The organism is Kribbella sp. NPDC049174 (assembly GCF_043197365.1).
Lineage (GTDB): Bacteria > Actinomycetota > Actinomycetes > Propionibacteriales > Kribbellaceae > Kribbella.
The window spans coordinates 459,111-505,788 of sequence record NZ_JBICSZ010000006.1; the positions used below are offsets into that span (position 1 = coordinate 459,111).

General features: G+C 68.5%; 42 protein-coding genes and 1 riboswitch (1 of these 43 running past the window's edge). Of the genes, 30 read left to right on the forward strand and 12 right to left on the reverse strand.

The window, feature by feature from the left end:
• Nucleotides 1-542: the 5' portion of a polysaccharide deacetylase family protein gene (locus ACGFIF_RS29545; protein WP_393158958.1), read on the reverse strand. Its footprint begins 328 nt before the window's first position; 542 of the gene's 870 nt are visible here — the first part of the coding sequence; it begins with the start codon at nucleotides 540-542; its stop codon lies off the left edge, out of view.
• Nucleotides 543-599: 57 nt separating this feature from the next.
• Here ACGFIF_RS29545 and ACGFIF_RS29550 point away from each other — a divergent pair, with 57 nt between their 5' ends.
• Nucleotides 600-962, forward strand: a complete 363-nt coding sequence (locus ACGFIF_RS29550; protein WP_393158959.1) for a MerR family transcriptional regulator — start codon at nucleotides 600-602, stop codon at nucleotides 960-962.
• Nucleotides 963-968: 6 nt separating this feature from the next.
• On the opposite strand, the gene ACGFIF_RS29555 is transcribed toward ACGFIF_RS29550, so the two are convergent.
• The 3 genes from ACGFIF_RS29555 to ACGFIF_RS29565 all read right to left on the reverse strand — a co-directional run bounded on the left by ACGFIF_RS29555 (nucleotide 969) and on the right by ACGFIF_RS29565 (nucleotide 3,607).
• Nucleotides 969-1,862: a hypothetical protein gene (locus ACGFIF_RS29555; RefSeq protein ID WP_393158960.1), complete on the reverse strand. Its 894-nt coding sequence runs from the start codon at nucleotides 1,860-1,862 to the stop codon at nucleotides 969-971.
• Between the two features lie 11 nt (nucleotides 1,863-1,873).
• Nucleotides 1,874-2,650, reverse strand: a complete 777-nt coding sequence (locus ACGFIF_RS29560; RefSeq protein ID WP_393158962.1) for a L,D-transpeptidase — start codon at nucleotides 2,648-2,650, stop codon at nucleotides 1,874-1,876.
• Nucleotides 2,651-2,761: 111 nt separating this feature from the next.
• Nucleotides 2,762-3,607 carry a PAC2 family protein gene (locus ACGFIF_RS29565; RefSeq protein ID WP_393158963.1) on the reverse strand — a complete coding sequence of 282 codons (846 nt, stop codon included), beginning with the start codon at nucleotides 3,605-3,607 and terminating at the stop codon, nucleotides 2,762-2,764.
• A gap of 215 nt (nucleotides 3,608-3,822) precedes the next feature.
• Here ACGFIF_RS29565 and metH point away from each other — a divergent pair, with 215 nt between their 5' ends.
• The 13 genes from metH (at nucleotide 3,823) to ACGFIF_RS29630 (ending at nucleotide 21,735) form a co-directional block, all read left to right on the forward strand.
• Nucleotides 3,823-7,314: a methionine synthase gene (gene metH / locus ACGFIF_RS29570; RefSeq protein ID WP_393158965.1), complete on the forward strand. Its 3,492-nt coding sequence runs from the start codon at nucleotides 3,823-3,825 to the stop codon at nucleotides 7,312-7,314.
• A gap of 73 nt (nucleotides 7,315-7,387) precedes the next feature.
• Nucleotides 7,388-8,038 (forward strand): HAD family hydrolase, encoded by a 651-nt coding sequence (locus tag ACGFIF_RS29575; RefSeq protein WP_393158967.1) that lies wholly within the window; start codon nucleotides 7,388-7,390, stop codon nucleotides 8,036-8,038.
• Nucleotides 8,039-8,105: 67 nt separating this feature from the next.
• The gene (locus ACGFIF_RS29580) at nucleotides 8,106-9,668 is read left to right on the forward strand and encodes an ABC transporter substrate-binding protein (RefSeq protein ID WP_393158969.1); all 1,563 of its coding nucleotides are present in this window, start codon (nucleotides 8,106-8,108) and stop codon (nucleotides 9,666-9,668) included.
• 240 nt (nucleotides 9,669-9,908) lie between these two features.
• On the forward strand, nucleotides 9,909-10,901 hold the full coding sequence (locus ACGFIF_RS29585) for an ABC transporter permease (RefSeq protein WP_393158971.1): 993 nt from the start codon (nucleotides 9,909-9,911) through the stop codon (nucleotides 10,899-10,901).
• Between the two features lie 56 nt (nucleotides 10,902-10,957).
• On the forward strand, nucleotides 10,958-12,730 hold the full coding sequence (locus tag ACGFIF_RS29590; RefSeq protein ID WP_393158972.1) for an ABC transporter substrate-binding protein: 1,773 nt from the start codon (nucleotides 10,958-10,960) through the stop codon (nucleotides 12,728-12,730).
• A 96-nt stretch (nucleotides 12,731-12,826) separates the two neighbouring features.
• The gene (locus tag ACGFIF_RS29595; protein WP_393158974.1) at nucleotides 12,827-13,840 is read left to right on the forward strand and encodes an ABC transporter permease; all 1,014 of its coding nucleotides are present in this window, start codon (nucleotides 12,827-12,829) and stop codon (nucleotides 13,838-13,840) included.
• Nucleotides 13,841-13,884: 44 nt separating this feature from the next.
• Nucleotides 13,885-14,913: an ABC transporter ATP-binding protein gene (locus ACGFIF_RS29600; RefSeq protein ID WP_393159019.1), complete on the forward strand. Its 1,029-nt coding sequence runs from the start codon at nucleotides 13,885-13,887 to the stop codon at nucleotides 14,911-14,913.
• A 14-nt stretch (nucleotides 14,914-14,927) separates the two neighbouring features.
• Nucleotides 14,928-16,013 carry an ABC transporter ATP-binding protein gene (locus ACGFIF_RS29605; protein ID WP_393158976.1) on the forward strand — a complete coding sequence of 362 codons (1,086 nt, stop codon included), beginning with the start codon at nucleotides 14,928-14,930 and terminating at the stop codon, nucleotides 16,011-16,013.
• Nucleotides 16,014-16,068: 55 nt separating this feature from the next.
• Nucleotides 16,069-16,689, forward strand: a complete 621-nt coding sequence (locus ACGFIF_RS29610) for a VOC family protein (protein ID WP_393158977.1) — start codon at nucleotides 16,069-16,071, stop codon at nucleotides 16,687-16,689.
• A 134-nt stretch (nucleotides 16,690-16,823) separates the two neighbouring features.
• A complete protein-coding gene (locus tag ACGFIF_RS29615; protein ID WP_393158978.1) occupies nucleotides 16,824-17,660 on the forward strand; it encodes an MIP/aquaporin family protein in 837 nt (278 codons plus the stop codon).
• 39 nt (nucleotides 17,661-17,699) lie between these two features.
• Nucleotides 17,700-19,217 (forward strand): glycerol kinase GlpK, encoded by a 1,518-nt coding sequence (gene glpK, locus ACGFIF_RS29620; RefSeq protein ID WP_393158979.1) that lies wholly within the window; start codon nucleotides 17,700-17,702, stop codon nucleotides 19,215-19,217.
• Between the two features lie 33 nt (nucleotides 19,218-19,250).
• Nucleotides 19,251-20,963, forward strand: coding sequence for a glycerol-3-phosphate dehydrogenase/oxidase (locus ACGFIF_RS29625; protein ID WP_393158980.1), 1,713 nt, complete (start codon nucleotides 19,251-19,253; stop codon nucleotides 20,961-20,963).
• Between the two features lie 61 nt (nucleotides 20,964-21,024).
• The gene (locus ACGFIF_RS29630) at nucleotides 21,025-21,735 is read left to right on the forward strand and encodes a hypothetical protein (RefSeq protein WP_393158982.1); all 711 of its coding nucleotides are present in this window, start codon (nucleotides 21,025-21,027) and stop codon (nucleotides 21,733-21,735) included.
• Here the strand turns inward: ACGFIF_RS29630 and ACGFIF_RS29635 are convergent.
• Nucleotides 21,653-22,156: a winged helix-turn-helix transcriptional regulator gene (locus ACGFIF_RS29635; protein WP_393158984.1), complete on the reverse strand. Its 504-nt coding sequence runs from the start codon at nucleotides 22,154-22,156 to the stop codon at nucleotides 21,653-21,655. The two genes, ACGFIF_RS29630 and ACGFIF_RS29635, sit on opposite strands and share 83 nt — an antisense overlap.
• Nucleotides 22,157-22,233: 77 nt before the next feature.
• Between ACGFIF_RS29635 and ACGFIF_RS29640 the strand changes: the two genes are divergently transcribed.
• The gene (locus tag ACGFIF_RS29640; protein WP_393158985.1) at nucleotides 22,234-22,686 is read left to right on the forward strand and encodes a nuclear transport factor 2 family protein; all 453 of its coding nucleotides are present in this window, start codon (nucleotides 22,234-22,236) and stop codon (nucleotides 22,684-22,686) included.
• Here ACGFIF_RS29640 and ACGFIF_RS29645 read toward each other — a convergent pair.
• The 6 genes from ACGFIF_RS29645 to ACGFIF_RS29670 all read right to left on the reverse strand — a co-directional run bounded on the left by ACGFIF_RS29645 (nucleotide 22,683) and on the right by ACGFIF_RS29670 (nucleotide 30,266).
• Entirely contained in the window at nucleotides 22,683-23,702 is a 1,020-nt protein-coding gene (locus tag ACGFIF_RS29645) for a LacI family DNA-binding transcriptional regulator (RefSeq protein WP_393158986.1), read from the reverse strand. The genes ACGFIF_RS29640 and ACGFIF_RS29645 overlap by 4 nt on opposite strands.
• A gap of 21 nt (nucleotides 23,703-23,723) precedes the next feature.
• Nucleotides 23,724-25,232, reverse strand: coding sequence for a glycerol kinase GlpK (gene glpK, locus ACGFIF_RS29650; RefSeq protein WP_393158988.1), 1,509 nt, complete (start codon nucleotides 25,230-25,232; stop codon nucleotides 23,724-23,726).
• Nucleotides 25,233-25,254: 22 nt separating this feature from the next.
• Nucleotides 25,255-26,013, reverse strand: a complete 759-nt coding sequence (locus tag ACGFIF_RS29655) for an IclR family transcriptional regulator (protein WP_393158990.1) — start codon at nucleotides 26,011-26,013, stop codon at nucleotides 25,255-25,257.
• Between the two features lie 34 nt (nucleotides 26,014-26,047).
• Nucleotides 26,048-28,567, reverse strand: coding sequence for an ABC transporter permease (locus ACGFIF_RS29660; RefSeq protein WP_393158992.1), 2,520 nt, complete (start codon nucleotides 28,565-28,567; stop codon nucleotides 26,048-26,050).
• Nucleotides 28,567-29,310, reverse strand: coding sequence for an ABC transporter ATP-binding protein (locus ACGFIF_RS29665; RefSeq protein ID WP_393158994.1), 744 nt, complete (start codon nucleotides 29,308-29,310; stop codon nucleotides 28,567-28,569). Before ACGFIF_RS29665 ends, ACGFIF_RS29660 begins: the two co-directional genes overlap by 1 nt.
• Before the next feature lie 68 nt (nucleotides 29,311-29,378).
• The gene (locus ACGFIF_RS29670) at nucleotides 29,379-30,266 is read right to left on the reverse strand and encodes a RecB family exonuclease (RefSeq protein ID WP_393158995.1); all 888 of its coding nucleotides are present in this window, start codon (nucleotides 30,264-30,266) and stop codon (nucleotides 29,379-29,381) included.
• A 157-nt stretch (nucleotides 30,267-30,423) separates the two neighbouring features.
• Here ACGFIF_RS29670 and ACGFIF_RS29675 point away from each other — a divergent pair, with 157 nt between their 5' ends.
• From ACGFIF_RS29675 to ACGFIF_RS29695, 5 genes are all read left to right on the forward strand, one after another.
• Complete coding sequence (locus tag ACGFIF_RS29675) at nucleotides 30,424-31,272, forward strand: intradiol ring-cleavage dioxygenase (protein WP_393158996.1); 849 nt, start codon at nucleotides 30,424-30,426, stop codon at nucleotides 31,270-31,272.
• Between the two features lie 58 nt (nucleotides 31,273-31,330).
• Entirely contained in the window at nucleotides 31,331-32,485 is a 1,155-nt protein-coding gene (locus tag ACGFIF_RS29680) for a site-2 protease family protein (protein WP_393158998.1), read from the forward strand.
• A gap of 50 nt (nucleotides 32,486-32,535) precedes the next feature.
• Nucleotides 32,536-33,498, forward strand: coding sequence for a tRNA (adenine-N1)-methyltransferase (locus ACGFIF_RS29685; protein ID WP_393159000.1), 963 nt, complete (start codon nucleotides 32,536-32,538; stop codon nucleotides 33,496-33,498).
• A gap of 87 nt (nucleotides 33,499-33,585) precedes the next feature.
• Nucleotides 33,586-35,331 carry a proteasome ATPase gene (gene arc / locus ACGFIF_RS29690; protein WP_337010603.1) on the forward strand — a complete coding sequence of 582 codons (1,746 nt, stop codon included), beginning with the start codon at nucleotides 33,586-33,588 and terminating at the stop codon, nucleotides 35,329-35,331.
• Between the two features lie 127 nt (nucleotides 35,332-35,458).
• Nucleotides 35,459-35,821 carry a hypothetical protein gene (locus tag ACGFIF_RS29695; RefSeq protein WP_393159002.1) on the forward strand — a complete coding sequence of 121 codons (363 nt, stop codon included), beginning with the start codon at nucleotides 35,459-35,461 and terminating at the stop codon, nucleotides 35,819-35,821.
• 36 nt (nucleotides 35,822-35,857) lie between these two features.
• On the opposite strand, the gene ACGFIF_RS29700 is transcribed toward ACGFIF_RS29695, so the two are convergent.
• Complete coding sequence (locus ACGFIF_RS29700) at nucleotides 35,858-36,352, reverse strand: NUDIX hydrolase (protein ID WP_393159003.1); 495 nt, start codon at nucleotides 36,350-36,352, stop codon at nucleotides 35,858-35,860.
• A 73-nt stretch (nucleotides 36,353-36,425) separates the two neighbouring features.
• On the opposite strand from ACGFIF_RS29700, the gene dop reads away from it, so the two are divergent.
• From dop to ACGFIF_RS29750, 10 genes are all read left to right on the forward strand, one after another.
• Nucleotides 36,426-37,946, forward strand: a complete 1,521-nt coding sequence (gene dop, locus ACGFIF_RS29705; protein ID WP_393159004.1) for a depupylase/deamidase Dop — start codon at nucleotides 36,426-36,428, stop codon at nucleotides 37,944-37,946.
• 57 nt (nucleotides 37,947-38,003) lie between these two features.
• Nucleotides 38,004-38,213, forward strand: coding sequence for a ubiquitin-like protein Pup (locus ACGFIF_RS29710; RefSeq protein ID WP_132210376.1), 210 nt, complete (start codon nucleotides 38,004-38,006; stop codon nucleotides 38,211-38,213).
• An 8-nt stretch (nucleotides 38,214-38,221) separates the two neighbouring features.
• Nucleotides 38,222-39,064, forward strand: a complete 843-nt coding sequence (prcB, locus tag ACGFIF_RS29715; protein ID WP_393159005.1) for a proteasome subunit beta — start codon at nucleotides 38,222-38,224, stop codon at nucleotides 39,062-39,064.
• Between the two features lie 53 nt (nucleotides 39,065-39,117).
• Complete coding sequence (gene prcA / locus ACGFIF_RS29720; protein ID WP_393159007.1) at nucleotides 39,118-39,966, forward strand: proteasome subunit alpha; 849 nt, start codon at nucleotides 39,118-39,120, stop codon at nucleotides 39,964-39,966.
• Nucleotides 39,967-40,037: 71 nt separating this feature from the next.
• A complete protein-coding gene (locus tag ACGFIF_RS29725; RefSeq protein ID WP_393159008.1) occupies nucleotides 40,038-40,577 on the forward strand; it encodes an NUDIX hydrolase in 540 nt (179 codons plus the stop codon).
• Between the two features lie 120 nt (nucleotides 40,578-40,697).
• Complete coding sequence (locus ACGFIF_RS29730) at nucleotides 40,698-43,340, forward strand: beta-N-acetylglucosaminidase domain-containing protein (RefSeq protein WP_393159009.1); 2,643 nt, start codon at nucleotides 40,698-40,700, stop codon at nucleotides 43,338-43,340.
• 12 nt (nucleotides 43,341-43,352) lie between these two features.
• Nucleotides 43,353-44,009: a GNAT family N-acetyltransferase gene (locus ACGFIF_RS29735; RefSeq protein WP_393159010.1), complete on the forward strand. Its 657-nt coding sequence runs from the start codon at nucleotides 43,353-43,355 to the stop codon at nucleotides 44,007-44,009.
• 5 nt (nucleotides 44,010-44,014) lie between these two features.
• A riboswitch (ZMP/ZTP riboswitch) is annotated at nucleotides 44,015-44,104 on the forward strand.
• 22 nt (nucleotides 44,105-44,126) lie between these two features.
• On the forward strand, nucleotides 44,127-44,996 hold the full coding sequence (locus ACGFIF_RS29740) for a bifunctional 5,10-methylenetetrahydrofolate dehydrogenase/5,10-methenyltetrahydrofolate cyclohydrolase (protein ID WP_393159012.1): 870 nt from the start codon (nucleotides 44,127-44,129) through the stop codon (nucleotides 44,994-44,996).
• 31 nt (nucleotides 44,997-45,027) lie between these two features.
• Complete coding sequence (gene aroH, locus ACGFIF_RS29745; RefSeq protein WP_393159014.1) at nucleotides 45,028-45,396, forward strand: chorismate mutase; 369 nt, start codon at nucleotides 45,028-45,030, stop codon at nucleotides 45,394-45,396.
• A gap of 130 nt (nucleotides 45,397-45,526) precedes the next feature.
• On the forward strand, nucleotides 45,527-46,591 hold the full coding sequence (locus tag ACGFIF_RS29750; RefSeq protein WP_393159015.1) for a prephenate dehydrogenase: 1,065 nt from the start codon (nucleotides 45,527-45,529) through the stop codon (nucleotides 46,589-46,591).
• The last annotated feature ends 87 nt before the right edge of the window (nucleotides 46,592-46,678 follow it).

Here is a 46,678-nt window from a genome sequence, read left to right on the forward strand (position 1 = left end):
CGGTAGGGCTGGTCGTCGTTGGTCCAGTCGAGCACGTAGCTCAGACCGAGTTCGGCGAGCAGCTCCGGGGTGTTGTGGGTCTCGGTCAGGCCCGGGCCCATCCAGCCCTTCGGCCGGCTGCCGGTGGCGGTCTCGATGGTGTCGATGATCTCGGTGAGGACCTTGCGTTCCTCATCCGGCTCCAGGCCGGTATGGAGGGTCGAGTTGGTCTTGCCGTGGGCGAGCCAGGCCCACTCGCGCTCGACACCGGCCTTGATGATCTGCGGGTTGTGCTCGGCGACCAGCGAGTTCAGCAGCACGCTGGCGCGGATGCCGTGCCGGTCGAGGATCTCCATGGTCCGCCAGATGCCGACCCGGGCGCCGTAGTCGCGCCAGCCGTGGTTCAGCGGGTCGGGGGTGAGGTCGAGCGGCCAGATGCTGGTGGACGGCTGGTCGGGCACGAAGTGCTCGATGTTGAGGCCGACGTAGAAGGCGACCCGTTTGCCGTCGGGCCAGGTGAGTCGCGGGCGTTCGGTGATCGGGCTGTAGTCGAAGAGCGTCATACCGGCACGGTAAAATCTGACGTCAATGTCAGGTTCAAGTCCCTGCGGAGGGCGATCGTGCGGATCGGTGAACTGGCCCGGCGGACCGGGGTGAGCGAGCGGTCGCTGCGGTACTACGAGGAGCACGGCCTGCTGGTGTCGGAGCGGACCCCGGGCGGCCAGCGTGAGTACCCCGAGCGCGCCGTCGACCGGGTGATCCTGATCCAGGAGTTGTACGCCGCCGGACTGCACAGCAAGAAGATCGCCGAGCTCCTCCCGTGCATGCGTGACCCCGACGGCGGCCCGAACGAACGCGCGACCCCCAGGCTCGTCACCGAGCTGACCGCCGAACGCGACCGGATCGACCGGATGATCGCGGACCTGACCAACTCCCGGGCGGTTCTCGACGATGTCATCACCACCGCGGCCCGGGAGCTCTAGCGCCCGTCAGCCGGTGACCGGGTGGTGCGTCTTGACGGGCGTCGGGATCGGAGCCATCGGCGGCTGATCGAGCGGCGCGGGCAGTGTCGGCTGCGGGGTCGGCTTCGGCGTGGGCTTGGGCTTCGCGGCCGGCTTGGCGCAGGTCGCCGACGCCAGGCGGATGACCTCGGCGCCGTCGCCCAGGTTGATGGTCAGCCCGGTGATCGTGAACGAGCCGTCCGATCGCTGGGTCCGCTCGTTGACGGTGATCGTGGCCAGCGGCGCCGCCGGGATCGTGACGACCTGCTTCGTGGTCGGTACGGCGATCTTCTGGCCGAGCAACGTCAGCGAGCCGATGTCGACGCCGCCGTCGTCACCGGAGCACCAGACGTTGACGGCGTCGATGGCGAGCAGAGCGCTGGGCGGTGTGAGCAGCAGGTTGCACAGGTCCGGCAGATTCTTGGCGGGCAGGTCCTTCGTGCTCGGGGTCGGCAGCGGGAGGCCGAGATCAGGCAGCGGCAGGTCGGGGATCGGCAGGTCGTCGGCGCCCTGCGCCGGCAGGGTGGCACACGTCTGCTTCAGCTCCGGCGGGACCTTCACCTGGCTGAGCGCACCCTGGCCGATGGTGACGTCGAAGAGTTCGACCGAGGCCGAGTCGTTCCCGGCCGTCACGGTCCCGGCCCGGACCGCCAGCAGCGGGTTCTCCGGCAGTTCCAGAGCGGAGGAACTCTGCCGGTGGCCGTCAGCCGATTCGATGTACGGCGTCCTGTCGACCGGGACCTGCCCTTCCGCGCTGACGGCGTACGCCGAGGACGGCCGGGCGGCCGCATTACCCACCGGCGAACTCGCCACCAGGCTGAACGCCACCACGCCGGTCACGGCCGTGACGGTCAGAACGGTCGGCGCGAAGTGTCGTCGCATGTCTTCTCCGTCTACTTGCTGTCGATGAGGACGAGGGTCCCGAGGGGGATCTTCTGGAGTTCGGCGAGGGCCTTCTTGGGCACGCGCACGCAGCCCGCACTGACGGCCGCGCCGAAGACGTCCGGCCGGGGCCAGCCGTGGATGGCGACGGTGCCCGGGCCGCCGCCGAAGGTGTCGAGGGTGGGACTGTGCGCCCCGAGCGGCAGGACCACCGGCGAGGCCGATCGCTTGGTGTCGATGATCGAGCCGAGCAGGAACGTGCGGCCGGGTGGTGTCGGCGTCTTCCGGGCGCCCACGCCTGCCTTCCAGACGCCGAGTCGCCGGCCCTGCTGGAACAGTTCGAGCGTGCGGGAGCCGATGTGCACCCGGATCAGGTACGGCGAGGAGGCCCGATCCAGGTCCTGGTCGGGGATCCAGCCGGTCGAGCGGTTCGGCTTGGACGGCAGCAGTACGCGGACCCAGCCGTCGGTCTGCTCGACCACGGGCAGCCAGGTCGGCCCGAACTGGGTCGGCCCGATCTTGGCGAACGCGTCCGCATCCGGCGCGGTGTAGACCGCCGTCTCGGCCCGCGGGTGGACGACCAGACCGTCGGTGCCGGCGAACGGCTCCGGGTCCAGCGGCGCGGTGCTGATCGTCGTCTGAGTCGTCGAACTCGCCAGGGTGCTGAGGTCGACATCGGGCTTCCGGTCGCCGAGCACGCCCACGACCGCGACGGCGCCGAGCACCACCAGGACGGCCAGCGCCGGGACGGAACTACTGCCCCGCTCGTCGGCACGTGACCTGCGCATTACCCGCTCCCCGTGGATCCCCACCCGGCCGCCCGTGGGGCGGGCAGCCGCTGTCGTCCGAAGAGAATAGGACGTTCGGTGAAGTTACGCCACGGTAGAGTGACGACCCGATCAGTCCGGGTGGTTCTTGTTCCGCCGCTTCAGGTAGCGCTCGAACTCGGCGGCGATGGCGTCGCCGGAGGCCTCGGGCAGGTCGGCGGTGTCGCGCTGCTCCTCCAGGGAGTGCACGTACTCGGCGACCTCCGGGTCCTCCTCGCTGAGCTCGTCGGCGCCGCGCTGCCAGGCGCGGGCCAGCTCGGGCAAGTCACCCTCGGGGATCTGCAGGTCCAGCAGCGCTTCCACCTTGCCGAGCAACGCGAGCGATGCCTTCGGGCAGGGCGAGCCGGCGATGTAGTGCGGGATCGCGGACCAGATCGACACCGCCGGTACGCCGAGGGTGCCGCAGAGGTCGGCGAAGACGCCGGTGATGCCGGTCGGGCCTTCGTACGTCGACGGCTCGAGGCTCCACGAGGCGGACAGCTCCGGGTCGGCCGAGGTCGCCGAGACCGGGATCGGCCGGGTGTGCGGGGAGTCGGCGAGCAGCGCGCCGAGCACGACGACGAGCTGGGCGTTCGACTCGTCGATGACCTCGAGCAGCTCCTGGCAGAACCCGCGCCAGCGCATGTTCGGCTCGATGCCGCGGATCAGCAGCACGTCCCGGTCGGTGTCGTCGGGGCGGGCCAGGTACACCCGGGTGGTCGGCCAGGTGAGCTGCCGGACGCCGTCCTCGTCGAAACCGACCTGCGGGCGGTTCACCTGGAAGTCGTAGTAGTCCTCGGGGTCGATCGCGGTGACGAGCTCGGCGTCCCACTCGTCGATCAGGTGGTCGACCGCTCCGGTGGCCGCCTCGGCCGCGTCGTTCCAGCCCTCGAACGCGGCGATCACGACCGGGTCCCTCAGGTTCGCGAGGTCAACCACTCGCAGGCCCCCTGTCGTCTTCTGTGCCATCCGGCGGGGTCGCCGGAAACCGGACTGCCAGCCTACGTGGTCGGACGGCTCCATGCGCCGGGTTTCACGTCCAGCGGAAAGTGTCGGGACCCGGTCTTCCGGCCCGACTACGATGTGAGATCGGTGTCCATACCCAGCCTGGCCCGCCCCACCGCCCCGGTCAGGCCCCGATCGCTGGAGGTTCCGTGTCCAGAGCCGGCCGACCCGATCTGCGCCGCGTGCTGGCCGAGCGCGTGGTGGTGGCCGACGGGGCGATGGGCACGATGCTGCAGTCGTACGACCTGTCATTGGACGAGTTCGAGGGACACGAGGGCTGCAACGAGATCCTCAACCTGACCCGGCCGGACGTGGTCCGGGAGATCCACGCGGCGTACTTCGACGTCGGTGTCGACTGCGTCGAGACGAACACCTTCGGCGCGAACTTCGCCAACCTGGGGGAGTACGGCATCGCCGACCGGATCTACGAGCTGAGCGAGGCCGGCGCCCGGCTGGCCCGGGAGGCGGCGGACGCGGCGTCGACATCCGGCCACCCGCGGTTCGTGCTCGGCAGCGTCGGCCCGGGCACCAAGCTGCCGACCCTCGGGCACACCACCTTCACGATCTTGCGGGACGCCTACGCCGAAACCGCGCGCGGACTGATCGACGGGGGAGCGGACGCGATCCTGGTCGAGACCACCCAGGACCTGTTGCAGACGAAGGCCAGCGTGATCGGTGCCCGCAAGGCGCTCGACACCGCCGGTTCGACCATCCCGGTGATCGTCTCGGTGACAGTCGAGACGACCGGGACAATGCTGCTCGGCTCCGAGATCGGCGCCGCCCTGACCGCACTCGAACCACTCGGCATCGACCTGATCGGGCTGAACTGCGCGACCGGTCCGAAGGAGATGAGCGAGCACCTCCGCTACCTCTCCAAGCACTCGACCATCCCACTCACCTGCATGCCGAACGCGGGCCTCCCGCAACTGACCGCCGACGGCGCGTTCTACCCGCTCACCCCTTCAGAGTTGGCCGACGCGCACGAGACCTTCGTCGACAGCTACGGCCTGTCCCTGGTCGGCGGCTGCTGCGGTACGACGCCCGAGCACCTGCGTCAGGTGGTCGAGCGGGTCGGCGGCCGCCCGGTGCGACAGCGCGATCCGCAGCCCGAGGCGGGTGTGTCGAGCCTGTACCAACACGTCCCGTTCCGGCAGGACACGTCGTACCTCTCGATCGGGGAGCGGACGAACGCGAACGGGTCGAAGGCGTTCCGCGAGGCGATGCTGGCCGAGGACTGGGAGGGCTGCGTCGAGATCGCGCGGGCCCAGATCCGGGACGGCGCGCACCTGCTCGACCTGTGTGTCGACTACGTCGGCCGGGACGGCGTCGCCGACATGAAGGAGATCGCCGGCCGGCTCGCCACCGCGTCGACGCTGCCGATCGTGCTCGACTCGACCGAGCCCGCCGTACTGCAGGCCGGCCTCGACCTGCTCGGCGGGCGGTGTGCGCTGAACTCGGTGAACTTCGAGGACGGCGAGGCACCGGACTCCCGGTTCGCGCGGATCGCCGGACTGGCCCAGGAGTACGGCGCTGCCGTCGTCGCGCTGACCATCGACGAGGAAGGGCAGGCGCGGACCGCCGACAAGAAGGTGGCGATCGCGGAGCGGCTGCTGGAGACGTTGGAGCGCGACTACGGGATCGCCGGGCACGACGTCCTGATCGACTGCCTGACGTTCACGCTGGCGACTGGGCAGGAGGAGTCGCGGCGGGACGGGATCGAGACGATCGAGGCGATCCGCGCGTTGAAGGAGCGCCGGCCCGACGTACAGACCGTGCTCGGCCTGTCGAACATCTCGTTCGGGCTCAACCCGGCGGCGCGGCACGTGCTGAACTCGGTCTTCCTGCACGAGTGTGTGCAGGCCGGACTGGACTCGGCGATCGTGCACGCGAGCCGGATCATGCCGGTCGCGAAGATCCCGGACGACCAGCGCGGGGCGGCGCTCGACCTGATCTACGACCGGCGGCGGGACGGGTACGACCCGTTGCAGCGGCTGCTGGAGTTGTTCGCGGACGTGAAGGCGTCGGACCTGAAGGCGAGCAAGCTGGAGGAGCTGGCCGCGCTGCCGCTGGCCGCTCGGCTGAAGCAGCGGATCATCGACGGCGAGCGCAACGGCGTCGAGGGCGATCTGGACGAGGCGCTGGGCGCCAAGACCGCACTCGAGATCATCAACGACGACCTGCTGGCCGGGATGAAAGTGGTCGGCGAGCTGTTCGGCTCCGGCCAGATGCAGCTGCCGTTCGTGCTGCAGTCGGCCGAGGTGATGAAGACGTGCGTCAGTTACCTCGAGCCGCACATTGAAAAGCACAGCGAAGACTCCGATGTCGGCAAGGGCACGATCGTGCTGGCCACGGTCAAGGGCGATGTGCACGACATCGGCAAGAACCTGGTCGACATCATCCTGACCAACAACGGCTACAGCGTGGTCAACCTCGGCATCAAGCAGCCGGTGAACGCCATCCTCGAGGCGGCCGAGGAGCACCGGGCCGACGTGATCGGCATGTCCGGCCTGCTGGTGAAGTCGACTGTGGTGATGAAGGAGAACCTCGAGGAGCTGAATCAGCGCGGCCTGGCCAAGCGCTGGCCGGTCCTGCTCGGTGGTGCCGCACTCACCCGCGCGTACGTCGAACAGGATCTCGGCAACCTGTTCGAGGGCGAGGTCCGGTACGCGCGGGATGCCTTCGAGGGACTGCGGTTGATGGATGCCGCGATGGCCGTGAAGCGAGGGGTGCCGGGGGCCGCGCTGCCCGAGCGTCGCGAGCGCCGGGTGCGGTCGGCGACCCGGGTGCTGGACCGGCCGCTCGACGAGGTGCCGGCCCGGTCGGATGTTGCCGTGGACAACGTCGTACCGGCGCCGCCGTTCTGGGGCTCGCGGATCGTGCGCGGCATTCCGCTCGCGGACTACGCCGGCTACCTGGACGAGCGCGCCACCTTCCTCGGCCAATGGGGACTCCGGGCCACCCGGGGCGCCGACGGTCCGTCGTACGACGAACTCGTCGAGACCGAGGGGCGGCCGCGGCTGCGGTTGTGGATGGACCGGATCCTGACCGAGGGGATCATGGAGGCGGCTGTCGTCTACGGGTACTGGCCGTGCTACTCGGAGGGGAACGCGCTCGTCGTCCTCGATCCCGCGGATCACGCCGAGCTGCACCGGTTCGAGTTCCCGCGGCAGCGGCGCGACCGGTTCCTGTGTCTGGCGGACTTCTTCCGGCCGAAGGAGTCCGGTGAGCTGGATGTGGTTGCGTTCCACCTGGTCACGATGGGGCCGAAGGTGGCCGAGGTGACCGGTGAGCTGTTCGCACGGAACGCGTACCGCGACTACCTGGAGCTGCACGGGTTGTCGGTGCAGCTGACGGAGGCGTTGGCGGAGTACTGGCATGCGCGGGTCCGCGACGAGCTCGGTTTCGGCGGTGACGACGGCGACCTGGACGGGATGCTGCGGGACCAGGCGTACCGGGGCTCGCGGTACTCGTTCGGGTACCCGGCATGTCCTGACTTGGAGGACCGCGAGAAACTGGTGCGGTTGCTCGAGCCGGAACGGATCGGCGTACACCTATCGGAGGAGTTGCAGTTGCACCCGGAACAGTCCACCGACGCCTTGGTGGTTCACCACCCTGAAGCGAAGTACTTCAACGCTTCATGAGCGAGCGAAGCGAGCTCATCATCAAGCAGAGCACCCCTGGGGCATGCGCGCCCGGAGCGAAGCGAGGACGAGCATGACCCTTCAGGCAGTGCTTTGGGACATGGACGGGACGTTGGTCGACTCCGAGAAGGTCTGGGCGGAGGTGCAGATCGAGCTGCTCGCCTCACTCGGCGCGACGTGGACCCTCGACGACTGCATGCTGCTCGTCGGCAGCGATCTGCGGGACGCGGTGAAGGTCTGGATGGCGCGGATCCCCGACGGCGTGATCACCGACGAGGAGCTGGCCGAGCGGATGTTCGGCGCCGTTGTCGAGGCGCTGCGACGCGAGGTCGAGTTCCGGCCGGGTGCGGTCGAGTTGCTGCAGGCATTGCGCAAGGCCGACGTGCCCTGCGCCCTGGTGTCGGCCTCGTACCGGGTGATGATCGACGCGGTGCTCACGCATCTGCCGCCGGACCCGTTCGACGTGATCGTCGCCGGCGACGAGGTGACACACGGCAAACCGCACCCCGAGCCGTACCTGACCGCGGCGGCGAAGCTGGGTGTGGACCCGGCGCACTGCGTGGTCATCGAGGACTCGAACACCGGGACCGACTCCGGTACGGCGGCCGGCGCCTACGTAGTCGCCGTACCGCAGTGGGTGACGATTCCGGAGGCGCCGCGGCGGCTCGTGGTCGACTCGCTCGAACCGCTCACCCCGGAGTCACTGCGCAACTTGCTCCGCTGAAGCGCTACCGTCACTTGGTGCCCTCGGGGGCAGTTACTTGCGGTATAGAGGGCTGGGGAAGGGTGAGATGGTGATCGTGTCGTGGGGCCGGGTCGCGGTGACGGCCGCGCTCGTGCTGGCGTTGGCCGGGTGTGGCGAGCCGGACGACAACGCGCCGCACCAGGGCAGCGAGACGCCGAAGGCGATGATGGTGCGGGTCGTGACGACCGACACCGTCAGCTCGCTGGACCCGGCCGGCCCGTACGACGTCGGCTCGCGGACGGTCCAGGCGAACCTGTACCAGACGCTGCTCACGATCATGCCCGGCAAACCGACCCCGGTGCCGGACGCCGCGGACTGCCAGTTCGACTCGCCGACGACGTACACGTGCAGCCTGAAGGAAGGGCTGAAGTTCCCGAACGGGCACGAGTTGACCTCGTCGGACGTGAAGTTCAGCTTCGAGCGGATGCTGCGGCTGAAGACCCCGAACGGGCCGGCCGCGCTGTTCTCCTCGCTGACCTCGGTGAGTACGCCGGACGACCTCACCGCCGTGTTCAACCTGAAGCGCCCGGACGCGCGGTTGCCGTACCTGCTCACCACGACCGCCGGCTCGATCGTCGACCAGGAGTTCTACCCGCCGAACAAGCTGCTCGACACCAAGGCGATGGGCAGCGGCCCGTACCAACTGGCGGCGTACCGGCCGGGGGCCGGGATCACGCTGACCCGCTTCGACGCCTACAAGGGACCGCGCGGGCCGCGGAACGACGGGATCGAGATCACGCTGCTGAAGGACTCGACCGCGCTTTACCAGGCGATCACGACCGACAAGGCTGATCTGGCGTTCCACGGGTTCGGCCCGAGCATGCTGGACAAGCTGCGCAAGTCCGACCAGGTGCAGGTGGTCGAGTCGGACTACGCTGCGATCCGCTTCTTCGCGTTCCAGATGAAGTCGCTGACCGCGCGCAAACCCGCCGTACGACGAGCCGTCGCGCAGCTGATCGACCGCCCGGCGATCGTGAAGAAGGCGTACGGCGACCACGTGACGCCGCTGTACTCGGTGGTCCCGCCCGGGTTCGGCGGGCAGGTCGACGCGTTCAAGACGGAGTACAAGGACCCGAGCAAGGCCGCGGCCGCCGCGATCCTCAGGCAGGCGGGGATCGCCGTACCGGTGCCGCTGACGGTCGGCTGGACTCCGGCGCAGTACGGCACCGGCGCGAAGAACGAGGTGCTCGAGCTGAAGCGGCAGCTTGAAGCCTCGGGGCTGTTCAAGGTGACCCTGCGGAGCGCGGAGTGGCCGCAGTACCAGCAGGCGACCCGGGCCGGGGCATACGACCTCTATCACGGTGGCTGGATCCCGGAGTACCCGGACGCGGACGACTATCTGGCGCCGTTCGTCCGGACCGGTGCTGTGTTCAACAACGGCTACCGGTCGGCGGCCGCCGCGGCACTGCTGGAGCAGGAGACGACCGAGCAGAACGGTCTGGAACGCGACGAACTGCTGGGTCAGCTACAGGGAGTGCTCGCCACGGACGCTCCGGTGGTCCCGAGCTGGCAGGGACGGTTCACGGTGGTCGCCGGGAAGAACCTGGAGAACGTCGAAACGGCGCTGAATCCGCTGTCGTTCCTGTACCTGTCCGGCCTCCGTCTGTAATCACCGGCGTGACACAAATATGCCATGACAGTAACGGTTGGCGAAGCCGTGGCGACCGTGGGTACCGCGCCGTGGTTTACTGCCGAATGTCCACGATACGGGACGATTTCCTGACGGTCACGATCGGGCAACGCAGCACTTTCCGCGTTTGACTCCGGCGTGTAATGGCGGCAGGTTAAGGCGGCAGCCATACCGGATTTCGTTCCGGTTCAACCGAATGAGTCAGGGGGAACCCACCGCGTGACAGCGCCACTCGAGGTCGAGCCGGGTTCGTCGGCAGCTGAGCCGGAGGCCGTGCTCGCAGGTGTCCGCAAGATCGAAGGCCGGTCGCTGTGGCAGATCTCCTGGATCCGGCTGAAGCGCGACAAGGTCGCGATCGCCGGCGGGGTCTTCGTGGTCTTCCTGATCCTGGTCGCGATCTTCGCACCGCTGATCTGCAAGCTCGTCGGCGTCACGCCGAACGACTTTCACCAGGACCTGGTCGACCCGTCGCTGCAGACGCCGATCGGGAAGTGGAACGGGATCAGCTGGGACCACCCGTTCGGGGTCGAGCCGGTGAACGGCCGCGACATCTTCGCCCGAATCGTGTACGGCGCGCGGATCTCGCTGCTGATCGCGTTCCTGGCCACCCTGCTGTCGGTCGTCATCGGCACCGTGGCGGGGATCGTCGCCGGGTACTTCGGCGGCTGGGTGGACACGCTGATCAGCCGCTTGATGGACATCTTCCTGGCCTTCCCGCTGGTGCTGTTCGCGCTGGCGCTGGTCGGTGCGTTGCCGGACAAGATGTTCGGACTGAGCGGTAACGCGCTGCGGGTGGCGCTGATCGTCTTCATCATCGGCTTCTTCAGCTGGCCCTACATCGGCCGGATCATCCGCGGTCAGACGCTGTCACTGCGGGAGCGGGAGTTCGTCGACGCCGCCCGCAGCCTCGGCGCCCGGCGCCCGTACATCCTGTTCACCGAGCTGCTGCCGAACCTGATCGCGCCGATCCTGGTGTACGCGACGCTGCTGATCCCGACCAACGTGCTGTTCGAGGCGGGTCTGTCGTACCTGGGCGTAGGTGTGCGGCCGCCGGCCGCCAGCTGGGGCGACATGCTGTCGATCGCGGCGAACTGGTATCAGGTCGAGCCGCTCTACATGGTTCCGCCCGGGTTGGCCATCTTCATCACGGTGCTGGCCTTCAACCTGTTCGGCGACGGGCTACGGGACGCCCTCGACCCCCGCTCGCGATAGGTCTTCTCTCCAACCAGGGAGCCCTGGCTCTCACAAAAAAAGGGGTGCAACAACAGATGAGATGGAATCGCATCACGACGGCTACAGCCGTCAGTGCGGCCGTCGCCTTGAGCCTGGTGGCTTGCGGGGGCGGTGACAGCGGCTCCGGAGATTCGGGCGGCGGCACGGGTACGACGACTGCCGAGTTCGACGCGGCCGTCAAGGGCATCTACAGCCCGAGCGACAAAAAGGGTGGCACGCTCCGGATGGCCATCACCGAGAACTGGGACTCCCAGGATCCCGGTGACACGTACTACGGCCTGTCCTGGAACCTGGTGCGCAACTATGTCCGGCCGCTGATGGTGTTCAAGTCCGCACCCGGCAAGGAGGGCGCGGAGGTCGTTCCGGACCTCGCCGAGGCCGCCGGTGTGCCGAGCAACGACGCGAAGACGTGGACCTACAAGATCCGCAAGGGCGTCAAGTTCGAGGACGGCACCGAGGTCAAGGCCAAGGACGTCAAGTACGCCGTGGCCCGGTCCCTGGACAAGGCGACCCTGCCGAGCGGTCCGACGTACTTCAACGACTTCCTGCTGGACGTGCCGGCGGGTTACAGCGTCTACAAGGACCCGACGATGGCCGGCCTCGCCAAGGCGATCCAGACGCCGGACGACTACACCATCGTCTTCAACCTGAACAAGCCGTTCTCCGGCTTCGACTACTTCGCCCAGCTGCCGGCCACCGCACCGGTTCCGCAGGCGAAGGACACCGGTGCGAAGTACAAGCTGCACCCGATCTCGACCGGCCCCTACAAGTTCGAGAGCAACGACCCGAACAAGGGCATGGCGCTGGTCCGCAACGATCAGTACGACCCGGCCACCGACCCGAACTCGGGCCGCAAGGCGCTGCCGGACAAGATCACCGTCGCGTTCAACGTGAACGGCCCCGACATCGACAACCGGCTGCAGGCCGGTGACCTCGACGTCGACATCGCCGGAACCGGTGTGCTGGCCGAGACCCAGGCCAAGATCCTGGCGAACCCGCAGCTGAAGTCGCACGCCGACAACGTTCCGGCCCCGCGACTGAACTTCACCGTGTTCAACAGCGAGGTCAAGCCGCTGGACAACATCGACTGCCGCAAGGCGATCCTGTACGCCGCCGACCACGAGGGTTACCAGCGCGCGTACGGCGGCCCGATCGGTGGCGACATCGCCACGAACCTGATGCCGCCGCTCGTCACCGGCTCGCAGAAGTTCGACGACTACGGCTTCGAGCAGGACAAGAACGGTAACGTCGACAAGGCGAAGGAAGCCCTCACGGCGTGCGGTATGCCGACCGGCTTCAGCACCAACATCGCCTACCGGGCGGACCGGCCGAAGGAGAAGGCGGTCGCGGAGTCGCTGCAGCAGTCGCTGAAGCGGGTCGGCATCAACCTGACCCCGAAGGGCTTCCCGACCGGTGACTACACCAAGCTGTACGCCGGCAAGCCGGACTACGCCAAGGCCAACGGCCTGGGCATGATCGTCTACAGCTGGGGTGCTGACTGGCCGGACGGCTTCGGCTTCCTGAGCCAGATCGTGGACAGCCGCGTCATCCGGGCCACCGGTGGTAACACCAACCTGGGTGTCCGGATCCCCGAGGTCGACCAGCTGATCGACCAGGCGCTGAAGGAGACCGACAAGGCGGCCCGCGAGAAGCTCTGGGTCGACGTCGACAAGAAGGTCATGGAGCAGGCCGCCGTACTGCCGGGCATCTGGGCCAAGGGCCTGCTGTACCGTCCGGACACTCTGGCCAACGTGTACGTGAGCGACAGTCAGAACATGTACGACTACGCCGGTATCGGCCTGAAGTAGTCGTCCGCCGTCCTGACCAACAATCACCAGCAGAGGTAGGTGAAGGCTGAGGGTGGCCGGTGATCGCAGGATCACCGGCCACCCACGCCGAGCACGGTGTTCGCATATCTGGTCCGCCGGGTGATCGGAGCAGTGGTTCTGCTCTTCATCGTCACGGCCGTCACGTTCTCGATCTTCTTCATGGTCCCCAAGCTCGCCGGCGCGTCCGCCGACGACCTTGCGTCCCGCTACGTCGGCAAGAGTGCGGGCGCGGAGCAGATCCATGAGACCGCAGTCAGGCTCGGCTTCACCGACCCCCTCTACGTGCAGTACGGCCGCTTCGTGAAGGGCCTGTTCGTCGGGCAGGAGTACAACTACGGCCCGGCGACCGAGCACTGCCCGGCGCCCTGCTTCGGCTACTCGTTCCTGAACCAGCAGCCGGTCTGGCCGGATCTGGTCGACCGACTACCGGTGACCGCGTCGCTGGCCTTCGGCGCGGCCGTCATCTGGCTCATCACCGGCGTCGGCACCGGTATCGTCTCGGCGCTCAAACGCGGGTCGGTGTTGGACCGATCACTCATGTCAGTGGCGCTGGCCGGTGTGTCGCTGCCGATCTTCTTCACCGGCCTGCTGTCGCTGTCGATCTTCAGTTACGCCCTCGGGTGGACCGCGCAGGGCGGTACGAACCCGATGGACGCGTCGAACCCACTCGAGTGGGCCTACGACCTGATCCTCCCGTGGACGACGCTCGCGTTCCTGTACGCCGCGGCGTACGCACGGCTCACCCGGGCCGGCATGCTCGAGACGATGAACGAGGACTTCGTCCGTACCGCCCGGTCCAAGGGACTGGCCGAGCGGGACGTGGTGATGAGACACGGCCTGCGGTCCGCGCTGACGCCGATCCTGACCATCTTCGGTCTCGACCTGGGACTGTTGCTGGGCGGTGCGATCCTGACCGAGACGACGTTCTCGCTGCCGGGCATCGGCCAGTACGCCGTCATCGCGCTGCGGGCGAACGACCTGCCCAAGGTGCTCGGCGTGACACTCATCGCCGCGTTCTTCATCGTGCTGGCGAACCTGATCGTCGATCTCCTGTACGCCGTCGTCGACCCGAGAGTGCGGATCTCGTGACCGAACCCCAAGACATCCAGGAGCGGCAGGACACCGTCCAGCGGATCGATCGCGGCGAGGCTTTCCTCGACGTCCGCGACCTCAAGGTGCACTTCCCGACCGACGACGGCGTGGTGAAGTCGGTCGACGGGATCTCGTTCAAGCTCGAGCGCGGCAGGACCCTCGGCATCGTGGGGGAGTCCGGCTCCGGCAAGAGTGTGACGAGCCTGTCGATCATGGGCCTGCACCCACCGGGCGTGGCCAAGATCTCCGGTGAGATCTTCCTCGACGGGCAGGACCTGATCTCGTCCAGCCGGGAGGAGGTGCGCCGGCTGCGCGGCAAGCGGATGGCGATGATCTTCCAGGACCCGCTGTCGGCGATGCACCCGTTCTACACCGTCGGGCACCAGATCATCGAGGCATACCGGGTGCACAACCAGGTGAGCAAGCAGGTCGCGCGCAAGCACGCGATCGAGATGCTCGACCGGGTCGGCATCCCGCAGCCGGACAAGCGCGTGGACGCCTACCCGCACCAGTTCTCCGGCGGGATGCGGCAGCGCGCGATGATCGCGATGGCGCTGTCCTGCGACCCCGACCTGCTGATCGCGGACGAGCCGACCACCGCGCTCGACGTGACCGTGCAGGCGCAGATCCTGGACCTGATCCGGGACCTGCAGCGCGAGTTCAACTCCGCCGTCATCATCATCACCCACGACCTCGGCGTGGTCGCCGAACTGGCCGACGACATCCAGGTGATGTACGCCGGTCGTGCCATCGAGTACTCGTCCGCGGAGGGCATCTTCGACCGGCCGCAGCACCCGTACACCTGGGGTCTGCTCGGGTCGATGCCGCGGATCGACCGGGAGCGCAGCGACCGGCTGATCCCGATCAAGGGCACGCCGCCGAGCCTGATCCACGTGCCGCAGGGCTGCGCGTTCAACCCGCGCTGCAACTACGCACACCTGAACGGCGGCGCCAGCGAGACCGAGTCGCCCGAGTTGCTGGACATCGGCGACGGCCACCTGGTCGCGTGCCACCTCTCCCCGGAAGAGCGCAAGAAAGCGTGGGAGACCGACATCAAGCCGAAGCTGTGAACGGGACGACGACTGTGACAACTGCGAACACCGATTCCACCGCCGTCCCGGGGGTTGTCGAGCCCAAGCTCGGCGAGGAACTTCTCTCGGTCACCAACCTGGTGAAGCACTTCCCGATCCGCAAGGGCCTGCTGCAGCGCCAGACCGGCGCCGTCCAGGCTGTTGACGGGCTGACCTTCCACGTGACCCGCGGCGAGACGTTGTCGCTGGTGGGGGAGTCCGGCTGCGGCAAGACGACCACCGGTCGGCTGCTCACCCGGCTGCTGGAACCGACCGAGGGCCAGATCGTCTTCGAGGGCCGGGACATCAGCCACCTCAGCGAGGGCAAGATGCGTCCGCTGCGGCGTGACGTCCAGATGATCTTCCAGGACCCGTACGGTTCGCTGAACCCGCGGCACACGGTCGGCAAGATCGTCGGGGCGCCGTACAAGCTGCAGAACGTGAAGACCGAGCAGGGCACGAAGAAGTCCGTGCAGGAACTGCTCGAGCTGGTCGGCCTGAGCCCGGAGCACTACAACCGCTACCCGCACGAGTTCTCCGGCGGTCAGCGGCAGCGGATCGGTATCGCCCGGACGCTCGCGCTCCGGCCGAAGCTGATCGTCGCCGACGAGCCGGTGTCCGCGCTGGACGTGTCGATCCAGGCGCAGGTAGTCAACCTGCTCGAGGACCTGCAGAGCGAGTTCGACCTGACCTACGTGATGATCGCTCACGACCTGTCCGTCGTCCGGCACGTCTCGGACCGGGTCGCGGTGATGTACCTGGGCAAGATCGTCGAGCTGGCCGAGCGGGTCGACCTGTACGAGAACCCGATGCACCCGTACACGGTGGCGCTGCTCTCGGCGGTCCCGGTTCCGGACACCAAGCGCAAGGCCAAGCAGGACCGCATCCGGCTGCAGGGCGACGTCCCCAGCCCGATCAACCCGCCGCCCGCCTGCCGCTTCCACACCCGCTGCTGGAAGGCCCAGGACATCTGCAAGACCACCGAGCCACCCCTCCTGCAGCTGGCCCCCGGCCACCAGACCGCCTGCCACTTCCCGGAGAACCAACCCTCCGACAAGCCAGTCGCTCCGGCCCCGAGCCCAGACACCGACCCCAGCTGACCCGATCGCGCCCACTGTCCCCGACAGTTGGGTGCGGCGTTCTAGGGTCGGGCGTATGGCTTCGATGCTGGATCATCTTGTCATTGCCACTCGGGACCTCGCGGCGGCTGTGGAGCGGTTCGCTGTCGCGACCGGGGTGGAGCCGGTTGAGGGTGGGCGGCATGACGGGCGGGGGACCCGGAACTATCTGGTGGGGTTGGGGCCCTCGTCGTACCTCGAGATCATCGGGCCGGATGTGGAGCGGCCGGGGTCCGGGCCGGCGCCGTTCGGGATCGACGAGCTCGAGGGGGACCGGTTGCTCACCTGGGCGGTCCGGCCGGACGACATCGAGGCCGCGGTGGCCGTGGCCAAGGCAGCGGGGGCGGATCTCGGGCCGATCCTGCCGATGAGCCGGACCACGCCGGCGGGCGAGGTGCTGAGCTGGCGGCTGGCGACGAGGCATCCGGCGCCGTACGACGGGATCGTGCCGTTCCTGATCGACTGGGGGACGAGCCGGCATCCGGCCGGGTCGGGACTGCCGTCGGTCGAGTTGCTCGGGTTCGGGGCGACGTACCCTCGGCCTGACCGGGTTTCCGCCGTCCTGGAGGCGCTGGAGGTCGCCCTGCCGGTGGCTTCCGGAGAGCCTGGACTGCACGCCACGGTCGGCGGGCCGGGTGGTATCTACTCGCTGTCGTGAGCTCACTGAGTGTCGCAGCCGGGAGCGGGTTGAGTGGCGTTCGACAATGTCGAACGACGAGCGTTGTGCCGCCTCGCGATCGCTCTTAGATTCCAGCCAGCCGTGGTCGTCACGGCGTGGAAGGGAGGCTAGGCATGGCTACGACCGAAGCGGTCAAAGCAAGAACCCTCCTGGGGGAGTGCTCCGCCGAGTTCGCCGGCACGTTCATCCTGATCCTGTTCGGTGTGGGCGTGGTGGCTCAAGTGGTGGCCGGGGGGATCGGAGATCACGACTCGATCGCATGGGCCTGGGGTATCGGTGTGACCATGGGCGTCTACGTGTCGGCCCGGGTCAGCGGTGCCCACATCAATCCCGCGGTGACCATCGCGCTGGCGGCCTTCCGCGGGTTCGCCTGGCGGAAGGTGCTGCCCTACATCGGTGCACAGTTCCTCGGTGCGTTCGCGGCGGCGCTGGTGGTCCGCTGGAACTACTCCGAGGTCCTGCAGAAGTTCGACCCCGGCCTGACCATCAAGAGTCAGGGCGTGTTCTCCACCCTGCCGGGCAACGGCTCGGTGGAGCTCGGGGTCGGCATGTGGGGCGGATTCCTGGACCAGATCATCGGTACGGCGATCCTCATGATGGTCATCCTGGCCATCGTCGACCTGCGTAACACCGCTCCCATGGCGAACCTCGGCCCGTTCATGATCGGCCTGCTGGTCGTCGGGATCGGGATGGCCTGGGGAACTCTGGCGGGGTACGCGATCAACCCGGCGCGTGACTTCGGGCCGCGGCTCGCGTCCTACCTGACCGGATACGGGGGAGCATTCAAGGACCAGTTCGGCGATCCCTATTTCTGGGTCCCGATCGTGGGACCGATCATCGGGGCGCTCATCGGCGCGTTGCTCTACGACCTGCTCGTCGGCCGGAACCTGCCGGTCGGTGACGAGGACGAGGAGCCGGGCCGGGTCCCCGAGGAGGAGACGACAGCATGATCCACCGCACCACAGCGCAGTGTGAGGAGAGGACTTTCCATGGCTGACTTCGTTGGTGCCGTCGACCAGGGCACCACGAGCACCCGCTTCATGATCTTCGACCACTCCGGCAACGAGGTGGGCATCCACCAGTTGGAGCACGAACAGATCCTGCCGCAGGCCGGCTGGGTCGAGCACAACCCGGTGGAGATCTGGGAGCGGACCAGTTCGGTGATCCGGACCGCGATGAACTCCGAGGGTCTGCAGGCCAGTGACCTGGCGGCGCTCGGCATCACCAACCAGCGCGAGACGGCGGTGGTCTGGAACCGCAAGACCGGGCGGCCGTACTACAACGCGATCGTCTGGCAGGACACCCGGACCGACCGGATCGCGTCCGCCCTCGAACGCGAGGGCAAGGGTGACGTGATCCGGCAGAAGGCCGGCCTGCCGCCGGCGACGTACTTCTCGGCCGGCAAGGTGCAGTGGATCCTGGAGAACGTCGACGGGGTCCGTGCGGCGGCCGAAGCCGGTGACGCCGTCTTCGGCAACACCGACACCTGGCTGCTGTGGAACCTGACCGGTGGCGTGGACGGTGGTGTGCACGTCACCGACGTGACGAACGCCAGCCGGACGATGCTGATGAACCTGGAGACGCTCGACTGGGACGACGAGCTGATCTCGTTCTTCAACATCCCGCGGCAGATGCTGCCGGAGATCCGGCCGTCGTCGGACCCGAACAAGTACGGCGAGACGCTGGCCAACGGACCGATCGGCGGCGTGGTGCCGCTGACCGGCGACCTCGGCGACCAGCAGGCCGCGACCGTCGGTCAGGTCTGCTTCAACCCGGGCGAGGCCAAGAACACCTACGGCACCGGCAACTTCATGCTGCTGAACACCGGTACCGAGCTGGTCCGGTCGAAGGCCGGCCTGCTCAGCACCATGTGCTACAAGTTCGGCGACGAGGCGCCGGTCTACGCGCTCGAGGGTTCGATCGCGGTGACCGGTTCGGCGGTCCAGTGGCTGCGGGACCAGCTCGGCATCATCTCCGGTGCGAGCGAGACCGAGACGCTGGCCCGGCAGGTCGCGGACAACGGCGGGGTGTACTTCGTGCCCGCGTTCTCCGGCCTGTTCGCGCCGTACTGGCGGTCCGACGCCCGCGGCGCGATCGTCGGGTTGTCCCGGTTCAACACCAACGCTCACCTGGCCCGCGCAACACTGGAAGCGATCTGCTACCAGAGCAAGGACGTCGCCGACGCGATGGAGAAGGACTCCGGGGTCAAGCTCGAGGTCCTCAAGGTGGACGGTGGTGTCACCGCGAACGAGCTCTGCATGCAGATGCAGGCCGACATCCTCGGCGTCTCGGTGAGCAAGCCGGTCGTCGCGGAGACCACCGCACTGGGGGCGGCGTACGCGGCCGGCCTGGCCGTCGGGTTCTGGAAGAACAAGGACGAGCTGGTGCAGAACTGGAACGAGGCCAAGCGGTGGGAGCCGCAGTGGAACGACGAGCAGCGGGCCCAGGGGTACGCCGGGTGGCAGAAGGCCGTCCAGCGGACCCTCGACTGGGTCGACGTCGAATAGTTGACGAGTAACGAGTTCGGAAGGAAAGACACAGTGGGCGCAGTGGCTCTGTCACCGCAAGCGAGGACCGAGGCCATCGACGCGATGGCCGACGGACGGGAACTGGACGTCCTGGTGATCGGTGGCGGGGTGGTCGGCACCGGCTCGGCCCTCGACGCCGCGACCCGGGGCCTGACCACCGGACTGCTGGAGGCGCGCGACTTCGCGAGCGGCACCTCCAGCCGGTCCAGCAAGTTGATGCACGGTGGTCTGCGCTACCTGGAGATGCTCGACTTCCGATTGGTGCACGAGGCGTTGCAGGAGCGCGGGCTGCTCCTGCAACGCCTGGCACCACACCTGGTGAAGCCGGTGCCGTTCCTCTACCCGCTCCAGCACCGCTGGTGGGAGCGGTTCTACGCCGGCGCCGGTGTCGCCCTGTACGACGGCATGGCGGTCAGCTCCGGGCACGGCGCCGGACTCCCGATCCACCGGCACCTGACCCGGCGCGGCGCGATGCGGCTGGTGCCGAGCCTGAAGAAGTCGGCCCTGGTCGGCGCGATCCAGTACTACGACGCTCAGGTCGACGACGCCCGGCACACGATGGAGCTCGCCCGGACGGCGGCGTCGTACGGCGCTCATGTCGCGAACCGGGTCAAGGTCACCGGTTTCCTGCGGCAGGGCGAGCGGGTGACCGGGGTGCAGGCGAAGGACCTCGAGAGCGGTCGGGAGTTCGAGGTCCGGGCCAAGCAGGTCGTCAACGCGACCGGGGTGTGGACCGACGACACCCAGGCGATGGTGGGCGAGCGGGGTCAGTACCACGTCCGCGCGTCGAAGGGGATCCACCTCGTCGTCCCGAAGGACCGGATCCAGTCCAGCACCGGGATGATCCTGCGGACCGAGAAGTCCGTGCTGTTCATCATCCCGTGGGGCCGGCACTGGCTGATCGGCACCACGGACACCGAATGGAACCTGGACAAGGCGCACCCGGCCGCGACCAGCAAGGACATCGAGTACCTGTTGGACCACGTCAACGCGGTCCTGACCACTCCGCTGACCCGTGAGGACGTCGAGGGCGTGTTCGCCGGTCTGCGCCCGCTGCTGGCCGGCGAGTCGGAGAGTACGTCGAAGCTGTCCCGCGAGCACGTCGTCGCGCACGCCGCGCCGGGGCTCGTGGTGGTTGCCGGTGGCAAGTACACGACGTACCGGGTGATGGCCAAGGACGCGATCGACGCGGTCGCCAACGCGCTCGACGGGCGGGTGCCGAAGTGCACCACCGAGGACATCCCGCTGGTCGGCGCCGACGGCTATCACGCGCTCTGGAACCAGCGGCACCTGATCGCCCAGCGCTCCGGCCTGCACGTCGCCCGGATCGAGCACCTGCTGAACCGGTACGGCGCGCTGATCCACGAAGTCCTGCAACTCGTCGAGGAGGACCCGTCGCTGGGTGAGCAACTGCCCGGCACCCAGGACTACCTGAAGGCCGAGATCGTGTACGGCGCCAAGGCCGAGGGTGCTCGCCATCTCGACGACATCCTGGCCCGCCGGACCCGGATCTCGATCGAGGCCTGGGACCGCGGGGTCGGCGCCGCCGAGGCCGCGGCGCGACTGGTGGCCCCGATCCTCGGCTGGAACGAGGCGACGATCGAGCGCGAGGTGTCCTTCTACGTTCGCCGGGTCCAGTCCGAGCGTGACTCGCAGGACCAGCCCGACGACGAGTCCGCCGACAAGGTCCGGCTGGCGGCCCCCGACATCGTGTCCCCGGCCTGACCTCTGGACGCTCGAGTCCTCCCGTGGCTTACTCGGAAGTGGGTGAGCCAGGGGAGGACAGATGGGGGCGGAAGCAACAAACGGGCAGTGGCGGACGATGTCCGTCGCGACCGGGATCGCCGGCCTGGCGGGCTTCGTCCTGGTGGCCGTCAGTCAGGCGCTCGTGCAGGCAGGTGGGGGCGAGCCGGCGTTCGATGCGCCCGGCCAGGAGATCCTGGGCTTCTTCGAGACTCGGAACGACACGCTCTACCCGATCGGCTCGTACCTCGGGCTGATCGCCACACTGGCGCTGTTGTGGTTCTTCGCCGGGTTCTGGGCGGTGCTCCGGGCCGCCGAAGGCACACCGCCCTGGCGCTCGGTCGTGGCACTCGGGTCGGGCCTTGCCTTCCTGATCCTGGTGATGCGGCCTGGTTGGGATCTCGCCGGCTTCCGGGGCGACGAGGGCCTGGATCCGCAGATCGCCCGGCTCGCGTACGACGACGGTAACCTCGGCTTCGCGAACGCGTGGCTCGCGCTGGCCAGCTTCCTCTTCGCCGCGGGCTGGATCATCGTCTCGTCGCGCGCCTTGCCGGTCTGGCTCGGCTGGGTGGCCCTGGTGGCCGCTGTCGGATTCCTCGTCGGCCGCGCGTTCTGGACGGGCCCGATCTGGCTGATCCCGTACGCGCTCTACTGGCTGTGGACCCTCGTGATCAGTGTTCAGCTGTTGCGAGGACGGTGGCGACCAGCGCCGTCCCAGGGGCAGTTCGACCGCCTGGGCCGGGGGATGGAGTGACGTCTGCGGCGTCGAGTGGCCCGCCGCATTCCGAGCAGCAGACAGTTGCCGTGGTCACCTTTCCGCAGGTGTCGTGGGTGAAGCGGATCGGCTGACCCGCCGGCGGGGTCGCGTGCCGGTCGCCCCAGGCGGTGAGGGCGAGCAGGATCGGCACCAGCTCGCGGCCGGCCTCGGTCAGCTCGTAGGCATACCGGACCGGATTCTCCTGGTACGGCGTCCGCGCGACGAGCCCGCCGTCCATCAGCGTGCCAAGCCGATCGGTGAGCAGATTGCGGGAGATCCCGAGATCGGTGACGAGCTGGTCGAACCGGTCGAGGCCGAGATACAGGTCACGCAGCACGAGCGGGGTCCACCAGTCGCCGATGATCTCCAGCGACTGGGCGAGTGAGCAGTGCATCGAGGCGAAGCTGGTGTTCCGCATGTCACCATCGTAGTCAGTTGCGTCATTGAACTCACTATCCCTAGGGTGGAGGTTCACCGGGCAGAGGGGAGCGAGGCATGTACCACCGGTTCGTCGCGACGCAGGTGCGCAAGGCGTTCGCCGAGATCACGGCCGGCAACTGGGAGGCGATGGTCGCCGGGATGGCGCCGACTTTCACGTACCGGTTCTACGGCGACCACGCGCTGTCCGGAGAGCGGCACACCCATGACGCGTTGCGGCGGTGGTGGGAGCGGTGCTTCCGGCTGTTACCCAACACCCGGTTCGACGTGCAGGACGTGCTGGTCGCGGGCTGGCCGTGGGACACCCGGGTCGCGACCGCCGTCACCGTCGACGTCGGTGTCGCGGACGGCTCCCGCTACCAGAACGTCGTACACCAGTTCCTGCGGATGAAGTGGGGCAAGATCACCGAGGTCCGCACGTTGGAGGACACCGCCGTCCTTCAGCAGACCCTCGACCGCCTGGCCGCGGCCGGCTTCGAGGAAGCCCACGCCGCGCCCATCACTGACTAGCAGCCGCAGCTTTCGCCGAGTACGAAAGGCGCCGGGAGCGGTCCGGTCAGTTCGGCGGGGGAGTCGTTCAGCAGACCGGTCAGGATCTGTACGGCGATGCGCCCGATCTGCTCCATCGGCTGCCGGACCGTGGTGAGCCGCGGCGTCGCGAAGCGACCGGCCAACGTCCCGTCGAAACCGGTCACCGCCACGTCCCCGGGTACGTCGATGCCCGCGGCAACCAACGTGTCGATCGCCACGAGAGCTTCCTGGTCGGTCGAGCAGACGAACACGTCCGGCAGGTCGTCGAGGCACCTCTCGACGGAGCTGTTCGTGCTTGCGTCGTCGCCGGGGTGGCTGAGGACCGGGTCGGGCACGGGCCGGCCGGCCCCGGTCAGCGCGGCCGCGAAACCGTCGTACCGCGAGGTGAACTCGGGCAGCGTGGTCGTGCCGAGGTAGACGAAGCGGCGGAAGCCGTGTGTCCGCAGGAGGTGCGCGGTGAGCTCGGTCATCCCGGTGCGGTTGTCGACCGGGACGGTGTGCACGTCCTCGCCGGCGATACTGCTGCCGAGCTCGACGACCGGGATCCGCTTCGAGGCCTGGATGATCGCCTCGGCCGGCGCCGACCCGGCGAACGCGATCAGCCCGTCGACGCGACCCGCGATGTCGATCACGGCCGGCAGTTGGCCTTCCTTGTGACCGGCTCCGAGCATCAAGGCGTAGCCGCGGCGACGGCACTCGAGTTGTACGCCGCGCTGGACCTCGTCGACGTACATCGGGAAGTGCCGGAGGTCGGTCTCCTCGGCAGAGGTGTCCAATTGGTAGTCGAAGGAGTAGAGCCCGAGCGCTCCGGCTGAGCCGGTGGCCAGGCCGCGGGCGCTCGCGCTCGGTACGTAGCCGATCGCGGCAGCGGTGGCGAGGACGAGCTCGCGGGTGGACTGCTTCACCCGGTCCGGCTGGCTGAACGAGAAGGACACGGTTGCGGTCGAGACACCGGCGCGCGCGGCAACGTCGTACACGGTCGGCCGTCGTCCCATGGGGTGCAGTGTAGAGGCGCGCTATTCCTCCGGGCGGATCCAGTTGAACGTCCGCTGGACGGCGGCCTTCCAGTTCTCGTACTCGGTCGCGCGCCGGCCCGGGTCCATGTGCGGCAGCCACTGGCCGGCCCGGTGCCAGTTGCTCCGCAGCCCCTCCAGATCCGGCCAGTAGCCGACCGCCAGACCGGCCGCGTACGCGGCACCCAGGGACACCGTCTCGGTCACCATCGGGCGGACCACCCGGACATCGAGCAGATCGGCGATGAATTGCATCAGCAGGTTGTTCGCCGTCATTCCGCCGTCGACCTTCAGTGCGGTCAGCGCGATTCCGGAGTCGGCATTCATCGCGTCGACCACTTCGAGGGTCTGGAACCCGGTCGCCTCCAGGACGGCGCGGGCCAGATGGCCCTTGGTGATGTAGCCGGTCAGTCCGGCGATGACTCCGCGCGCCTCACTGCGCCAGTGCGGCGCGAACAGCCCGGAGAACGCGGGCACGATGTACGCGCCGCCGTTGTCCTCGACCGTCCGCGCGAGCGTCTCGATCTCGGCCGCGGTGTGGATCAGCCCGAGCCCGTCGCGGAACCACTGCACCAGCGACCCGGTCACCGCCATCGAGCCTTCCAGCGCGTACGACGCCGGCTCGTCGCCGATCTGGTACGCGACGGTGGTGAGCATGCCGTGCTTCGACCGGACGATCTCGTGGCCGGTGTGCAGCAGCAGGAACGAGCCGGTGCCGTAGGTGCACTTCGCCTCACCCGCACTGAAGCAGGTCTGCCCGAACAGCGCGGCCTGCTGATCCCCGAGCGCGGCCCCGATCCTTACGCCGGGCAGCACCTCGGTGGCGGTCCCGAACACGCCGGACGACGGGCGGATCTCCGGCAGGATCGCCCGCGGTACATCGAACGCTTGCAACAGCGTGTCGTCCCACTCCAGCGTCTCGATGTTCATCAGCATCGTCCGGCTGGCGTTCGTCACGTCGGTGACGTGCAGACCGCCGTTCACGCCGCCGGTGAAGTTCCAGATCAGCCAGGTCTCCATGGTGCCGAACAGGACCTCGCCGCGTTCGGCGCGCGCTCGCAGACCGGGGGTGTGGTCGAGCATCCAGCGGATTCTCGGCGCGGAGAAGTATGTCGTCAGCGGCAGACCACACAGATCCGCGAACCGGTCCGGTCCCTCGTCGCCGGCCAGCTCGGTCACCAGGCGGTCGGTCCGGGTGTCCTGCCAGACCACCGCGTGGCCGATCGGCTGGCCGGTCCGGCGGTCCCAGAGCAGGCTGGTCTCCCGCTGGTTGGCGATGCCGATGGCAACGACCTGGGACGGATCGGCGCCGATCTGCCGGACCGCGGCCGGGACCACCCGGGTCACGTTCCGCCAGATCTCTGTCGCGTCGTGTTCGACCCAGCCCGGCCGCGGGAACAGCTGTGGATGCTCCCGCTGGGCCACCGAGACCAACCGGCCCCGCCGGTCGAACAGGATGCACCGGCTCGAGTTGGTCCCCTGGTCGACTGCCGCTACGTACTGCTCAGCCATGTCTCCACCCCCCGTCGAAGCATCAGCTGTCCTCCCGCAGGTCGCGACCGATGGCTTCGGCAGTGGCCCGGACCATGCTGATCAGGTCCGGGCGATGGCGCAGCCGGCTGTCGCAGATGCGCTCGATCCGGCCGGTCATCCCGACCGCACCGACGACGAGTCCGCCGAGCCCCCGGATCGGCGCCGCGATACTGGCGATCTCGACGGTGTACTCCTCGAACTCTCCGGCCCAGCCCTTGGCCCGGACCGCCGCGAGCTCCTCGGCCAGCCGGGCCGGGTCGACGATCGTTCTGGTCGTGTACGCCTCCAGCTTCTGCGGGCGGGCGGCTTCGCTGGTGTCGAAGGCCAGCACGGCCTTGCCGAGTGCGCACGCGTGTGCCGGCAGCGTCGTACCCACGTCGAGGTCCTGGTCGCTGTCGTCGGGCCGGAAGACGTGGTGGACCACCACGACCTTGCCCTCGACCAGGCGGCCGACGCGGACGACCTCGCCGCTGCGGGAGGCGAGTGAGTCGGCCCAGTTGATCGCGCGGCTGCGCAGTTCGTTGGGATCGAGGTAGGTCTCACCGAGCCGGCCGAAGGCGTCGCTCAGGTGATAGTGCGCGCCGCTGTGGTCCTGCTCGACGAAACCGACCTGGTGCAAGGTCCGCAGGATCCCGTGCACGGTCGTCTTCGCGAGGCCGAGTGCGTTGCTCAGGTCGGCGACCCCCAACCCGTTGGGTGCGGCCGCCAGTAATCGCAGCACAGCGGCAGCCCGCTCGATGGACTGCACGGTGCCCGGCACACCCGCAGGCTATCTGTGAATGCGGCCTGTGGCTTTACTCTGTGGCGATTGCTTGCAGGACATCCAAGCGCGCGGCGCGGCGTGATGGCCAGACCGCCGCCAGCACGCCGACAACACCAGCGAGCAGTACGGCGACCAGCAACTGCAGCACCGGGAGGTCGAGCACACTCAGACCGTTGTCGACCATCACCCTCTGCACCGACACCGCGAACACGACACCGATCACCAGCCCGAGCAACGCGCCGAGCAGGGAGATCGCGATGGACTCGACGCGCAGCATTCGGCTCAGCTGCGGCCGGTCCATCCCGATCGCCCGGAGCAGACCGATCTCGCGGGTCCGTTCGACCACTGCAAGGGCGAGGGTGTTCACGATGCCCAGGATCGCGATCAGGATTGCCAGCGCGAGCAGCATCCCGACCACGCCGAGGGCCACGTTGACCGGTCCGCGCGCCTCGGCGACGTACGCCTCCTGGTCGCGGACCCGGATCGTCGGGTAGTCCTTCAGCTCGCTGAGGATCGCCTGCCCGGCCTGTGCCGCACCGGTGCTCTGGGCAACCTCGACGTACAGCAGCGAATCGGTCGGGGCGCCGCCGATCGCGTCGTACGTCGGCAGCGAGAGGACGATCGCGTTGAGCTGGCGGTTCGGGGCGAGGATGCCGGCGACGGTGAGGCGGTGCTTGCCGGTGGTCGTGGTCACGTCGAACGTCGCGCCGGCCGAGAGGTTGAGGGTCTTGGCCATCGTGCGGGGGAGCAGCGCCTGACCCTTGCCGAGTCCGTCGAGGGACCCGGACTCGAGCTTCGCCGTGATCGGGCCGTCGAGCGTGCCGTCGCTGACCCCGCTGACCTGGACCGTGGTGTCGCCGACCTTGGCCTGCTGCTGGCGGACTCGATGGACGGACTGGATCCCGGCGACCTTCGCGATCCGGTCGGCGACCTGCGGGCTGAACGAGGTCGGATCGTCGGAGCTGACGACGAGTTCCGACGTACCGATCGCCTCGGTGATGTTCTGCTCGATCGACGCCTTGGCCGAGGCGGCGATCACGATCAGGCCGCTAATTAGGGCGACGGAGATCATCAGTGCGGACGCGGTCGCCGACGTCCGCCGTGGATTGCGCTCGGCGTTCCGGCGGCCCAGGGTCACCGGCGCCGTGCGACCGAACGGCCACATCAGGCCGCGGACGGCGTACCGGCTGACCAGTGGACTGGTCATGATGACGCCCAGCAGCGTGATCGCGGCGGCGAAAACCAGGAGGACGGCTCCGGTCAGGCCACGGGACTGCGATCCGATCAGGTACAGGACCACCGCCATCAGCAGCATGAACCCGCCGATGAGCAGCCGGATCAGCATGGACCGCTCGGGCAGGGCGACGTCGTCGCGCAGCGCGGCCATCGGCGGGAGCTTCCCAGCGCGCCGGGCCGCCGGGTACGCCGCGGCGACCGTGACGCCAATCCCGATCAGGTAGCAGGCGATGACCGTGCCGGCGCCGATCTGGAGCGACGCATTGGGGATGGCGAGGTCGACCCACTGGTAGAGGAATCGGATGCCCGCGGCGACACCGATGCCGAGCAGCAGACCGAGGGTGGAGCCGACGGCGCCGATCACCAGTGCCTCGACGAGAACCGTGCCGGTGACCTGCCCGCGCGAGGCGCCGATCGCGCGGAGCATGGCCAGCTCACGGGATCGCTGTGCGACGAGCATCGAGAACGTGTTGACGATCAGGAACGCGCCAACGAACAGCGCGAGCCCGGCGAACAGCATCAGCACCGTGCTGTAGCCGCCGAACGCGTCGTCGAGCGCATTCTCGCCGTCGGCGGCGACCTGCGCGGCTGTGCGGACCGTCACGGTGTCACCGATCGTCTTGGCGATCGCCTGGCTGACCGCGCCAGGGGCGGACCCGGGCGTGAGGGCGACGCCGACCGAGGTCCAGCCGGGTTCGCCGAGGAGGAGTCGCTGGGCGGTCGCCGGATCGAAGGTGACCAGCGGTGCGCCGGCCGCCACCCCGGAGACGGTCGGCGTGGTGATCGCGGTGAGTTCGGCGGTGACGGCCTTGGTCGCCGTGACCACGCGGACCTGGTCGCCGACGACGTACCCCTCGCGCGTCGCGGTCGACTGGTCGATGGCCAGCTCGGACTCACCCCATGGCGGCTTCCCGTCGAGGAGGCGGAACGGCGCCGTGCGGACATCCCGCGGCCACGCGCCGCCGTACGTCGCCAACCCGTAGGTCTCGCTCGGCTTCCCATCCGGAGCAAGGATCTGTACGTCACTGACCAGCAGCTCCGGGTTGGCACCGGCCACACCGGGTACGGCGGCGATGCGCTCGACCACGTCCGAGGTGAAGGTCGCGGGCCGGCCGGATCGGACGCCGACCGGGTCGACCGGCGTCACGGTGATATCCGCCGTACTGCTGGAGAAGTTCTTCTTCAACGCGGCCGAGAGGGTGTCGGTGAAGACCAGCGCGCCGCCGACGAACGCGATCCCGAGCAGCACCGCGACCGTGCACAGGACGAACCGCAGCCGGTGCGCGAGGACCGACCGGAGGCCGAGCCTGAGCATCAGCCCGCCGCTGCCGCAGCCGCGTCGAGCTGCTTCATCGTGTCGAGCACGGTCTCGGCCGTCGGGTCGAGCAGCTCGGAGCGCAGCCTGCCGTCGGCGAGGAAGAGCACGCGGTCGGCGTACGACGCGGCGGTCGGGTCGTGGGTGACCATCACGACGGTCTGGCCGAAGTCGCGGACGGAGCGGTGCAGGAAGGAGAGCACGTCGGCGGACGATCGCGAGTCGAGGTTGCCGGTGGGTTCGTCGGCGAACACCACATCGGGCCGGGAGACGAGAGCGCGGGCGCTGGCGACGCGCTGTTGCTGGCCGCCGGAGAGCTCGGAAGGCTTGTGGCCGAGCCGATCCTTCAGGCCGATCGTGTCGATGACGGTGTCGAGCCACTCCCGGTCCGGTGTGCGGCCGGCCAGGTCGAGCGGGAGCGTGATGTTCTCCAGCGCGGTGAGGGTCGGGACCAGGTTGAACGCCTGGAAGACGAACCCGATCCGGTCGCGGCGCAGGTGGGTCAACTGCTTCTCCGGCAACCGGGTGATGTCCAGGTCGCCGAAGAACACCTGCCCGTCACTCGGCTTGTCCAGCCCGGCCAGACAGTGCAGCAACGTCGACTTCCCGGAGCCCGACGGGCCCATGATCGCGGTGAACCGGCCCTGACCGAAGTCGGCACTCACCTCGGCCAACGCGTCCACCTGCGTCGACCCGCCGCCGTACCGCTTCCACAACCCCACAGCCCGCACCGCCACACTCATGCGACGAACCGTATCGGGACCGGGTTCCTCAGCCTCGATCCGCGCTGCCAGGATCCGCGGATCGGGGCTCAGCCGTCGACACCTACGAGGTCTACTCCGGCGGACTCGGCGGCGACCTCCTCGACCGAGCGGGTCGGCAGCGGCGGGGGAGTGCCACCCCAGGCCGGGCAGAGGGGTTTGTGGTCGCACCACTCGCACAGCGGCCCCGGGCTCGGGCGCCAGTCGCCGGACTCGAGGGCCCGGGTGATCGCCATCCACAGCGCCGATACCTTGCGTTCACAAGCGCGCAAGTCCGCCTCGTCGGGGATGTAGCGGACGATCTCGCCGTTGCCGAGGTAGACCAGTTGCAGCATCGCCGGGACGACGCCGCGCAGCCGCCAGAGCACCAGCGCGTAGAACTTCATCTGGAACAGCGCCTTCGCCTCGAAGAACTCCGAGGGCGAGCGACCGGTCTTGTAGTCGACCACCCGGATCTCGCCGGTCGGTGCGACATCGAGCCGGTCCACGTAGCCCCGCAGCACCAGGCCCGAGTCGAGCTCGGTCTCGACGTACAGCTCCCGCTCGGCCGGCTCCAGCGCGTTCGGGTCTTCCAAGGTGAAGTACTTACCGAGCAGCTGGTGCGCCTCGGCCAGCCACTTGGCCAGCTCCTCGCCGCTCGCGTCCTCGACGAACAGCTCCGCTACCTCAGGCTCCGCCGCCAGCACCTGCTGCCACTGCGGCTCCAGCATCTCTGCCGCGTGCTCCAGCGTCCGCTGACCCCGCGGCAGGTCGAACAAGCGCTCCAGCACGCCGTGCACGACAGTGCCCCGGACCGCGGCGGCCGAGGGCTTCTCCGGCAGCCGATCGATCACGCGGAACCGGTACTTGAGCGGGCAGCTCATGAAATCCGCGGCCCGGGACGGCGACAACGCCCCGCGCGGATGGCCGTGCAGATCGGCTGCGGCTGCAACACTCATGCCTGAACCCTAGGCGAGCCCACCGACACTTCGCGTGCACCCACCCCGGGCCTGTGGAAAACCGGTCGGAGTTCCCAGGAAACTCACAGCGGACTTTCGGCGAACCATCGGCTCGGGTTGCCAGGCTGGTGCCACCAACACCGGCAAGGAGCCTCTGATGACCCCTCCGCAGAAACCGCCGCGCGAACACGACCTGGGCCTGGAGTACGACCTCGGCACGCTGCAGCGACGGCGGTTCCTCGGCCTGTTCGCCGGCGCGGGCCTCGCCGTGATGGCGGGTTGCTCGACCGACAACGCCACCGACTCGGCCACCAGCGGTACGACGACGACCTCGAGCACCCCGAGCGCCACCACCAGTACTACGACCGGCACCACCACCGACGTCGACGAGATCCCGCAGGAGACTGCCGGCCCGTACCCGGGCGACGGCTCCAACGGCCCGAACGTGCTGACCGAATCCGGCATCGTCCGCAAGGACATCACCCAGTCCTTCGGCTCCGCCTCGGGCGTCGCGACCGGCGTACCGCTGACCGTGGAACTCACCATCCTGGACGCGGACAAGGACACGCCGCTGGCCGGTGCGGCCGTCTATCTGTGGCACTGCGACGCGGAGGGCCGCTACTCGCTCTACTCCGACGGTGTCACCAACGAGAACTACCTCCGCGGCGTCCAGGCGGCCGACGCGAACGGCAAGGTCACCTTCACCTCGATCTTCCCGGCCGCGTACATGGGCCGCTGGCCGCACATCCACTTCGAGGTGTACTCCAGCCTGTCCGAGGCGACCGCCGCCGGAAAGATCAGCGCGACCTCGCAGCTGGCCTTCCCCGCGGACGTCTGCAACACCGTCTACGCCACCGACGGGTACGACGGCAGCGCGCAGAACATGCAGCAGACCTCGCTGGAGGACGACAACGTGTTCGGCGACGACGACGGCGTCCATCAGCTCGCCACCGTCACCGGGGATGTCGGCAGCGGGTACGTCGCCAAGCTGAACGTCGGTGTCTGAGATGGAATTGTGTGGGTAGGTAGCACGGAGTTACCGCCGGGCAAGTAGCGTTGGGTCGATGCCAGAACCGCGTGATCCTCAGAGCCCCGCCCAGCCGGCCGGCCCGCCGCCGCCCGGTACCTGGGTCCTCGGTCGTGTCCGCGGGATCCGGCTGACCATGCGGTTCACCTGGCTGCCGGTGGCGATGCTGCTGGCGATCGGGTTCGCCGCGATCATCGGGCAGCAGTTCCCCGATCTGGGCAACTGGCGCTACCTGGCCTCGTTCGCCTTCGTGGTCGCCTTCACGGTGTCGATCCTGCTGCACGAGCTGGCCCACGCGCTGATGGCGCTGCGGTTCGGCATCGGGGTCTCGGAGATCAACCTCGGCTTCTTCGCGGCCGGTACGCATATCGAGGGCGAGCGGAAGTCACCGTTCGAGGAATTCGCCGTCTCGGTGGTCGGCCCGGTCGCCTCACTGGTGGTCGGCGGCCTCGCGTACCTCGGCTCCCGCGCCTTCGACGAGGGCGTGGGGTACGTCGCCCTGTGGGAGCTCGGCGTGGCCAACCTCATCGTCGGCGTGACCAACCTGCTGCCCGGCCTCCCGCTGGACGGCGGCTGGGTGCTGCGGGCGCTGGTCTGGAAGCTCACCGGCAACATGCACACCGGCACCATCGTGGCGGCCTGGGGTGGCCGGCTGCTCGCCATCACGGTGCTGGCGGCGCCTGTCCTGCTCGAGGAGATCTGGGGCCGGCAACCCACGATCATCGACTTCGTCATCGCGCTGGCGGTCGGGTTCTTCCTCTGGATGGGGTCGACGGCGTCGCTGATGCAGGCCCGGCTGAAGCGCAAGCTGCCCGCGCTGCAGGTCCGGACCCTGGCCCGGCGCGCGATCGCCGTCCATTCCGGGACGCCCATCTCGGAGGCGGTCCGGCTGGCCGGCGAGGGGCAGGCCGGTGCGGTCGTGGTGATCGACGGCGAGGGCAAGCCGCACGCGCTGGTGTCGGAGTCCGCGGTCGCCGCGGTGGCTCCGAACCAGCGGCCGTGGACCAACGTCAGCGAGGTCGCGACCACGATCGGCGCGGGCCACATCATCGGCGTCAACGACACCGGTGAGGAGATCCTGAAGACGATCCGCGAGCACCCTGCCTCGGAGTACCTGGTGCTCGACGCGACCGGTTCCGTCTACGGAGTCCTGGCCACCGCGGACATCGAGCGGGCGTTCCGCGGTCGATGACCCTGCCGGCGCCGAAGGCCCGGCCAAAAGCACAGTAAGGTGAGCGCCTTATGGCTGACTTGCGCGACTTTCCTGACCAGGCGTTCTCCGGTGTCCATCACGGCCCGTTGCAGGAGGGGGAGTGGATCACCCTGCAGGACTCCAAGGGCCGCCGGCACTCGGTGTTCCTGGAGCGCGGGAAGATCTTCCACACCACCAAGGGCGGGATCGCGCACGACGACCTGATCGACGGCCCGGACGCGGTCGTGATCAAGTCCAAGGGCGGCGTCGAGTACCTCGCACTCCGGCCCCTGATGGCTGACTACTCGGTTTCGATGCCGCGTGGCGCTGCCGTGATCTATCCGAAGGACACCGCGCAGATCGTCACCATGGCCGACATCTTCCCTGGTGCGAAGGTGGTCGAGGCCGGTGCCGGCTCCGGTGCGCTGACCACCGCGCTGCTGCGTGCGGTCGGGATCCACGGGCAGGTCATCTCGTTCGAGCGGCGAGAGGACTTCGCCGAGGTCGCGCGGAAGAACGTGACCGGTTTCTTCGGCGGTGAGCACCCGGCCTGGCGGCTCGAGGTCGGCGATCTGGTCGAGAAGCTGAACGAGCGGGACGTGGACCGGATCGTGCTGGACATGCTGGCGCCCTGGGAGTGCGTTGACGCCGCCGCAGAGGCGCTGTCACCCGGTGGGGTGTTGTGTGCCTATGTCGCCACCACGACGCAGCTGAGCCGCTTTGTGGAGACGCTGAGGGCCCATGGCGAGTTCACCGAGCCGCGGGCCTGGGAGTCGCTGGTGCGGGACTGGCACGTCGAGGGACTGGCGGTCCGGCCGGGACACCGGATGCAGGGTCACACCGCGTTCCTGGTGACCGCGCGCAGGATGGCGCACGGTGTTCAGGCACCCCGCAAGAAGCGCCGCCCGGCGCCTGGTGCGTACGGCGACGACTACAGCGGACCGCGTCGTGTCACAGCCGGCGCTACGGATCGTTCTGAAACCTCCGAAGACATGCCGAGAGCAACGGATTGATCCGCAACCGACACGTGATGGGATTCAGCTTGCCCGGTGAGGTTTTCTGGGTAAGGTCCATAGGGTCGAGCCCCACATGGTGAGGTGATGATCGTGGCTGGAGACGAGAGCCCTACCGCGGCAGAGCTGCGTAACCAGGTCCGTTACCTGGAAGCCGAGGTCGCAGCGTTGCGGCGTCGGCTGCTCGAGCACCCGGCGGACAGCCGGTCGCTCGAGAGCAGACTGTCCGAAACCCAGGCCTCCCTGGCGAGTGTCACCGCTCAGAACGAGCGGCTGGCCGAAACGCTGCGGGAGGCGCGAGAGAAGATCATCGCCCTGAAGGAGGAGGTCGACCGGCTGGCCCAACCGCCGTCCGGTTTCGGCACCTTCCTCGGACGCAATGACGACGACACGCTGGACGTGTTCACCGGTGGCCGCAAACTGCGGGTCGCGGCGAGCCCGTCGGTCGACCTGGACGCGCTGAAGCTCGGCCAGGAACTGATGCTGAACGAAGCACTCAACGTGGTCGAGGCCTGCGACTTCGAGGTCGTCGGCGACGTGGTGATGCTGAAGGAACTGCTCGCCGACGGCGAGCGGGCGCTGGTGATCGCGCAGGCGGACGAGGAGCGGGTGGTGCGGCTCGCGTCGCCGCTGCTCGACATCCCCCTGCGGGCCGGTGACTCGCTGCTGCTGGAGGCCCGTTCCGGGTACGTCTACGAGAAGATCCCGAAGTCCGAGGTCGAGGAGCTGATCCTCGAAGAGGTCCCGGACATCGACTACACCCAGATCGGCGGCCTGACCGGCCAGATCGAGCAGATCCGGGACGCGGTCGAGCTGCCGTACCTGCACAAGGACCTGTTCCTCGAGCACGAGCTGAAGCCACCGAAGGGCGTGCTGCTGTACGGCCCGCCCGGCTGCGGCAAGACGCTGATCGCCAAGGCGGTGGCGAACTCGCTGGCCAAGAAGGTGGCCGAGCGGACCGGGGTGGAGGGGCAGAAGTCGTTCTTCCTCAACATCAAGGGTCCGGAGCTGCTGAACAAGTACGTCGGCGAGACCGAGCGGCACATCCGGCTGGTCTTCCAGCGGGCCCGGGAGAAGGCGTCCGAGGGGATGCCGGTGATCGTGTTCTTCGACGAGATGGACTCGCTGTTCCGCACCCGCGGATCCGGTGTGTCCTCCGACGTGGAGAACACCATCGTCCCGCAGTTGCTGAGCGAGATCGACGGTGTCGAGGGCCTGGAGAACGTGCTCGTCATCGGTGCCTCGAACCGTGAGGACATGATCGACCCGGCCATCCTGCGACCCGGCCGGCTGGACGTGAAGATCAAGATCGAGCGGCCGGACGCCGAGGCGGCCCGGGACATCTTCTCGAAGTACCTGACCACCACCCTGCCGCTGCACGCCGACGACCTGAACGAGTTCGGCGGCGACAAGGGCGAGTGCGTGAACGGGATGATCCAGCGCACCGTCGAGCGGATGTACACCGAGGCCGACGAGAACAGGTTCCTCGAGGTCACCTACGCCAACGGTGACAAGGAGGTTCTGTACTTCAAGGACTTCAACTCGGGCGCGATGATCCAGAACATCGTCGACCGGGCCAAGAAGATGGCGATCAAGGCCTTCCTGGACGACAACCAGAAGGGTCTGCGGGTGCAGCACCTGCTGCAGGCGTGCGTGGACGAGTTCAAGGAGAACGAGGACCTTCCGAACACGACCAACCCGGACGACTGGGCCCGCATCTCCGGCAAGAAGGGCGAGCGGATCGTCTACATCCGTACGCTCATCTCCGGCAAGCAGGGCACCGAGCCGGGCCGCTCCATCGACACGGCCACCAACACGGGTCAGTACCTGTAATCCGTCGGACCCGACTGCCCCCTGGACATCCACTGTCCGGGGGCAGTCGCAGTTCGGGTGCGGCAAGGGGGTCGGTCCGGGGTTTCCCCGGATTCCTCGGCGGCAGTCGCGGACGTACCGTGCTGGTATGGCGACGGACGACTTGCGCAAGGACCTGCGGGCGGCGGCGGCCGCGCGGCAGGAGCTGGGGCCGGAGTACGAGGACGAGATCATCGACAGCTTCCTCGAGAAGCTCGACGCCCGGGACGCCGCGCGCCGGGGGCAGGATCTCGACTTCCGGCAGCAGGACCGGGCCCTGGAGATGGCCGGTCTCAAGTCGCGGGAAACCGATCCGGGCGGCCTCGCCCTGGCGATCATCTCGGTCGTCGCCGCCATCCCGATCACCGCCATCGCGGCCGACATGGTCGGCCTCGTCGGCATGGTCGTCAGCTGGGCCGGTCTGGTCGGCATCAACCTGGCCCGCACCACCGCTCGCCGCAACACCCGCTGACCGGCCCTCAGAGCCGCTCCAGCGCCCCGCTGAGCCCTAGACGAGGCTTCTGACGTACGGACCTAGCAACGCGGTTGTGTCGGGGACGAAGGGCCACTCGTCAAGGCGCCGGACGAGGTCCGCAGGAGACATCCAGTCGCCCCACGACACCTCCTCGGGCTGGTGGGTCACCGGGCCGTCCCAGACGCAGGTGTACAGGTACGCGTGGTAGTTCGTGGACTCGTCGGCGTAGTCGCCTTCCGGCAGTTTGATCAGGTCCGCGCCGCTGATGCCGAGCTCCTCGGCCAGCTCGCGTACGACGGCGTCGTACGGATCCTCGCCGGCGGCTATGACACCACCTGCGGAGAAGTCGTAACACGCCGGGAAGACGTCCTTGGTCGGCGTCCGGCGGTGCACGTAGACGTCACCGGCCGGATTCCGGACGAGTACGCCGGTCGCCGCGTGCCGCAGGTTGTCGCGGCGCATCACGGATCGCGGTGCCGATCCGGTGACATGGTTGTCTTCGTCCAGGATCGCCACGATTTCGTCCACCCGGGAAGTTTCACACGTAACCCTGTGGACACAGCAACGGCTTTAGTCGCCTCCACCGCGTAGGCTCGTTCGCATGAGTGTTCGGCGGATCATGGGGACCGAGACCGAGTTCGGCATCTCGGTTCCAGGACAGCCCGGGGCCAACCCGATGCTGACCTCGAGCCAGGTGGTGAACGGCTACGCGCAGACGCAGCCGCTCGCGCGCAAGACCCGATGGGACTTCGACGAGGAGCACCCGCTGCGGGACGCGCGCGGCTTCGACCTGAGCCGGGAGGTGGCCGACTCCAGCCAGCTCACCGACGAGGAGACCGGCCTGGCCAACGTGATCCTCACCAACGGCGCCCGGCTGTACGTCGACCACGCCCACCCGGAGTACTCCGCGCCCGAGACCACCAACCCGCGCGACGTGGTGGTCTGGGACAAGGCCGGTGAGCTGGTGATCATGGAGGGCGCCCGGCAGGCCCGGCAGATCCCCGGCGCGCCGCCGCTGAACCTGTACAAGAACAACACCGACAACAAGGGCGCGTCCTACGGTTCGCACGAGAACTACCTGATGCGCCGCTCGACCCCGTTCGCGTCGATCGTGCGCCACCTCACTCCGTTCTTCGTGAGCCGTCAGGTGGTGACGGGTGCCGGCCGGGTCGGGATCGGCCAGGACGGCACCGCACACGGCTTCCAGATCAGCCAGCGGGCCGACTACTTCGAGGTCGAGGTCGGCCTGGAGACGACGCTGAAACGGCCGATCATCAACACCCGCGACGAGCCGCACGCGAACCCGGACCGCTACCGCCGCCTGCACGTCATCATCGGCGACGCGAACCTGTCCGAGATCTCGACGTACCTCAAGGTCGGCACGACGAGTCTGGTGCTGTCGATGATCGAGGACGGCTGGCTGACCGACGACTTGAGTGTGGACCGTCCGGTCACCGCGTTGCACGAGGTCAGTCACGACCCGACCTGCACCCATCTGATGACGCTCAAGGACGGCCGCAAGCTGACCGCCGTCCAACTGCAGACGGAGTACCTGGAGCAGGCCCGCAAGTACGTCGAGGACAAGTACGGCGACGACGCGGACCGGCAGACCAAGGACGTGCTGCACCGCTGGGAGCAGGTGCTCGACCAGTTGGCCACCGACCCGATGAAACTTTCCGACCAGCTGGACTGGGTCGCCAAGCTCAAACTGCTGCAGTCGTACCGCGACCGCGACGGCCTCGAGTGGGACGACTCCAAGCTGCACCTGGTCGACCTGCAGTACGCCGACCTGCGCCCGGACAAGGGTCTCTACTACAAATTGGTCAAGGCCGGCCGGATGCAGCGGCTCGTCAGCGACGAGGAGATCCGGATGGCGGTCTCGCACCCGCCGACCGACACCCGGGCGTACTTCCGCGGCCGCTGTATGCAGCAGTACGCGCCGCAGGTGGCGGCCGCGTCCTGGGACTCGGTGATCTTCGACCTGCCGGGCAAGGAATCGCTGCAGCGGATCCCGACTTTGGATCCGTTGCGGGGCACTAAAGCCCATGTCGGAGCACTTTTGGACCAGTGCGACACCGCGAGTGACCTGGTTCGCACCATCACTGGGGGTGCTGCCGGGTAGGGTCGCTGTAGGAGGCCGGTTGGGCGGCCTTCCATGCGGTTCTAGGAGGTGTGTGCCATGGCGAAGGACGGCGGGCAGCAGCACAAGCAGCCGAAGCGTTCGACGACCGAGGAAGAGGTCGAGCAGGTCGAGACGTCCGAGGACGTCGCCGAGCGTAAGGAGCGGCTCGACGAGGACGTCGACTCGATCCTCGACGAGATCGACGAGGTGCTCGAGGAGAACGCCGAGGAGTTCGTCCGCGGGTTCGTGCAAAAGGGTGGGGAGTGAACCGCTCGATGACTTTCGATGCCTCCGGCCGGTTGCCGGAAGCCTTCCTGACCCCAGGTGGCTCGTCGTTCATGGACTTCCTGGCCGGGCACGCGCCCGACCTGTTGCCGGGACGGCGCAGCCTGGGGTCGGCCGACTTCTCCGCCGACGTCCCGCACGGGACCACCATCGTCGCGGCCACCTTCCCCGGTGGCGTGGTGATGGCCGGGGACCGGCGCGCCACGATGGGCAACATCATCGCCCAGCGTGACATCGAGAAGGTGTTCCCGGCCGATGAGTACTCCGCGGTCGCGTTCGCCGGCTCGGCCGGTTTCGGGATCGAGATGGTCCGGTTGTTCCAGGTCGAGCTGGAGCACTACGAGAAGCTCGAGGGCACCACGCTCAGCCTGGACGGCAAGGCCAACCGGCTGAGCGCGCTGATCCGGGGCAACCTGGCGATGGCGATGCAGGGCCTGGCCGTGGTGCCGCTGTTCGCGGGCTACGACGAGGACCTCCAGGGCGGCCGGATCTTCTCCTACGACCCGACCGGCGGGCGGTACGAGGAGACCCACTTCCACAGTGTCGGCTCGGGTTCGCTGTTCGCCCGCGGCGCGCTGAAGAAGCTCTACCGCGAGGACCTGTCCGCGACCGACTGCGTCACGGTGGCGATCCAGTCCCTGATCGACGCCGCCGACGACGACTCGGCGACCGGCGGGCCGGACATGCTGCGGCGGATCTTCCCGGTGGTCGGCGTGGTCACGGCGGACGGCTACCAGCGGCTGCCCGAGGACGAGGTGGCCGACATCGTCGACCGCGTCTGGGCCGAGCGGCACCGGCGCCCCGACGGGCCGGCCTCGGCGACCCTGACCTGATCCCCGATGAAACCGACACAGCCCCATCGACTGATTAGAGGACGACACCTTCGATGAGCGTTCCGTTCTACGTCTCGCCCGAACAGCTGATGCGGGACCGGGCCGACTTCGCCCGGAAGGGCATCGCCAAGGGCCGCAGCGCGATCGCCCTGCAGTACGCCGACGGCATCCTGTTCGTCGCGGAGAACCGGTCGCCGGCGTTGCACAAGGTGGCCGAGATCTACGACCGGATGGCGTTCGCCGCGGTCGGCCGGTACAACGAGTTCGAGAACCTGCGGATCGCCGGCGTCCGGCTGGCCGACATGCGCGGGTACTCCTACGACCGGCGCGACGTCACCGGCCGGGCGCTCGCCAACGCCTACGCGCAGACGCTGGGCGCGATCTTCTCCTCCGGCGGTGAGAAGCCGCTCGAGGTGGAGATCCTGGTCGCCGAGATCGGCACCAGTACGGCCGAGGACCAGATCTACCGGCTCACCTACGACGGCTCGATCGCGGACGTCCGCGGGTACGCCGTGATGGGCGGGCCGGCCGAGCAGGTCGCGGACTACGTCGGCGAGCACTACCAGGAGGGCATCTCGCTGGCCGGGGCGCTCCGGCTGGCGGTGGACGCGCTCGGGCACGACAGCAACGAGGTCCGCGAGCTGACCCCGGACCAGATCGAGGTCGCCGTCCTGGACCGGACCCGGACCCAGGTGCGCAAGTTCAAGCGGATCTCGGAGGAGACGCTGGCGCGGATCCTGTCCGAGTCCACCGCGGACACCACGCCGACGGAGCCTGCCGCCGACAAGGCGGAGGAGACCGACGAGAGCGCGGAGGCGGCCGGTGACACCCCGGTCGCACCGGCCGACGACGACGTACCGGTCGCCCCGCCGGAAGAGCCGGACAACGACCGCCCGCTGTGAACGATTCGGTAGTTGGCTCAGCCGCCGCGGACTCCGTGGCGGCTGAGTCGCGTCAGCCCCAGGACCCGGCGGTGTGGGAGCTGCTGGAGGAGCGGTCGGGGTTCAATGGGTATTTGACGGTGAATCAGCGGCGGTATCGGTTGCCGGATGGGCGGGAGGCGGACTGGGATGTCTTCGGGCCGAAGACCGCTGACGGGATCACGTCCGGGATCACCGTGCTGCCGTTGACGCCGGAGGGCAGGATCGTGACGATCCGGATCTTCCGGCCGGGGCCTGATCAGGTCGTCACCAACCTGCCGGGCGGCTTGGTCGAGGTCGGCGAGGACCCGGCCGTGGCCGGTGCCCGCGAGCTCGAGGAGGAGACCGGGTACACCTGCGAGTCGTTCGAGGTCGTGACCTGGACCTGGGCGGCGGCGTCCTCGGTCTTTCGCAAGTACATCGGCATCGCCCGCGGCTGCCGTCCCGACGGTCGCCAGGCGCTGGACGAGTTCGAGGACTGCGTCCCGGTCGAGCTCACCGTCGCGCAGTTCCGGGCCGAGTTGCGCACGCCCGGCGCGATGACCGGGATCGACTCCGCCTACCTGGCCTTGGACCACGCCGGTCTGCTCTGACTGGCTCCGGACCAACGGTCGGCCTTCTTGACTGGAACTGGTCACGCCAGGCGCTTGACGAGCAGGTCTGCGCACTGAGTGGATGGTAAGAGCAAACGCCTTCCGCCCGAGGAGTTGCTCATGCGCCGTCTCGCTCTGCTGCTGTTGCTCGCGCTTGTCGTCCAGTCCATGACCGTCCCGGCCGCTGTCGCCCTGGCCGGCACCACGAAGGGGGCGGCGCCGGTGACGCCAGAACCTCAGCAGACCATCACCCGCCCGGACGGGTTCCACCTCGGCCGGACCGTCGGCCTGGTTCACGGCCCGACCACCGACCCGGACGCCGAACGCATCGTCCGCGAGTCGCTCGAGCAGGCCGGCGTACGGATCGTTCGTGATCAGCCCGCCGACGTGACCATCTGGTTGGGTGGGAGCGAGCAGGCGCTGCGGCAGTTGAACGTCGAGCCTGCCGACGGGCTACCGGCCGAGGGTTACGTCCTCGCCATCGGCCGCAAGCACGTCGTGCTCGACGGCGTCGACACCGACGGCACGTACTACGCCGCGCGGACGTTCGCACAGCTTGTCCAGGGCAACGAGGTGGACGGCGTCGAGATCCGCGACTGGCCGACGATGCGGTACCGCGGCTCGATCGAGGGCTTCTACGGTACGCCGTGGTCGCACGCCGACCGGCTCGATCACCTCGACTACCTCGGCGCGCACCGGATGAACACCTACGAGTACGCGCCCAAGGACGACCCGTACCACCGCGAGCAGTGGCGCGACCCGTACCCGGCCGACAAGCTGGCCGAGCTCGGCGAACTGATCGAGCGGGGCCGGCGCAACAAGGTCGACTTCACCTTCGCGCTCTCGCCCGGCCTGTCGATCTGCTACACCTCCGACAGCGACTACCAGGCGCTGATCGCGAAGTTCGAGGCGCTCTACGCGCTGGGTGCGCGGGCGTTCAACGTGCCGCTGGACGACATCGACTACAACACCTGGCATTGCCCGGAGGACCGGGAGAAGTACGGCACCGGCGGCGGTGCGGCCGGTCAGGCGCAGAGCGAACTGCTGAACCGGATCCAGCGCGAGTGGGTCGCGAGCAAGCCGGATCTCGCCCCGCTGCAGATGGTTCCGACCGAGTACTACAACGTGTCCGAGACGCCGTACAAGAAGGCGCTGCGGGAGCAGCTCGACAGTGCGGTGGTTGTGCACTGGACCGGTATCGGCGTCGTCCCGCGCACGATCACGACCGCACAAGCGGCCCAGGCCAAGGCCGTGTTCGGCCACGACATCCTGATCTGGGACAACTATCCGGTCAACGACTACGCGGCCGGCCGCATCCTGCTCGCCGACTACAGCGGTCGCGGGCCCGGGATCGCCGAGCACGTCGCCGGCGTGATCTCGAACCCGATGAACCAGGCCGCGGTCAGCAAGCTCGCCCTCTACTCGTTCGCCGAGCTCGGCTGGAACCCGGCCCGGTACGACGAACAGGCCTCCTGGCACCGGGCGATCGCCGAACGCGCCGGGGGAGACGACAAGACGATCGCGGCGCTCGAGGTCTTCGCCGACCTCAACACCTACGACTCGACGCTGCACCCGGAGAGCGCGCCGGTGCTGGCGGCGAAGACACAGAAGTTCTGGACGACCTGGACGGCAGGGGATCGCGACGAGGCGATCGCGGCGATCAAGCCCTACTTCACCGCGATCGAGAAGGCACCCGCGCAGCTCCGTCGCGGTGTGCAGGACCCAGCGTTCGCTGACGAAGCAAAGGCGTGGCTCGACGCGACCGTGCTGTGGGGTCAAGCGCTGGAGCGGTCGCTGCGGCTGCTCGATGAAGTGGCCGACGGCAACGGCGCGGCCGCGTGGACGAGCCGGCAGCGGATCGATCAGCTGGTCACCCAAGCCGAGGCGATCCGTGACACCCGCCTGCCGCACTCCAACACCTACCCGAGGATCGGCGAGGGCGTGGCCGACGCGTTCCTGACCGAGGCCGGCCGGGTCCACGACCAGTGGATGGGCATCGAGCCTGGACGTACGGCGTCGGCTTCGCAGGGCACGTACGCCGAGAACGTCCCCGACCGGATGATCGACGGCGACGAGTCGACGTTCTTCTGGAGCAACGGTGCGCCGGTGGCCGGTGACGAGATCCGTGTCGATCTCGGCGCACCCCGTGCCATCGGCGACATCGCCGTACTGATGGGCAAGTCGGGCAGCCCGCAGGACTACATCCACTCCGGCGTCCTCGAGTACTCCACTGACGGCTCCAGCTGGACCGAGCTCACGCGTGCCACCACTGCGGAGGTTCGCTTCACTGCCAACACCACGGCCCGGTACGTCCGCTACCGAGCCCTGGCCGACAACCCGTCGTACTGGCTCGTGGTCCGGGAGTTCTCGATCCAGGTCACCGACGGCTCCGAGTTGGTGCTCACGGCAACAGGTACGCCGGCTCCGGCGACAGGCTCGTCATTCGGTGACGCGGTCGACGGTGACGTGCGTACGGCGTACGTCGCGGCGACGGCCCCGACGACGGATGACGCGCTCACTGTTGCACTGTCCTCGGCCACCGCGGTCGACCGGATCACTGTGCTGCAGGCCGGCACTGCGACCGGCGTCGGCCGGCTGGAGATTCGGACCGGTGCGGGCTGGCAGGAGGTTGGACAAGTCGGGGCTGCCTACAGCGCGGTGACGATCCCGGCCACCACCATCGAGGCGATCCGGATCAGTTGGGCGTCCGGCGCCGTACCGCCGCAGGTCCACGAAGTGATCCTGCACCGGCCCGGAAACTAGGTTGCCCGGACTATGACTACAGCCCAGGATGGCGGCGTGCTGACCGACCACTGGCCACTGCGCCGCCTCCGGCTGACCACCGACCGCCTCGTCCTCCGGCAGCCCGACGAGGAGGAACTCGCCGCGCTGGCCGACGTCGCCGCAAATGGCGTCCACAAGCCAGGGGAGCGGCCTTTCCTGACCCCGTGGACAGAGGTGCCACCGGCCGAACGCGCCCGGAGTGTGCTGCAGGGGTACTGGAGCTCCCTGGCCTCGTGGACTCCGCAGAACTGGCAGCTGGAACTCGGCGTGTTCCGGGACGGGACGCCGCTCGGCATCGTCGCGTTGCGAGCTCAGGACTTCGCCGTGCTCCGTGAGGTGAAGACGTGGTCCTGGCTCGGCGTGCCGCACCACGGCCAAGGATTCGGCACCGAGGCGCGGGTCGCTTTGCTGCACCTTGCCTTCGAGGGGCTGGACGCGGTGGCGGCGCTGACCGAGGTGTTCCAGGACAACGCCGGCTCGCAAGGGGTGTCCCGGAAGCTGGGCTATCGCCCGGACGGCATCTCCCGGGACGTTCTGGACGGTCAGCCGGTGATCTCGGACCGGCTCCGTCTCACCCGCGAGGACTGGGCCGGCGGATCCGTCCGGGTCGAAGGGCTGGAGGACTGCCGCTCCTGGTTCGTCGCGTAGGCTTGTCCACGGACCGCGACTGGCGTTGAGGTGGACAACCACCGGGGAACGGTCTGCTGGTAGATCCGGCTTCGCCGCGCGCCTGGGCACCCTCTCGATGCCCGAAGGAGTGCGCGGATGACCAAGTTGATGATCGGGACCGACCTCGCCGCCGAGATGGTGGCGAAGGCGGCTGACCGGGCCCGGATCCTGCAGGAGAAGACCGGCGTGCAGCCGTGTCTGGCGACCGTGCTGGTGGGGGACGACCCCGCGTCGGCGACGTACGTGCGGATGAAGCAGAGCCGGAGCAAGAAGGCCGGCATCGGGTCACGGAGCGTCGTACTGCCCGCGGAGACCACGACCGAGGAGCTGGTCGATGAGCTGCACAAGCTCTCCGCGGACCCGGAGGTGCACGGGATCCTGCTGCAGCACCCGGTCCCGGCGCAGATCGACGAGCGGGCCGCGTTCGAGGCGATCGACCCGGCCAAGGACGTCGACGGCGTGACCATGCACGCGTTCGCCGCGATGGCGTTCGGCGAGCCCGGGTTCCGGTCCTGTACGCCTGGCGGCATCCTGCGGCTGCTCGAGGCGTACGACGTACCGATCGCCGGAGCGCACGCGGTCGTCATCGGCCGCAGCCCGATCCTCGGTAAGCCGGCCGGGATGTTGCTGCTGGCATCGAACGCGACCGTCACCTACACCCACTCCCGGACCACGAACCTGCCCGACATCGTCCGGACCGCGGACATCGTGGTGGCGGCGGTCGGCAAGCCGAACTTCGTCCGCGATGACTGGCTGAAGCCGGGTGCGGTGGTGGTCGACGCCGGGTACAACGAGGGCAACGTCGGGGACGTCCACTTCGACGAGGCGGCCGCGGTGGCGAGCCTGATCACACCGGTCCCGGGCGGGGTCGGACCGATGACGATCGCCCTCCTGCTGGAGCAGACCGTCGACGCCGCCGAGGCACAATCCGAGACGGCTGTCCACTCCGTGGCTACTCTGACCTAGGGTTGGGGTAGACGACCAAGGAGGCGAGCACGTGGCGGTACGGGCGATCCGGGGGGCCACCCAGCTGGAGGTGGACGAGCGCGAGCACCTGCTCGAGCGGTCCGCCGAGCTGGTGAAGGCGGTCCTGGAGGCGAACGATCTGGACCGCGAGGACCTGATCAGCATCCTGTTCACCGTCACACCGGACCTGCACTCGGAGTTTCCCGCCGTGGCGGGGCGCCAGATCGGGCTGACCGACGTACCGCTGATGTGCATGCAGGAGATCGACGTTCCGCACGCGCTGCCGCGGGTGGTCCGGATGATGGTGCACGCCGAGTCCTCGCGGTCCCGGGAGAAGATCCAGCACGTCTACCTGCACGGTGCGGTCGCTCTCCGTCCGGATCTGACGGGCGCCCAGTGAGGGTCGCAGTGACGGTGCTTTTGGCCGGGCCTTCGGCACCGGCGTGGTCATGGGGCCTTGGCTCCCGGCCTTCCCTCGTCACTCCAGTCGCTTCGCTCCCTGCGCTCCTCAGTCCAGGCCGGGAGGCCCCATGACCGAGCTGCGCGGGCCGGTCCGGATCGTCGGTGCCGGCCTGATCGGTACGTCGATCGGCCTCGCGCTGGCCCGGCTGGGCGTGGTGGTGGAACTGGTCGACGCCGACCCGGACAACGCGCTGATGGCCGAGCGGATCGGGGCCGGGTCGCGGCTGGTCCAGATCGAGCCGCAGCTCGTGGTGGTCGCCGTACCGCCGGATCATGTCGGTGAGGTCGTCGCCGAGCAGCTCGAGCAGACCGATGCGATCGTCACCGACGCCGCGAGCGTCAAGTCGAAGCCGCTCGCCGACGCGGCGCGCCTGACCGGCGACCTCAGCCGGTACGTCGGCAGTCACCCGATGGCGGGGTCGGAGCGGAACGGGCCCCTCGCCGCACGAGCAGACCTGTTCGACGGTGCGACCTGGGCCATCACGCCGCACGAGACCAGCACACTCGAAGCAGTCGAGCTCGTCCGGCGGCTGGCCGAGGCGTCCGGCGCGCGGACGGTCGAGCTGTCGGTCGAGGACCACGACCTCGCGGTCGCGCGCGTCTCGCACCTGCCGCATCTGATGTCGGCCCTGGCCGCCGGGACGCTGGTCGACGCGCCGAACTCTCACCTGCAGCTGTCCGGGCAGGGGGTTCGGGATGTGACCCGGATCGCAGCCGGCGACCCGAAGCTGTGGACCCAGATCGTGTCCGCCAACTCGGCCGCGCTGACCGGTCTGCTGGAACAGATCCGCGGCGAACTGGACCGCGTTCTCGTTGCCCTGGGCAAGGAAGAGGCGGCGGAGGAGCTGACCACGATCCTCGGCCAGGGCGTCTCGGGTGCGGTCCGGGTGCCAGGTAAGCACGGTGCGCCGCACATCGACCTGGTCACCGTTCTGGTCACCATTCCGGACCGGCCGGGGCAGCTGGCCCGGCTGTTCGCGGACGCCGCCGAGTCCGGCGCCAACGTCGAGGACCTGCGGATCGACCACAGCCCGGGCCGCCCGGTCGGTGAGGTCGAACTGGCCGTCAAGCCGGGGTCGGTCGACCAGTTGGTCGACGTCCTGACCGAGCGTGGCTGGGTCGTTCACCGCTGATATAGGTCGGGCGTAGCCCTTCACGAACACCTCCGGAGGTGTCAGAAGGGACCCATCAGGTTCCTTCGAGGGTCCGGCGTTAGCGCG

Excerpts from the sequence above, each read along its gene's own strand:
- ACGFIF_RS29555 (WP_393158960.1), bottom strand. The coding sequence starts at position 1,862 with ATGCGACGACACTTCGCGCCGACCGTTCTGACCGTCACGGCCGTGACC.
- ACGFIF_RS29560 (WP_393158962.1), bottom strand. The coding sequence starts at position 2,650 with ATGCGCAGGTCACGTGCCGACGAGCGGGGCAGTAGTTCCGTCCCGGCG.
- ACGFIF_RS29575 (WP_393158967.1), top strand. The coding sequence starts at position 7,388 with ATGACCCTTCAGGCAGTGCTTTGGGACATGGACGGGACGTTGGTCGAC.
- ACGFIF_RS29580 (WP_393158969.1), top strand. The coding sequence starts at position 8,106 with ATGGTGATCGTGTCGTGGGGCCGGGTCGCGGTGACGGCCGCGCTCGTG.
- ACGFIF_RS29590 (WP_393158972.1), top strand. The coding sequence starts at position 10,958 with ATGAGATGGAATCGCATCACGACGGCTACAGCCGTCAGTGCGGCCGTC.
- ACGFIF_RS29610 (WP_393158977.1), top strand. The coding sequence starts at position 16,069 with ATGGCTTCGATGCTGGATCATCTTGTCATTGCCACTCGGGACCTCGCG.
- ACGFIF_RS29615 (WP_393158978.1), top strand. The coding sequence starts at position 16,824 with ATGGCTACGACCGAAGCGGTCAAAGCAAGAACCCTCCTGGGGGAGTGC.
- glpK (WP_393158979.1), top strand. The coding sequence starts at position 17,700 with ATGGCTGACTTCGTTGGTGCCGTCGACCAGGGCACCACGAGCACCCGC.
- ACGFIF_RS29630 (WP_393158982.1), top strand. The coding sequence starts at position 21,025 with ATGGGGGCGGAAGCAACAAACGGGCAGTGGCGGACGATGTCCGTCGCG.
- ACGFIF_RS29635 (WP_393158984.1), bottom strand. The coding sequence starts at position 22,156 with ATGCGGAACACCAGCTTCGCCTCGATGCACTGCTCACTCGCCCAGTCG.
- ACGFIF_RS29640 (WP_393158985.1), top strand. The coding sequence starts at position 22,234 with ATGTACCACCGGTTCGTCGCGACGCAGGTGCGCAAGGCGTTCGCCGAG.
- ACGFIF_RS29645 (WP_393158986.1), bottom strand. The coding sequence starts at position 23,702 with ATGGGACGACGGCCGACCGTGTACGACGTTGCCGCGCGCGCCGGTGTC.
- glpK (WP_393158988.1), bottom strand. The coding sequence starts at position 25,232 with ATGGCTGAGCAGTACGTAGCGGCAGTCGACCAGGGGACCAACTCGAGC.
- ACGFIF_RS29660 (WP_393158992.1), bottom strand. The coding sequence starts at position 28,567 with ATGCTCAGGCTCGGCCTCCGGTCGGTCCTCGCGCACCGGCTGCGGTTC.
- ACGFIF_RS29665 (WP_393158994.1), bottom strand. The coding sequence starts at position 29,310 with ATGAGTGTGGCGGTGCGGGCTGTGGGGTTGTGGAAGCGGTACGGCGGC.
- ACGFIF_RS29670 (WP_393158995.1), bottom strand. The coding sequence starts at position 30,266 with ATGAGTGTTGCAGCCGCAGCCGATCTGCACGGCCATCCGCGCGGGGCG.
- ACGFIF_RS29675 (WP_393158996.1), top strand. The coding sequence starts at position 30,424 with ATGACCCCTCCGCAGAAACCGCCGCGCGAACACGACCTGGGCCTGGAG.
- ACGFIF_RS29680 (WP_393158998.1), top strand. The coding sequence starts at position 31,331 with ATGCCAGAACCGCGTGATCCTCAGAGCCCCGCCCAGCCGGCCGGCCCG.
- ACGFIF_RS29685 (WP_393159000.1), top strand. The coding sequence starts at position 32,536 with ATGGCTGACTTGCGCGACTTTCCTGACCAGGCGTTCTCCGGTGTCCAT.
- arc (WP_337010603.1), top strand. The coding sequence starts at position 33,586 with ATGATCGTGGCTGGAGACGAGAGCCCTACCGCGGCAGAGCTGCGTAAC.
- ACGFIF_RS29695 (WP_393159002.1), top strand. The coding sequence starts at position 35,459 with ATGGCGACGGACGACTTGCGCAAGGACCTGCGGGCGGCGGCGGCCGCG.
- dop (WP_393159004.1), top strand. The coding sequence starts at position 36,426 with ATGAGTGTTCGGCGGATCATGGGGACCGAGACCGAGTTCGGCATCTCG.
- ACGFIF_RS29710 (WP_132210376.1), top strand. The coding sequence starts at position 38,004 with ATGGCGAAGGACGGCGGGCAGCAGCACAAGCAGCCGAAGCGTTCGACG.
- prcB (WP_393159005.1), top strand. The coding sequence starts at position 38,222 with ATGACTTTCGATGCCTCCGGCCGGTTGCCGGAAGCCTTCCTGACCCCA.
- prcA (WP_393159007.1), top strand. The coding sequence starts at position 39,118 with ATGAGCGTTCCGTTCTACGTCTCGCCCGAACAGCTGATGCGGGACCGG.
- ACGFIF_RS29730 (WP_393159009.1), top strand. The coding sequence starts at position 40,698 with ATGCGCCGTCTCGCTCTGCTGCTGTTGCTCGCGCTTGTCGTCCAGTCC.
- ACGFIF_RS29735 (WP_393159010.1), top strand. The coding sequence starts at position 43,353 with ATGACTACAGCCCAGGATGGCGGCGTGCTGACCGACCACTGGCCACTG.
- ACGFIF_RS29740 (WP_393159012.1), top strand. The coding sequence starts at position 44,127 with ATGACCAAGTTGATGATCGGGACCGACCTCGCCGCCGAGATGGTGGCG.
- ACGFIF_RS29750 (WP_393159015.1), top strand. The coding sequence starts at position 45,527 with ATGACCGAGCTGCGCGGGCCGGTCCGGATCGTCGGTGCCGGCCTGATC.